The organism is Streptococcus sp. HMSC071H03, from assembly GCF_001813035.1.
Lineage (GTDB): Bacteria > Bacillota > Bacilli > Lactobacillales > Streptococcaceae > Streptococcus > Streptococcus anginosus.
The window spans coordinates 182,893-240,563 of record NZ_KV811162.1 but is presented as its reverse complement, the minus strand read 5'-3'; the positions used below and the strand labels follow the sequence as shown (position 1 = coordinate 240,563).

The window sequence follows — 57,671 nt, the reverse complement described above, 5'->3', positions numbered from 1 at the left end:
TGAAATTTTTCCGCATCCCTCAGTATTTCCAAATTCAGAAGTATTTCTTTTTGATGTCATGTACGACCAAATCTGGAAAATTCTTCAGGAATATCTAAATACAGGAGATGAGTTCATTTTAAACTTGTCCAGCGGAACGCCTCAGATGAAAGCTGCTTTGTTCATCCTAAATCGCCTTAATGACATCAATGTCAAGGCCGTTCAGGTGGTAAATCCTGTTAATGCGTCTAATGAAGGTCTCGGGCATGATAATGAGGAGGATATTGCTGAATTGATTGAGACCAACGAAGACAATAATCCTGACTTTGTGGATCGTACAGTCGAAGATCAATCGGAGAAGTTTAAACAATCTATCTTAAAGCGTACTGCTCGCACTCTGATTGAGAATCATGACTACAAGGCTGCTTTAGAAGTGATTCAGCAACTGGCTGCTACCACTCAGTTGAAAAGGGTCAGGGAAGAACTGAGCAATCTAGTAACCGCCCTTAATATTCAGGATATCCCAAAGCGACTGGCCAAAAGGAAACTGGGTGAAACAGAGAAGAAGGTTTTAAATGCTTACCTGACCATTGACCTGCAGGTCAAAAGAGGAAATGTGATGGAGTGCTTTATTCGTACCAAGTCCTTGGCTGAGTTTATGCTGGAGGATTACATCCAAAGACATTATCCTCAGGAACTACAGGATATTGAAGAGGATGAGCTTAAATATCTGTCTATCTGGGATTTCAGAAAAATTCTTAAAAAGAGACAGGAATGGCAGCTCTTAAAACAGATTAAACCTATTTTGGATCTGAATGAGTCCAGAAATGCAGTTGCACACAGTCTTAATCCCCTGAAAGAAGAAGATGTTAAACTTTTGGGGGCTGCCCAGAAATCTCTGAAAGACCTGATTCAGGACTGGTATTCTTTTGATAGGAAACTATTTGCCTTTTACGATGAAATGAACAAGAAATTATTAGAAGATTTAAGTTAGGACGATAAGATGAAAATTTTAATCTCTGCTGTCGGGACCACCGACCCTATTACAAAAAATCACGACGGAGCCCTCTTGCATTTGTGCCGTATTTACCGACCGAACAAGGTAGTCTTGATTTACAGTGAGGAAATGCTGGTAAAAAAAGACCGGATTCAAGCAGCTTTGCAGTCTATTGACGGCTACAATCCGGAAATTATGATTGACCCAACAATCCTTAAAAATGATGAAGTCTATGTTTTTGACAAAATGTACGCAGAAATCACTCAGATTATTGAGCGTTATCTGAGCGATGAGGATGAACTGATTTTGAACCTTTCGTCTGCTACACCGCAGATTATTTCCGCCATGTTTGCGGTCAATCGCATCAATAATTACAACATTCGGGCGGTGCAGGTGGCTACTCCTGAAAAATCAGCCAACAGACCTTTTAATCCAGCCACAGAACTACCGATTGAGGAATTGATTGATAGCAATAAAGACAATCAGGAAGATTTTGAAAATCGCAGTTTAGAAGACCAGTCTGAAAAGTTCAATCAGTCTCTAGTCAAACGCTATCTGTGTCAGTTAATTAAGCGTTATGATTATGCGGCTGCCTTGGCTATCTTGCAGGAAAAAAATAATAAGATCCTTTCTAAATCGCAAAGAGCCAAGGCATGCAATATTTTAAATAATTTTACCGATGTTTTTGAAAAGCAGGCCATTTTGCAGGATTTGGCTCGGGAAGGGGATAGCCAAGAGGCTGTTAAAGCTCTCAACTATTACCTGATGATTGATATTTTAAATCGCCGGGGTCAAATCGCTGATGTGCTCATCAAGGCGAAGTCTTTGGCAGAGTATATCTTGGAAGAAAAAATCCAATCCGAACATCCGGGCTTAATCGTCAGAAAGGAAAATCTTCCCAAGCTAAACCTGTCGCACCCAGATGCCGATGCTATCATTGACTATCTGGAGCATGAGATGAAGAAGGAGCGTGGGAGTGAAAGCAAGGAAAGAGTCTATAACAAGACTTCTACTTTGAACCTTTTGTCTTTTAGCAATATTTTGGAATTTTATCAGGCGGAAGAGTCTTTACTGGAAAGTATCAAATTAGTGAAGAGTTTCAACGGGGAAAGAAATCGTCTAGCGCATGGTCTCGCTGAAATCGATAAAAAGGCAATTAGCTCAAAAAGATTGCGCGCCTTGTTGGGAACATTAAAGGATATCCTCCAGTCCAACTATGATATTAGAGAAGAACGATTCTCCTATTACGATGTTAAGAATGAGGAGTTACTTAAACTGCTCAAGTAGCTCTCAGTTCTTCCTTTTTGGTTCAAAATATGTTATAATCAAAGAAGTTTCCACTTTTGGGCTGTTAAAACAAGATATGGTGGTTTTCTGGTATTTATGTACAAAATATAGGGTTAGTAACCCATATTACCTCGAGAGGGGACGGAAACACAATTAGTAGAACATCTTGTAAACTGTTTTCGTTAGTAACCCATATTACCTCGAGAGGGGACGGAAACTGTCTGTCCTACCAGTCAATGAAAGCCCTACTTTGTTAGTAACCCATATTACCTCGAGAGGGGACGGAAACAAGAAATTCTAATACGGTAACAGTGGTAACGCCAGGTTAGTAACCCATATTACCTCGAGAGGGGACGGAAACCAGGTTTTCATACCCTCAACAATGGCAGGTAATGCGTTAGTAACCCATATTACCTCGAGAGGGGACGGAAACAATATAATGAATCAATTTTCCCGTATTCTTATCTTGTTAGTAACCCATATTACCTCGAGAGGGGACGGAAACTTTGATTGTCGTTTGGAACTAATCGTTCTAAGTTTTTGTTAGTAACCCATATTACCTCGAGAGGGGACGGAAACTGTCTGTCCTACCAGTCAATGAAAGCCCTACTTTGTTAGTAACCCATATTACCTCGAGAGGGGACGGAAACAATATAATGAATCAATTTTCCCGTATTCTTATCTTGTTAGTAACCCATATTACCTCGAGAGGGGACGGAAACCTATAAGGTCTAATACAGTCATAAGATGTTTTAAAATGTTAGTAACCCATATTACCTCGAGAGGGGACGGAAACACAATTAGTAGAACATCTTGTAAACTGTTTTCGTTAGTAACCCATATTACCTCGAGAGGGGACGGAAACAATATAATGAATCAATTTTCCCGTATTCTTATCTTGTTAGTAACCCATATTACCTCGAGAGGGGACGGAAACTAAGGACACGTGGTTCAATAAATGATAGCATATTGTTAGTAACCCATATTACCTCGAGAGGGGACGGAAACTCTCTTTACCTTGCAACTTACGGACTTTAATATCCGGTTAGTAACCCATATTACCTCGAGAGGGGACAAAATAGATAAAAATCGCTCTAGTGGGCGCTTTTTGTTATTTTGAAGTTCAAAAGTTCTTGAGGCAAAATGTCTCTTAGAAGTTTGAATTGCAAAAGAAAACAAAGGCTGTCTATTTTTTGTAAAAAACCCGAAATTTTAGTATAATGAAAAGACTAGAAGTATGAGGTAATGCCTATGGAAATGAAGCAAATTAGTGATACAACGATTAAAATCACAATAAAATTAGAGGATTTAGAGGAACGTGGGATGGAAATGGCAGATTTTCTAGTCCCACAAGAAAAAACAGAAGAGTTTTTCTATGCGATTTTAGATGAGTTGGAAATGCCAGAGAGCTTTTTAGATAGCGGCATGCTCAGTTTTCGTGTGACACCAAAGCCCGACCGATTGGATGTCTTTGTCACCAAGTCTAAGATTGATAAGAATCTGAACTTCGATGATTTGGCAGATTTGCCAGATGTAGAAGAGCTGTCTCAAATGTCTCCTGATGAATTTTTAAAGACATTAGAAAAAAATATTTTTGAGAAAAGTAAAGACGATATGGAGGCTGTTCGTTCTTTGGAAACGGCGGAAGCAGACGATAACACAAGCACTTCTGATATGGAGTCAGAGGAAAATAGTGACGAACTAACGCAGAAATATATTTATTACATTTTGAAATTTTCTAGCCTGAAAGAAGCAATTGTTTTTTCTAAGACAGTAGATTATGCTGTCAATACTTCGGAGTTGTACAAAATGGACGACCACTATTATTTGACAATCTTGGTTGATATTGAAGGGCGTCCAAAGCGTTATCCAGCTTGGCTCCTGGCTTTGATGCGTGAGCATGCAGAGGATACGGATGTGACAAGAGCTGTTTTGCAAGAACACGGTTACTTATTGCTTGTCAACGAGGCGGTTGCCAGTCTTCAAAAGGTTAAATGCTTATGATTCCCTTCCCTTTAAAATTCATTTTGGTGTTGCTTGGAACCTTTTTCATCGGTGTGATTCTCACGCCTTTGGTGCGTCTATTGGCATTTAAAATAGGTGCGGTTGATTATCCAAATGCTCGGAGAATCAACAAAAAGCCGATGCCAAGCAGCGGCGGTTTAGCTATTGTCATTGCTTTTTCGGTTGCTACGCTTGTTTTTATGCCGATGATTGTGCAGGCAACCTTTCATGGAAAAAGTTATTTTGATTATATTTGGCCTGTTGTCTTAGGAGGCGGCATCATTGCCTTAACAGGCCTTATTGATGATGTGAAAGAGTTGAAGCCTTTAGCAAAGATGTCAGGAATTGTGTTGGCTGCCAGTTTGATTTGGTTATTGACGGATTTTCGTTTGAATCATTTTAAAATCCCTTTTGGTGGGTCGCTGCTGCACTTTGCTCCTTGGTTGTCTTTCATTTTAACCGTTATCTGGATTATTTCGATTACCAATGCCGTTAATTTGATTGACGGGTTGGACGGATTAGTGAGTGGTGTATCCATTATTTCGCTGGTGACAATGGGGATTGTTTCCTACTTTTTCTTGCCAGATCACAATGTTTTTCTAACCTTAACTATTTTTGTCTTGGTCATGTCTATCGCAGGATTTTTCCCTTACAATTACCACCCCGCTATTATTTATCTGGGAGATACAGGAGCGCTGTTTATCGGTTTTATGATTGCGGTTTTGTCATTGCAAGGCTTGAAAAATGCGACAGCTGTCGCTGTGATTACTCCGATGATTATTCTGGGAGTGCCGATTACAGATACATTTTTAGCGATTGTGCGTAGAACTTTATCTGGACAAAAATTTTATACCCCCGATAAACGTCATCTTCATCACCGCCTGCTCTCTTTAGGCTTGACCCACCGTGGGACAGTTTTGGTTATTTATGGCATTTCTATGATTTTTGCCATGATTTCTCTTTTGCTAAATGTTTCGAGCCGTATCGGTGGGACGCTGTTAATTATTGGACTACTTTTTGGAGTGGAACTTTTGGTAGAACTAATTGGTGTTCTGGGTCCAAATCGAACACCGCTACTCAATATCCTTCGTTTTATCGGAAATTCTGCTTATCGAGAAGAAATTCGTACAAAATTCAGAAATAGAAGAAAGAAATAGAATCTTAAATTAAAACAAAATAAAAGCCTTTTTGGCTTTTTTTTGCTATACTTATAAGGTATATTATGGTTACAAAGAAAGGAAAATTTACCATGTCTGTCTTAGAAATCAAGGATCTCCACGTAGAAATCGAAGGAAAGGAAATTTTAAAAGGAGTTAATCTGACTCTTAAAACAGGAGAAGTAGCCGCCATTATGGGGCCAAACGGTACGGGAAAATCCACCTTATCAGCAGCGATTATGGGAAATCCAAATTACAAGGTAACCGAAGGGGAAGTTCTCTTTGACGGTGTCAATATTTTAGAATTGGATGTGGACGAACGAGCTCGCATGGGGCTTTTTCTTGCTATGCAGTATCCAAGTGAAATTCCAGGCATTACCAATGCAGAATTTTTGCGTGCAGCTATGAATGCAAGTAAAGAAGACGACGAAAAAATTTCTGTTCGTGATTTCATCATGAAATTGGACGAAAAAATGGAATTGCTGAATATGAAAGAGGAAATGGCCGAGCGTTATCTGAATGAAGGCTTTTCTGGCGGTGAAAAGAAACGCAATGAAATCTTGCAATTGTTGATGCTAGAGCCAACTTTTGCGCTACTGGATGAAATTGACTCTGGACTAGATATTGATGCACTGAAAGTGGTGTCTAAGGGCGTCAATGCTATGCGTGGTGAACATTTTGGTGCTATGATTATTACGCACTATCAACGTCTGTTGAATTATATTACGCCTGATGTGGTCCATATCATGATGGATGGGCGTGTAGTTGCTTCTGGTGGTCCGGAATTAGCTGTTCGTTTGGAGCAGGAAGGTTATGCCAAATTGGCTGAAGAACTTGGTTTTGATTACCAAGAAGAAGTCTAGTCAACCTTTCTTTTTACTTAGAAAAGATAGGAGAATGAAATGACAAAAGAAACCATTAAACATTTTTCACAAATGCATGCGGAGCCTGAGTGGTTGGCAAATCTCCGTCAAGCTGCCTTTGATAAAATAGATAAGTTGGAACTGCCTGTTATTGAGCGGGTGAAATTTCACCGCTGGAATTTGGGAGACGGCACGCTGTCAGAAAGTGAGGTTCTTGCAAATGTGCCTGATTTTACAGCACTGAATGACCATTTGACATTGGTTCAGGTTGGGACGCAGACTGCTTTAGAGCAATTGCCGGCTGACTTGGCGGAGCAGGGTGTCATCTTCACAGACTTTTATTCTGCTCTTGAGGAAATTCCAGAAATCATTGAGAAACATTTTATGTCTGCTGTTAAATATGACGAAGATAAGCTAGCAGCTTACCATACAGCTTATTTCAATAGTGGAGCGGTGCTCTATATTCCAGATAATGTTGAAATCAATCAGCCCATTGAAGGCATTTTTTACCAAGATAGTGAAAGTGATGTGCCATTTAACAAGCATATCCTGATTATCGCAGGGAAGCATTCCAAGTTTACCTATTTGGAGCGTCTGGAGACCTATGGCTCTGGGACTGTTCCCGTGACTGCTAATATCACGGTGGAAGTGATTGCACAGGCTGGTGCTCAGATTAAGTTTTCAGCTATTGACCGTCTGGGGGGAAATGTGACCGCCTATATCAGTCGTCGGGGTAAGTTAGACGATGATTCAATGATTGACTGGGCAATCGGGGTCATGAATGAAGGCGATGTGATTGCTGATTTTGACAGTGATTTGTTTGGTCGTGGCAGTCATGCGGATATGAAAGTGGTGGCTCTCTCTCGTGGTAGACAGATACAAGGGATTGACAGTCGTGTCACCAACTACGGTTGCAATTCGATTGGTAATATCCTCCAACATGGAGTGATTTTGGAAAAGGGAACGTTGACTTTTAACGGAATCGGTCACATTATCAAGGGAGCCAAGGGAGCAGATGCTCAACAGGAAAGTCGAGTGCTCATGTTGTCTGATAAAGCACGTTCAGATGCTAATCCTATTCTTTTGATTGATGAAAATGATGTGACAGCAGGGCATGCGGCGTCTATCGGTCAGGTGGATCCAGAAGATATGTACTATCTCATGAGTCGGGGACTGGATAAGGCGACTGCGGAACGTTTAGTTGTGCGTGGCTTCTTAGGCTCTGTTATCGTTGAAATTCCAGTCAAAGAAGTGCGTGCTGAGATGATTGAAAATATTGATGAAATTTTGGCTAAGAAGTAAGAGATAGGAAAAGAAATGTCTAAACTTGATGTAGAAGCTGTTCGGAAGGACTTTCCAATTTTGAATCAAATTGTCAATGATGAGCCACTAGTCTATTTGGACAATGCAGCAACGACCCAAAAGCCAAGGCAGGTTTTAAGAGCGATTACGGATTATTACGAAAATGATAATGCCAATGTTCATCGTGGTGTTCATACACTAGCAGAACGGGCAACGGCAGCTTATGAAGCTGCGCGGGAACGAGCGCGCTCCTTTATCCATGCCGCTTCAACGAAAGAAGTTCTCTTTACGAGAGGAACGACAACGGGACTCAATTGGGTAGCGCGTTATGCCGAAAGTGTCTTGCAGCCAGGCGACGAAGTGCTGATTTCCGTTATGGAGCACCATTCCAATATCATTCCTTGGCAGGAAGCCTGTAAGGAAACAGGTGCTAGATTGATTTATGCTTATCTGAAAGACGGTATGTTAGACCTCGCTGACTTTCAGTCGAAATTGACTGAAAAGACGCGATTTGTTGCTTTGGCGCATGTTTCTAATGTACTAGGTGTGGTGAATCCCATAAAAGAAATAGCAGAGTTAGTGCACCAGACAAATGCTCTTTTAGTGGTGGACGGAGCTCAATCAGTTCCTCACATGAAGATTGATGTACAAGACTTGGACGTTGATTTCTTTGCATTTTCGGGTCACAAGATGCTAGGTCCGACTGGTATCGGTGTTCTCTATGGCAAAGAAGAGCTACTTGAGCAAATGTCGCCTGTCGAATTTGGTGGGGAAATGATTGATTTTGTCTATGAACAAGAAGCGACATGGAAAGAGTTGCCTTGGAAGTTTGAAGCAGGCACACCCAATATAGCTGGTGCTATAGGTCTAGCTGCCGCCATTGACTATCTGGACAAGATTGGAATGGAAACAGTTCATCAGTATGAGCAGGAATTGATAGCTTATGTATTTCCAAAATTACAAGCTGTTGAGGGGCTTACCATTTATGGTTCGGAGGACTTGACTCAGCGGTCAGGTGTTATTTCCTTTAATCTAGCTGGGCTTCACCCTCATGATGTAGCAACAGCTCTGGACTATGAAGGCGTGGCTGTACGGGCTGGACATCACTGTGCTCAACCTTTGTTGAGTTACCTAGGAGTGTCAGCGACTGTTCGAGCTAGTTTTTATCTATATAATACCAAAGCAGATTGCGACAAGCTTGTTGAAGCTTTGCAGAAAACAAAGGAGTTTTTCGATGGCACTTTCTAAACTAAATAGCCTTTATAAAGCAGTTGTGACGGACCATTCAGCTCACCCTCATCATCAAGGTCGATTGGAGGGTGTAGAACAAGTTAGTCTCAACAATCCTACGTGCGGTGATGTCATCAGCCTGTCGGTTCAATTTGATGAGCAGGGCATGATTGAAGATATTGCCTTTGTGAATTCTGGCTGCAGTATTTCTACAGCTTCAGCCAGTATGATGACGGATGTAGTCCTAGGGAAGACGAAGGATGAAGCGCTAGCTTTGGCAGAAATTTTTTCTCAAATGGTGCAAGGTAAGGACGATGAGCAGCAAAAGGAACTAGGAGACGCAGCTTTTTTAGCTGGTGTTGCTAAGTTCCCTCAACGCATCAAATGCTCAACCTTAGGTTGGAACGCTCTTAAAAAGGCGATTGAGGAAGCTGGAAATTCTGAAAAGTTGAGTAAATGAAGCTAAAATAAATAAGCTGAGACAAAAGTGCTCAGCTTTCTTTGTTTATATCGTTAGCATTACAGACGCAGTAGCTAATTACTCAAAGCACTGCGTTGAGGTTACGGATAGAGCTTGAAAAGCAAGTCTCAAGGCGATTCGCTTTTCAAGCTTGGAAGAGTACTTTTGACGAAAACTTTGTTTTCTTTATCTGCCACCTCGACAGTCTCTCAGGCTGTTGAGCAGCCTTGTGGGAATGAGATTACAAACTAAAAATTTTTGATTTTGAGTTTTGTCACATTCCCAATTACTATTGAATGAGCTATAATATGTTCTATATCAACTTTTACAGCCCATTTGTCATTAAGTTACATTTGCTTATTTCCAACCTCAAAAGGTTTTTCAAGTCTTTCGAACTATGCGGAGATGAACGATGAAATCAAGCTTCTACGAAATACTGATTTCTATTTCGCTCGTTTATAATTTTTCATTGACATATTGTACGAATTCATTCCACCATGATTTGAGGAAGAAAGGACGACCAATTTTCTCCGCTGAAAGCATGGAAATAGTTGGTGGCTTCTTGTCAAGATAGCCTTTTCCAATCAAATCATTATCAGTATAGGTCAATTTCCCAACAATGACACCCTTTTTTAAAGGAGTGGGATAACCGTTTTATCAGTTGTAAAATGAACAGTCGGTTTTTTATGATTGTATCTCCGCACAATGGTGAGTTTTTCACTAGCAACAGCAGTGACTTCATCTTTTTGCCCATTAATGATGCGAGCAGAGCTTTTATTGTAGGCTTCACCTTTTTTCACAAGAGTTTGGACTGTGAATTGCTGATAAATATAGGTCATAAATCTAGAGGTAGCTGTAAAGCGGGCATTCTCATCCTCATCTGCATGATCAACATTGAGGAGAACCGTAATCAAACGCATCCCTCTTTGCTGGATTGTTCCGACAAAGGAAGAGCCTCCTTTATCAGAAGTTCCAGTCTTGAGGCCATCTACTCCAGCTCGAAAGGCGGGCATATTTTTGAGCATGTGGTTGGACGATGTAAGCGTCATGCCTGCAAAGTTAGACGTAGCTTTTTGGGTGATTTCTAGAACTTCTGGGTAATCAAGGATTAAACGCCGAGCAATAATGGCAACATCGTGGGCGCTCATTTTATTTTCGTCTTCTTTTCCTGAACTAGGATAAATATGTTCCTCTCCTAAAACAGAATTATTCAGCCCAGAAGCATTGATGATAGTAGTACCTTTGATTCCCCATTGTTGCAATTTAGCTTTCATCAAATCCACAAATTTTTTCTCACTACCGGCAACTTTTTCAGCCAAGGCAATCGCTGGACTATTAGCACTTGCTATTAAAGAAGTTTCTAACAGTTCTTCGACAGTATATTTTCTAGCTTCCAAAGGAACGTTACTGGCGTCCGAATTAACGGTTAGTTGATAAGGGTAGTCAGAAATATCTACGGAAGTTTGTAAAGTGAATTTTCCTTGATGAATCGCTTCATAGACTAAATAGGCTGTTAGTAGTTTAGTAATAGAAGCAATTTCAACTGGCTGATTAGCATCTTTTTCATACAAAATTTTTCCGGTTGCAACGTCAACTGCGATAGCATGCTTAGCACCTACTTCAAAGTTGTCCGCTAAAACTGTAGGAGCTAGGAAGATCAAGAGAGTCGTTACAAGAGTAATAATAAATTTTTTCATGGTCATCCCTTTTTTGTAAACTTATTATTATTGTATCATAAAATAAGGAGAGCTTCATAGAAAAGGGAGGAAATAAGAAGAGAAAAACATGATTCATTTTTATTTTTAAAGCAAGTTCTGGTATAATAGATAGGATAAGAGACGAATAGAGGAAAACATGAAATTTACAGAATTTAAGTTTAAAGATTACATTCAAGAGGCACTTAAAGATTTGAACTTTGTTGAGGCGACAGAAGTCCAGGAAAAACTCATTCCGGTTGTGCTTGCTGGTCGTGACTTGGTGGGAGAGTCCAAAACAGGTTCAGGGAAAACACACACTTTCTTGCTGCCGATTTTTCAAAAGCTGAATGAAGATGCAGATAGTGTTCAGGTCGTTATTACCGCTCCTAGTCGTGAGTTGGCTAGGCAGATTTATCAGGCTGCACGCCAAATTGCTGCTTTTTCTGATAAGGAAATTCGAGTTGCTAACTATGTCGGTGGGACGGATAAAAATCGTCAGATTGGGAAATTGAGTTCCAGTCAACCACATATTGTCATTGGCACACCAGGACGCATTTATGATTTGGTCGAATCAGGTGACTTAGCCATTCATAAGGCGAATACCTTTGTCGTTGATGAAGCAGATATGACCTTGGATATGGGCTTTTTAGAAACAGTGGATAAGATTGCGTCCAGTTTGCCGAAGGATTTGCAATTTCTAGTCTTTTCTGCGACCATTCCGCAAAAATTGCAGCCATTTTTAAAAAAATATCTATCCAACCCAGTCATTGAGCAAATCAAAACCAAAACGGTTATTTCAGATACTATTGAAAATTGGCTGATTTCAACAAAAGGACGTGATAAGAATGCGCAGATTTATGAAATCACACAGCTCCTACAGCCTTATCTAGCTATGATTTTTGTCAATACTAAGACACGAGCGGATGAATTGCATAGCTATTTGACAGCGCAAGGTCTCAAGGTGGCAAAGATTCATGGGGATATTGCACCGCGGGAGCGAAAACGGATTATGAATCAGGTGAAGAACCTAGATTTTGAATACATTGTTGCGACAGATTTAGCTGCGCGGGGAATTGATATTGAAGGCGTTAGTCATGTCATCAATGATGCGATTCCGCAAGATTTGTCCTTCTTCGTTCACCGAGTGGGACGAACTGGCAGAAATGGACTGCCAGGTACGGCTATTACACTTTATCAACCGAGCGATGATTCAGATATTCGTGAGCTGGAGAAAATGGGTATCCACTTCATTCCCAAGATGATTAAAAACGGAGAATTTCAAGATACCTATGACCGCGATCGCCGTGCCAATCGTGAAAAAACACAGGAAAAATTGGACACGGAAATGATTGGTCTGGTTAAAAAGAAAAAGAAGAAAATCAAACCGGGCTATAAGAAAAAAATCCAGTGGGCTGTCAATGAAAAACGCCGTAAGACAAAAAGAGCTGAAAATCGCGCACGCGGTCGTGCAGAAAGAAAAGCGAAACGTCAAAGTTTTTAGTCTTAAAATTTCTTTATCACTCTCATAAATAAAAACAATTATTCTTTAGAGAACGAATGTGATAGACTAGTCTTGCTAGTCTATTTTTATCGTAGTAAATAATTGGTGAAATAAAAAAATTGTGATAGAATTAGATATTATCGAGAAAGGGAAGTTGCTATGATTGTTACAACAGCGGTTTTAACCTCTAATTGGTATCAAGAATTGGTTCAAAAGATTCCAGACGGACAGCTTTTTAGCTGGCGCTCTGTGTTTGACGGACTACCAAGAATTATCGAAAAATTACCAACAACACTACTACTGACCTTAGGAGGAGCTTTTTTTGGCTTGATTTTGGCTCTCATTTTTGCTATTGTCAAAATCAACCGTGTGAAAATTTTATATCCTCTGCAGGCTTTTTTCGTTAGTTTTTTGCGAGGGACACCAGTGCTTGTTCAGCTCATGCTGACTTATTATGGGATTCCTTTGCTTCTGAAGGCCATCAACTTGCGATTCGGTACGGGTCTGAATATCAATGCTATTCCAGCCTATCTATTTGCCATTGTAGCTTTTGCTTTTAATGAAGCGGCTTACGCTAGTGAAACCATTCGAGCGGCGATTTTGTCTGTTGATGCTGGAGAAATTGAAGCGGCTCGTAGTTTGGGAATGACAAACAGACAGGTTTACCGCCGTGTTATTATTCCCAATGCCGCAGTGGTTGCCACACCGACCTTGATTAACTCTTTGATTGGCTTGACCAAAGGAACTTCCTTGGCTTTCAGTGCAGGAGTTGTTGAGATTTTTGCTCAAGCGCAGATTTTGGGTGGTGCAGATTATCGCTACTTCGAGCGCTTTATCTCGGTTGCTCTTGTCTATTGGGGCGTGAATATTGTGATTGAAGCATTTGGGCGGTTTATCGAAAAGAAAATGGCGATTGAAGCGCCTGATAATCTCAATCCACAAATACAGGCGAAAGGAGATGTTCGATAATGATTCGTATTTCAAATTTCAGCAAATCCTTTTCTGGACAAATGGTTTTAAACAATCTTAGTTTAGAGATTCAAAAAGGAGAAGTGGTTGCTTTAATTGGTTCATCTGGTGCGGGGAAATCCACTTTCTTACGCAGTTTGAATTATCTGGAACAGCCAGACAGCGGCACGATTGCCATTGATGATTTTACTGTTGATTTTTCTACGATTAGCAAGGAAGAAATCCTAACCTTGCGACGAAAGTTAGCTATGGTGTTTCAGCAGTTTAATCTCTTTGAGCGTCGGACGGCTTTGGACAATGTCAAAGAAGGTTTATTGGTTGTAAAAAAATTATCAGACCAAGAAGCGACGAATCTTGCCAAAGAAGAACTGGCAAAAGTTGGTCTGTCAGACCGTGAAAATCACTATCCACGTCATCTGTCAGGTGGACAAAAACAACGTGTCGCTTTGGCGCGTGCGCTTGCGATGAAGCCAGATGTTTTGCTTTTAGACGAGCCAACATCAGCGCTTGATCCTGAACTAGTAGGGGAAGTTGAAAAATCCATTGCAGATGCAGCCAAGGCTGGTCAGACCATGATTTTAGTCAGCCATGACATGTCTTTTGTGTCTCAAGTGGCAGATAAAGTGCTGTTTTTGGATAAGGGGCACATTATTGAAATGGGAACTCCAGATGAAATAATGAACCACCCTAAAGAAGAACGCACAAAAGAATTTTTTGCCAGTTACAAACGGACATATATTTGATATAATAGAAAAAGAAGCCCAGTTGGCCTTGCTAGCTGGGTTTATTTTCAAGTTTGCGGCATTTGTTTTGAATGCCTTTAACAAAAATTAGGGAATAGAGGAGTGACTATGCTGTCTCAAGTTTTTTTACTCTATCTAGAGAGTTTACTGATTACGGCGCTATTGGTAGGGAGTTTTCTCGGATTATGGATTGGGCTGCGTGCTGTTCGCCGTGTTGATAAAACAATCAAAGATCGACAAGCTCATCTGTATGATATGCTATTGATTGCAGTGATGACGATTCCGATTTTATCCTTTGCAATGATGGGGATTCTGCTTATCTTCAGAGCATAATGTTTGAAAAAAGAGCTTAATAACGTTAGAATAACAGTGATTACAATAAAGGAAGTAAATTTATGTACGACACAATTATTATTGGAGCTGGACCAGCAGGCATGACAGCTGCGCTTTATGCTGCTAGAAGTAATCTTAAAGTGGCTCTTTTGGAACGTGGCATTCCAGGCGGACAAATGAACAATACCTCAGATATTGAAAATTATCCTGGATATGCTAATATCAGTGGTCCAGAACTAGCCGAAAAAATGTTTGAACCGCTCGAAAATTTGGGAGTGGAGCATTTGTTTGGCTCTGTTGAAAAAATCGAACACCAAGGAGCAATAAAAAAAGTCTTTACAGAAGATGAGATTTTTGAAACCAAGACGCTTATTATTGCGACTGGAGCTGTTCATCGTCATCTAGGAGTTCCGGGTGAAGAAGAATTAAACAGCCGCGGGGTGTCTTACTGTGCAGTCTGTGACGGAGCCTTTTTCCGAGATGAAGATTTGCTTGTGGTCGGTGGAGGCGACTCTGCGGTGGAAGAGGCTGTATTTTTGACTCGTTTTGCAAAAACGGTGACGATTATTCATCGGCGCGATGAATTGCGAGCCCAAAAGTTACTGCAAGAACGTGCATTTGCCAATGAAAAAATTCATTTTATCTGGGATTCAGTTGTGAAGGAAATCAAAGGTGACAAGCGCGTTAGCAGCGTTATGGTAGAGAATGTCAAAACGGGTGAAATATCTGAACATGAATTTGGCGGTGTCTTTATCTATGTTGGTTTAGATCCAGTTAGTGAGTTTGCCAAAGATTTGGGCATTACCAATGAAGCAGGCTGGATTGTAACCGATAATCATATGAAAACGGCTATTTCTGGCATCTATGCTATTGGAGATGTTCGCGAAAAAGATCTTCGCCAAGTAACGACAGCTGTCGGTGACGGAGCGGTTGCAGGGCAAGAAGTCTACAAGTATATCACAGAGAATTTTTAGAGCGAAAGACCAAAATCATCTTGAAAATTTTTGTTTCGTAGTCTCAGCCACGCAAGGCTTCTCAGCAGTTTAGGTGGTGGATAAAAAACGAAGTGTTTGACAAAGGTATTCTTTCGAACTTGTAAAGCGAATGTCTTTAGACTTTTGTTCCAGCATTAAGTGTACTCTAAACGCACGATATAAACAAAGGAAGCTGAGCACTTATTCCAGCTTCTTTTTGCTTAATGAAAAACAAGTAATGCATTGGAGGATTGGAAATGAAAGGGTTTCTTTTGATTTGTTCAATTCTCGTGCTCTCATAAATGACTAGTGAAATTGTCAGAATTGTGGTACAATGGAAAAGTTCATGTGAAAAGGAGGCTTCGTATGAGTGAAAAGAATTCTGAAAATAATAAGAATAAAATGGAACGTGGCTTAAAAAATCGTCATGTCCAAATCATTGCTATTGCTGGGACAATTGGAACGGGTCTCTTTTTAGGAGCAGGACGTTCGATTAGTCTGACAGGGCCGTCAATTATTCTCATTTACATGTTGACCGGCGTCTTTATGTATTTGATGATGCGGGCGATTGGAGAGATGTTGTATTATGATCCAGACCAGCACACATTTATCAACTTCATTACCAAGTATCTTGGGAATGGCTGGGGTTATTTTTCTGGTTGGTCCTATTGGATTTCCCTCATTTTTATCGGTATGGCAGAAATCACGGCAGTTGCACAGTACGTCCAATTTTGGTTTCCGACTTGGCCAGCATGGCTGATTCAAATCGTCTTCCTTGCCGTTTTGAGCATGGTCAATCTGATTGCAGTCCGAGTTTTTGGTGAAGTTGAATTTTGGTTTGCCATGGTTAAGATTGTAGCGATTATTGCTTTGATTGTGACAGCGATTTTTATGGTGTTGACAGGCTTTAAAACGCCCAATGGTGTAGCCAGCATCAGCAATATCAGTCAAAATTTCCAATTATTTCCTAATGGTTTTATGAGTTTTGTCATGGGCTTTCAAATGGTCTTCTTTGCTTATCAAGCTATTGAATTTATTGGAATCACAACGTCTGAAACGGCAAATCCTCGGCAGGTATTGCCAAAGGCTATTAAAGAAATCCCCTTGCGGATCGTTCTTTTCTACGGTGGCTCTTTGCTTGCAATTATGGCGATTATCCCTTGGCGGGATTTAGCAACCACAGATTCTCCCTTTGTGATTGTTTTCAAGTTGGCAGGCCTTAAATGGGCTGCAGCTTTGATTAACTTTGTCGTATTGACTTCAGCTGCTTCAGCTTTGAACTCTACCTTGTATTCGACTGGGCGTCATTTGTATCAAATTGCACATGATTCACCTAATCGCTTTTTGAATGGAATCGGTGCTGGGAAATTATCCAGACAAAATGTTCCGCAAAACGCTATTTTGACCTCAGCGGTAGTGATTGCATTAGCTGCTTTTATTCAGGTATTACCAGGAGTATCAGACTCCTTTGCTTTGATTACTGCTTCTTCATCAGGAGTTTATATTGCTATCTATGCACTCACTATGATTGCTCACTTGAAATACAGAAAATCAAAAGAATTTATGGCAGATGGCTATCTAATGCCAGCCTATAAGTTTCTCAATCCTCTTACTTTGCTCTTCTTTGCCTTTGTATTTATAACCCTCTTTTTACAAAAATCAACCGTTGTAGGAGCAATCGGTTCAGCTATTTGGATACTTGTATTTGGTATTTATAGCCAATTGAAATTTAAAGATAAATAATAATATAATAAAACCAAGGATAAATTTGCGACTTTTTTAAAGTTGTTCCAAATGCACCTTGGTTTTTAAGATGTTTTAAAACTGAAAATTTAAACAGCGCAATACAACAGAAAACTTGAGAATAGTTATTTAAACACCTAAAGTTGAACAAGATTTCCTCTTGCTCTTTTGATTTGTGGTATAATAAGTAAAAATACATCTTACAAGGAGTCGTTATGTATCCAGATGATAGTTTAACCTTGCATACGGATTTGTATCAAATCAACATGATGCAAGTTTATTTTAGAAGAAATATTCATAATAAACGAGCTGTTTTTGAAGTTTATTTTCGGAAAGAGCCCTTTCATAGTGGCTATGCGGTTTTTGCTGGCTTGGAGCGGATGGTTCATTATTTAAATCATTTGACATTTTCAGATAGTGATATTGCCTATCTTCGTTCTCTTGACTATGATGAAGAATTTTTAGACTATTTAGCAAATTTGAAATTGGAATTAACAGTGCGTTCTGCACAAGAGGGAGACTTGGTCTTTGCCAATGAACCCATTGTTCAAGTAGAAGGTCCTCTTGCTCAATGTCAATTAGTGGAAACTGCCTTATTAAACATTGTCAACTATCAAACCTTGGTAGCGACAAAAGCAGCTCGGATTCGCTCAGTCATCGAAAATGAGCCTTTAATGGAATTTGGTACACGCCGAGCACAGGAAATGGATGCGGCTATCTGGGGAACTCGTGCGGCAGTGATTGGTGGAGCAAATGGAACCAGTAATGTTCGTGCTGGAAAGCTCTTTGATATTCCAGTCCTAGGAACGCATGCTCATGCTCTCGTCCAAGTCTATGGAAATGACTATGAAGCTTTTAAGGCGTATGCTGAAACGCACCATGACTGTGTTTTCTTGGTGGATACCTATGATACATTCCGCCTCGGTGTTCCTGCAGCGATTCAAGTAGCGCGTGAAATGGGGGATAAAATCAATTTCCTTGGAGTGCGAATTGATTCAGGGGATTTGGCTTATATTTCTAAAAAGTTCGCCAGCAACTGGATGAAGCTGGTTTTCCAAATGCTAAAATCTACGCTTCTAACGACTTGGATGAAAATACAATCCTCAACTTAAAAATGCAAAAGGCCAAGATTGATGTGTGGGGTGTTGGAACTAAGCTCATCACGGCTTATGACCAACCAGCACTGGGAGCCGTTTATAAGATTGTGGCTATTGAAGATGAACATGGCAATTTGCGTAATACGATTAAGCTCTCTAATAATGTGGAAAAGTATCAACGCCGGGTAAAAAACAAGTTTGGCGGATTACTAGCCGTGCAAAAGGCAAGTCAGAAGGAGACTATATTACTTATGATGGTGTAGATGTGAATGCTATCACCGAATTGGAAATGTTCCATCCGACCTACACTTACATTAATAAAACTGTGACAAATTTTGATGCAGTACCTCTTTTGGTTGATATCTTTAAACAAGGTCAACTTGTCTATGAATTGCCAACCTTAACAGAAATCCAACAATATGCTCGCAAGGAATTTGACAAGTTGTGGGACGAGTACAAACGGGTTCTCAATCCGCAAGATTATCCTGTGGATTTGGCGCGTGATGTATGGCAAGACAAGGTTGATTTGATTGATCAAATGCGCAAAAAAGCGAATCAAATGGGAGAAACAAAATGACCTTACAAGAAACGATTATCCAGCAGTTAGGCGTGAACCCTGTCATTGACCCAGAGGAAGAAATTCGTAAATCCATTGATTTTTTAAAGGATTATCTTAAAAAACATTCTTTTTTGAAAACCTATGTTTTAGGAATTTCGGGCGGACAAGATTCTACTTTAGCAGGACGTTTGGCGCAATTGGCAATAGAGGAAATGCGTGCGGAGACTGGCGATGCTAGCTATCAATTTATCGCAGTGCGTTTGCCATATGGGGTGCAGGCTGACGAAGACGATGCACAGCGAGCTCTTGCTTTTATCCAGCCGGATGTCAGTCTTGTTGTCAACATCAAAGAAAGTGCAGATGCTATGACAAAAGCGGTTAAGGCTACAGGAGCGACTGTCTCAGACTTCAATAAAGGCAACATCAAAGCTCGCAGCCGCATGATTGCGCAATACGCTTTAGCAGGCTCTTATAAAGGAGCAGTTGTCGGAACAGATCATGCAGCAGAAAATGTAACAGCTTTCTTTACGAAATTTGGTGATGGTGGTGCAGACATTCTGCCACTTTATCGTCTCAATAAACGGCAAGGGAAACAGCTGTTGGCTGCCTTGGGCGCTGATTCTGCCCTCTATGAAAAAGTACCAACAGCAGACCTGGAAGAAGAAAAGCCAGGCATTGCAGATGAAGTCGCTCTCGGTGTCACTTACAACGAAATTGATGACTATTTGGAAGGTAAAACCATTTCTGACCAAGCGAAAGCAAGGATTGAATCTTGGTGGCACAAAGGGGAGCACAAACGTCATTTGCCGATTACAATCTTCGATGATTTTTGGAAATAAGCAGGAGAATTGTTCTGACTTATGTTTTTTAAAATACGTCGGTTACTAAAATCAGCTGTATAACAAAAAGTTAGGTGCGCCTAACTTTTTGTTTGAAGATTTTTGGAAATAAGCTATAATAGTGTTTAGAATTAGAAGGAGGTATCTATGAATTCTATAGATCAACAATTTACAGATAAATTATATGCAAATTATGAAGCAACTGCTAAGTATGCTGCAATTGAAAATGCAGTTAGCCACAATGGTTTATTAACATCGCTTGAAAAACGCAGCAGTGCAATTGAAAACAATCCTGTGTTTTCTATTGACTTAACCAAAGATAAAGTCAGCAATCAAAAAGCGTCTGGACGTTGCTGGATGTTTGCAGCGCTCAATACATTCCGTCATAAAATGATTGCAGGCTTTCAATTGGAAGAATTTGAATTGTCTCAAGCGCACACATTCTTTTGGGATAAATATGAAAAATCCAACTGGTTTTTGGAGCAAGTCTTAGCAACAGCTGACCAAGACTTAACCAGTCGTAAAGTGAAATTCCTCTTAGATACGCCTCAACAAGACGGCGGACAATGGGATATGGTTGTGGCACTTTTTGAAAAATATGGGGTTGTTCCAAAATCAGTTTACCCAGAATCCATTTCATCTAGCAATAGCCGTGAGCTCAACCAATATCTCAATAAATTACTCCGTCAAGATGCACAAATCTTGCGTGATTTGGTTACTAGTGGAGCAGATGCGACAGCTATTCAAGCTAAAAAAGAAGAGCTCTTGCAAGAAATCTTTAATTTCTTAGCAATGTCACTTGGACTCCCACCTCGTACTTTTGATTTTGCTTATCGTGATAAAGATAACAATTTCCACAGTGAAACTGGACTGACACCACAAGCATTTTACAAAAAATACGTGGATCTTCAATTAGATGACTACGTTTCAATCATCAATGCTCCTACAGCTGACAAACCATACGGCAAATCTTATACAGTTGAGATGTTAGGAAATGTCGTAGGAGCACGTGATGTTCGTTATTTGAATGTTAATATGGAGCGTTTGAAAGAGCTGGCTATTGCTCAAATGCAGGCTGGAGAAACTGTTTGGTTTGGTTCTGATGTCGGTCAATCTAGCAACCGCAAAGCGGGCGTTATGGTTAATGACATGTACGATTTCACATCAAGCATGGATATTGAATTGACACAAGATAAGGCAGGACGTTTGGATTACAGCGAAAGTCTCATGACCCATGCTATGGTCTTGACAGGTGTTGATTTGGATGAAAATGGAAAATCAACAAAATGGAAAGTAGAAAATTCTTGGGGTGACAAAGTCGGAGACAAAGGTTATTTTGTTGCCAGCGACGACTGGATGGACGAGTACACTTATCAAATCGTTGTCCGTAAGGAATTCTTAACAGCAGAAGAACTAGCTGCTTATGAAGCAGAACCAAAAGTACTTGCCCCATGGGATCCAATGGGAGCTTTGGCTAGTAAATAATAAGAATTAAAAAGAAGCGGTATAAAAAATTTTGATACTTAATGAAAATCAAATTGCAAACTAAGAGATGAGTCCGTAAGCAGATTAAAAGAGGAGCTTTTGAGATCGCAGACGAAACTGACAAAGTTTGAAGAGATTTTCATAAGGTATAAGACTGCTTCATGGTGATTTCATCAGGAATTGAAATATTAAAAACACGAACAATCTTATAGCCAGTTATTTACTGATCTTGATTGTTCGTGTTTTTTAATTTTTACAAAACTCTGATTTGAAGGTGTTAACTTTTAAACGGCTTAGCTTTCAGGAACTTGTTCATTATCGATTTCGTGAAGGAGGAGTTTCTGAATTTCCACCGCTATTAGGAGAACTTGCAGACGTAGAAGCACTCGGTTCTGTACTTGATGAAGCAGAGCTGCTTGATGACTCTTGGGTAGAACTTTCTTGGCTGCTTGAAGAAGATGATGATTCTTCAAGGCTCGAACTGGAAGTAGAATTATAATAATTTCCTTGGTATCTATTAGTGGAATTGGCTAAAAAGACATAATTTCCGCTACGATAAAGGCCGCTAGGCATTTCCCAGTCTTCTGTCCCACTTTCAGACAAGTAAGACATCATGGCACGGTAAACATCTGTTGCAACTTTCACACCGTCATCCAGAACAGGAGTGAGACGATTGGTGTAACCTGTCCACACCGCCATTGAATATTTCTGTGTATAACCAACAAATAGTTCATCTGGAGTTACAACACTGGAGCCACCATAAGGCTTCGTTAGTTTCGCCAATTCATCATCGGAATAGTTGGAAGTCCCTGTTTTACCAGCTTGATAGACACCAGATATAGCTGCATTGGTCCCAGTACCAGATGTAAGAACTGTTTTCAGCATATTTGTCATCATGTAAGCTGTTGTTTCTTTCATTGCGGTTGTACCTTGATTAGAGAAATCTTTTGAGGTTCCATCGCTAAAGACAACACGGCTGACATATTGTGGTTTGTAATAAGTTCCACCATTTGCAAAAGCAGCATAGGCAGCAGCCATTTTTTCACTGCTGGCACCATATTTTCGATCGGATTTTGTCGTGTTACTTGAAATGGCATTTGCATATACCATATCTGGATAATTAATGCCCAGTCCGCTTAGGAATTTCTTAGACTTGCTGAGTCCGACGGCTTCTAACGTCTTGACAGCTGGAACGTTCCGAGACTCTTGAAGTGCATACTGAATGGTGATGTTTCCAAAATAGCGCATATCCCAGTTGTAGACTGGAGTAGTTGTTCCAGGATAATTATAAGGAGCATCACTAATGTAAGCAGCCGTAGAAGTGTAAATGCCATTTTCAATGGCTGGAGCGTAATCCGTGATCGGTTTCATGGTTGAGCCCCAGTCGCGATTGGTTTCAACCGCTTGGTTAGTACCAAAAGAAACATTTGAAGCTTGATTTCGGGCGCCTAGTTGAGCAATCACCTTACCAGTTGTAGCATCTATAATGGTAGAAGCTACTTGTAATTCATCATCTGGATAAGCAACATATTCATTGCTATTATAAATATTCCAAAGGCGCTCTTGAGCTGCTCTGTTTACGTTTGTATAGACTTCCATTCCTGTCGTCAGCAAGTTATAACCCGTTTCTTCTTGGACTTGCTCAATAACTTGCTTTAAGTAGTTATCCATGTAAGCAGGATAAGAAGCTGAATTTTTTAAGCTTTGCAGACCATCTGTGACGGGTGTATTGACTGCTTTTTCATATTGCTCAGCAGAGATGTATTTGAGTTTATACATTTCTGACAATACAAGATTGCGACGATTTTTAGCAGCTTCTGGTTTTGTATAAGGGTCGTATTGGTTTGGTGCCTGAGGCATCCCCGCCAATAAAGCAGTTTGAGCTAAGCTCAAATCTTTCAAATCTTTGCCGTAATAACTTTGAGCAGCTGTTTGCATACCGTAGTTACCATTTGACATATAGACCTTATTTACATAATATGTAATAATTTCTTGCTTAGTGGCTTTGCGCTCCAATTGAATAGCTAACCAGGCTTCTTGAATTTTCCGTGATAGTGTTTGGTCGGCACTTGAAGTGGAGAAGTAGGTCAGTTTAATCAACTGTTGCGTCAACGTTGACCCTCCTTGTCGATTTCCTTTGCGCAAGTTATTTAAAAAAGCGCCTAAAATACGAACAGAATCCACACCACGATGGTTGAAGAAACGGTGGTCTTCAATTGCAACGATAGCTCGTACTAAGTCAGTTGGAATATCACTTGTTGCCGCATTGACCCTTTTTTCAGAACCTAAGTCAGCAATAAGATTGTTTTCACTATCATAGATTTTACTGGAAGTTGTGGCGACTAGTTTCTTTTCTGACAAGGCAGGTGCCTTGTGAACTTGATAGAGAAAAATTCCTCCACCAGCTACAACTCCAAGCATAAATAATGTAATGAGACCGATAGCTACATATTTTGCAGCTGTCAGTAAAGATTGCTTATTCATTTATTTTACCACCTAGTAAATTTTGTTGAATGATTTCAAGATAGGGAATGCTAGGAAGACCATTCTGTGAGATAGAATATCCATGCTTTTGAATGTAGTCAAGTGGCATGGACTTTTTCCCCTTGTCAACCTTGAAGAAGTTAATTAAATAAGGAGCAGGAAGTAGATATGTCAATTTTAAGGCTGAAAAGTGCAATAAAACGAAACAAATTCCTCCTTGTTTGACGACTTGTTCCATGTGCTTGATTTGATGAGCATGAAAATTTTTCATCGGCATGGAAGCCTTTTGATGTGTTTCTTTTGCTTCAAAATCTATATAATGTCCTTGATAGACACCAGAATAGTCTGTTGTAGAGGCTTGTCGAAAGTAGGCTTCAACAATTTTTGCCCGACTACGTCTGGGATAATCCACTTTTACAATCTGAATAGGGGTCGGCTTCTTGTGAATGACCGCTAAATCGTGACTAAGATAATAATCATTCGTTTCATTGATCATTTTTTCAAACGACATTCCCCGATTCGCAAAGTCAACAGACTTCTTTTTGGGAAGTCTTAATGAATTTCGAGAGGGAACTTTATGTGGATAGTTGACCATATATCTCCTTATTGGTACAATAACATCACTCTATTATAACATAAAAAAGGAAATAAAGGGATAATTTAAGTGGTTAGCGTACTAATAGTGGGTTATCGGAATTTTGATTTGGGAATTTTTAATGACAAAGACCCTCGAATCAAGATTATTAAAAAAGCCATTCAGCGAGATTTAACGCGTTTATTGGAAGAAGGTGCGGAGTGGCTGATTTTCACTGGGAATTTAGGTTTTGAAGTTTGGACACTAGAGGTTGCAAAAGAATTGCAGCAAGATTACGATTTTCAAATTGCGACGATTTTTACTTTTGAGAATCAAGGTGAAAGCTGGAATGAAGCCAATCAAGAAAAATTAAGTCGTTTTAAACAGGTGGATTTTGTTAAATACGCCTATCCTCATTATGAAAATCCCAGCCAATTTCGTGATTACAATCACTTTCTACTCAGTAATACAGACGGGGCTTATATTTTTTACGATGAAGAAAATGAAACAAATTTAAAACATCTTTACCAAATGATGAAGAAACAAGAACAATATTTTATCAAACAATTAACATTTGATGACTTGAATGAGGTCGCAGAAAATTTTTCCGAAAATTAGATGTTTAACCTTGATTTTTGCGGTTCATTTTTTATATAATTAAAGTAATGAACGAGAATGGAGAGAGAAATGGCTAGTATTATTTACACACCGAAAGATATTTTTGATCAAGATTTTAAAGTTGGCGTCCGTGGATATAGCAAGGTTGAAGTGGACGAATTTTTAGATGATGTCATTAAAGATTACGAAACGTATGCTGCTTTGGTAAAGGAACTGCGTGAAGAAAATGCTCGTTTGAAAGCAGGACTCGCTAAAAAGTCAAATGAGGCAGCAACTTCACCTTTGACGCAATCTATCATGGAAACCCCTCAAGTGGCATCTGCTACGCTGACAAATTTTGATATTTTAAAACGCTTAAATCGTTTGGAAAAAGAAGTATTCGGCAAGCAAATCTTAAATAACGAAATTTAATAAGTAATGTGCAATTTTTGGATAATCGCGTGAAGAGTCGTCTTTTCATGAGGAAAGTCCATGCTAGCACGGGCTGTGATGCCCGTAGTGTTTGTGCTAGGTGAAACAATAAGCCTAGGGACGAGAAATCGTTACGGCGGACGAAACAGCTACGTCTCTGGATATGCTGGAATAGTCCTGAAAGTGCCACAGTGACGTAGTTTTTGTGGAAACACAAGAAGTGGAACGCGGTAAACCCCTCAAGCTAGCAACCCAAACTTTGGTCGGGGCACGGAATGCGTGGAAACGAACGCAGCATTCTGACTGGAAACAGTAGACAGATGATTATCGAAGGAAATGATACCTAGTTATTTCTGGAACAAAACATGGCTTATAGAAAGTTGCATATAGGTTTAGCTAGCGTATTATGCTAGCTTTTATTTTGAGAGGACGAATGAAAACAAAATTTAAGTTGATTGCGACTGCTGCGGCTGGTTTAGAGGCTGTGGTTGGTCGTGAAATCAGAAATCTTGGCTTAGAATGTCAAGTGGAAAATGGGCGCGTGCGTTTTGACGGAACTGTTGAAACCATTATTGAAACTAATCTCTGGTTGCGTGCAGCAGACCGCATTAAGATTGTTGTTGGCAGTTTTCGGGCTAAGACCTTTGAGGAATTATTCCAGAGTGTTTTTGCTTTGGATTGGGAAAACTATTTACCGCTTGGAGCAAAATTTCCAATTGCCAAGGCAAAATGTGTCAAATCAAAACTTCACAATGAACCAAGTGTGCAAGCTATTTCTAAAAAAGCAGTAGTCAAAAAGTTGCAAAAGCACTATGCTCGACCAGAGGGTGTTCCCCTAATGGAAAATGGAGCTGAGTTCAAGATTGAAGTTTCTATTTTGAAAGACGTGGCAACTGTTTTAATCGATACGACAGGCTCTAGTCTCTTTAAACGTGGCTATCGGGCTGAAAAAGGTGGCGCACCGATTAAAGAAAATATGGCGGCTGCGATTCTGCTCTTATCCAATTGGTATCCAGATAAGCCCTTGGTTGATCCGACCTGTGGTTCAGGAACTTTCTGTATTGAAGCAGCTATGATTGGCATGAATATGGCGCCGGGGCTTCATCGCCATTTTGCGTTTGAAGAATGGAGTTGGGTTGACTCAGACTTGGTTGGGCGTGTTCGTGCTAGAGCTTTAGGACAGATTAAGCAAGACATTCAGCTTGATATTTTAGGAACTGATATTGATGCACGTATGGTGGAGATTGCCAAACGAAATGCCGAAGAAGCAGGTGTTTCTGAGCAGATTGTTTTTAAGCAAATGCGTTTGCAAGATTTGCACACCAACAAGATAAATGGTGTCATTATTTCCAATCCACCCTATGGAGAGCGATTGTCGAATGATGATGCTGTAACCAAGCTTTATCAAGAAATGGGGCAGACTTTTGCACCACTAAAAACGTGGAGCAAGTTTATCTTGACGAGTGATGAAGCGTTTGAAGCAAAATTTGGCAGTCAAGCCGATAAAAAACGAAAACTCTATAACGGGACTTTAAAAGTTGATTTGTACCAATATTTTGGTCAGAGAGTCAAACGCCAAATAGATTAGAAAGGATTTGCCGTGAGTAAAGACGAAAAACATTTGCCAGAACAAGAAGAAAAAGAATCAATTCTTGATTTTGAAACAGCTAAAGAAATGACAATTGGTCAGGCTGCTCGAAAAAGCGAAGAACTTGAAGCAGGAGTGACGGAAGAGGATAATGTGTTGGATAAATACATTAAACAGCACCGTCAAGAAATTGAAGCTGGGAAATTTTCGGCTCAATCTGCAGAAGAAATGTCTGAAGCAGAAGATCAAGAACAACTGAGCCAGTTAGACTTGGCAGAATTTATCCAGGAGATGCACGATGAGGTTCAAGAGGAAGCCCCCCTAGAACCTGCAGAGGTGGCGTCTGAGGAGTCTGCCTTTGATGAAACAGTAGCTGCACTTGCAGCCAGCGAAGCAGAACCGCAAGAAACTTCGGAAGAAAACAGTACACAAACTCCAGAGGAGTTAGAGGCTGAGACAAAAATAATGGAACCAATTCAGCCTGAAATGGATGATATTCCTGTGAGTTCAACTGAGTCAACGGAAAGCTATCCGACTTTTACAGCGTTGGATGAAGAAATGGAAACGGAGAAAGTTCCATTTTATAAAAATAAGAAAGTCCTCTATTCTGCAGCGAGTGTTGCTTTACTGGCTCTAATCGGTGGGACTGTTTATCTGTCGTTGAATAGAAAGCAAGCAAAACCAGCTACAAATTCAACGAGCCAAACCAGTAAATCTTCTACTACTTCTAGCTCTGAAAATAAGAATTTGAAAGCTTTCAACAGCCTTTATGATTCATTCTTTACAGATGCCAATAAATTGGCTTTGAAAAACAGCAGTTTCGGAAACTTAAACAAACTAAAAGCAGCACTAGAAAAATTAAAAAACACCAACGAGTACAATGTTGCCAAAGCAAAATACGATAGCTTGGTCAAACAAGTTGAGGCTGTTCAAAATGTGAATGCACAGTTCACCTCAGCAGCTATTACAGACGGTGTTTTAGATACAAAGGCGAAGATTAAAAGTGATGCCAAATTTACAGATGTCACAACTGGAAATACGGACTTGGATAAGGTGTTGAAATCTGCGATTAGCTTAGGAAAGAGTCAACAAACCTCTGCTCCTCAATCTGAGGCTGCCGCTGCACCGTCACAAAGCTCCGCTCAAGCACCTGTAGCAGAACAACCAGCTTCTGTACCAGCGCAAACAACTGCTCCAGTAGCACCAGCGTCAGGCGCGAATTTACAGCGTCATTTAAGTCGAGTACCATACGACCAAACTAAAATTAACGACAGTAATAATCCAGCTTGGAATTTCAATCCTGGTGTGTTAGAAAAAATCTTAGCAACCTCACGGGAACGTGGCTATTTCACAGGAGATAATTATATTCTTGAACGTGTGAATATTATCAACGGAAATGGTTATTACAATTTATTTAGAACAGACGGAACCTACCTCTTTAGTATTAACTGTAAAACGGGTTATTTTGTAGGAAATGGCGCGGGTTACGCAGATGCTTTGGATTATTAGGAAACGTTTTCAAGCAAGATATTAGACACTAAAAATCTTATAGGCTATAATGAGCTTATAAGATTTTTATTTTATTATAAAACTAATTTTGGAGGTAATCTTATGTCACTTATTGGTAAGGAAATTGTCGAGTTTACAGCAGATGCTTATCACGCTGGAAACGGGAAATTTATCACAGTTTCTAGTGAAGATTTAAAAGGTCATTGGAGCGTTGTCTGCTTCTATCCTGCTGATTTTTCATTTGTTTGTCCGACTGAGTTGGAGGACTTGCAAGAGCAGTATGCAGCTCTTAAAGAACTAGGTGTGGAAGTTTATTCTGTTTCAACAGATACGCATTTTACACATAAAGCTTGGCATGATCATTCAGATGCCATTGGAAAACTTGAGTACATTATGATTGGCGATCCATCTCACACTATTTCACTTGGTTTTGATGTGTTAGACGAAAGTGGACTATCTCAACGTGGTACCTTTATCATCGATCCAGATGGTGTTGTTCAAGCGCTTGAAATCAATGCAGATGGTGTTGGGCGCGATGCATCTGTCTTGATTGACAAAATCCATGCTGCACAATATGTACGTAGCCATCCAGGTGAAGTGTGTCCAGCCAAGTGGAAAGAAGGAATTGAAACGCTGACCCCAAGTCTTGATTTAGTTGGTAAAATTTAAGGAGGCTTATATGGCTTTAGATGAAACAATTAAAGCGCAACTGAAGCAATATTTGGAGCTTTTAGAATCTGATGTTGTATTTCAAGCTTCTTTAGGTCAAGATGAGCATTCTGAGCAGGTGCGGGCTTTTCTAGAGGAAATTGTAGCAATGTCTCCACGTTTATCATTGGAAAATGCAGAAACTAACCGCAAGCCAAGTTTTACTGTTACACAAATTGGTCAAGCAGGGCGTGTGCAGTTTGCAGGGCTTCCCTTGGGACATGAATTTACATCTTTTGTGCTGGCTTTGCTGCAAGTCTCTGGTCGCGCACCCAAAGTAGAAGATGCTGTTATAAACCGAATTCAGGCTATCCAATCTCCGCTTCATTTTGAAACTTATGTCAGCTTAACCTGTCATAATTGTCCAGACGTTGTGCAAGCTCTCAATGTGCTGGCTATTTTGAATCCTAATATCAGCCATACAATGGTTGAAGGAGGCATGTTTAGACAAGAAGTTGAAGATAAAAAGATCATGGCTGTTCCAACGGTTTTCCTAAATGGTGCAGAATTTGCGAATGGTCGTATGACAGTTGAGCAACTGCTTGATAAGATTTCTGGACCTGCTTCAAGTGAGGAATTTGACAATAAAGAACCATTTGATGTGTTGGTTGTTGGAGGCGGACCTGCAGGGAGCAGTGCAGCGATTTATGCCGCTCGTAAAGGCATTCGTACTGGTATGGTCGTTGAAACTTTTGGTGGACAGGTGATGGAGACCGTTGGTATTGAAAATATGATTGGTACTCCTTATACAGAAGGACCTAAGCTGATGGCGCAGGTAGAAGAACATGCCAAGAAATATCCAATTGATATCATGAAGAATCAACGTGTGAAAAACATCGAGAAAAAGGATTTGATTGAAGTGGAGCTTGAAAATGGCGCAGTTCTGAAAGCAAAAACGGCCGTTCTTTCTGTTGGTGCTCGCTGGCGAAATGTCAACGTCCCTGGTGAAGAAGAATTCCGGACGAAAGGTGTAACCAATTGTCCACATTGCGATGGTCCTATTTTTACAGGTAAAAAAGTGGCTGTTATCGGTGGAGGCAATTCTGGAATTGAAGCAGCAATTGACTTAGCTGGTCTGGCAGAGCATGTTTATGTACTAGAATTTCTACCAACTTTGAAAGCTGATCAAGTGTTGCAAGACAGGGTACAGCAACTTAAAAACGTGACGGTTCTAACCAATGTAGCTACAAAAGAAATTCATGGTTCCGATCAAGTTGAAGCCATTACTTATCTCGATCGTGCGAATAATGAAGAACATAAAATTGAACTCAGCGGTGTCTTTGTTCAAATTGGTCTTTTGCCAAATACAGATTGGCTTAAGAATAGTTCAGTTGCTTTAAATGAGCGTGGTGAAATCATTGTTGACAAACATGGTGCAACAAATGTGCCAGGAATTTTTGCAGCAGGTGATTGTACAGATAGCGCTTATAAACAAATCATTATTTCAATGGGGTCAGGAGCAACAGCAGCTTTGGGGGCATTTGATTATTTGATTCGTCAATAAAAAGAAAATGTGTAGGAAATCTGAGATTTCCTACACATTTTTAAGTTTATACAAGATGACGCTCGAAGGCATTATCAGAAATGCCTTTCTCTAAGATCAGTTTGCACCATTCTTTAGCGGAAAAAAGGCTGTGATCTTTGTAATTGCCACAAGATTCGATAGTCGTACCAGGGACATCATCCCAAGTGGTTATTTCAGCAATTTCCTCTAAAGATGCCTTGATGATTTTGGCAATTTCAGTTGAGCTATGCTGACCCCACATAATCATGTGGAATCCTGTCCGACAGCCAAAAGGTGAGCAATCAATCATGCCGTCAATGCGAGTACGAATGAGCTTAGCTAGCAGATGTTCAATCGTATGAAGTCCAGCGGTCGGAATGGCATCTTCATTAGGCTGTACTAGACGAACATCAAAGTTGGAAATGATGTCCCCTTTAGGTCCCACCTCTTCGCCAATCAAGCGTACGTAGGGGGCTTTGACAATCGTGTGATCTAACTCAAAACTTTCAACAATGACTTCTTTGACCATAAATAGAACTCCTTTTGCTTTTAATAAATTATACCATATTTTGCTCTAGCAAAGAAAAAAATTTCTACTTAACAAAGCCTGTCAGGAAAAAGGATTTGCAAAAAAGAATGTGAAAACAGTCACGTATTTATAAGAATTTAGTTTGTGAAAAATCGATTTTTATGATAAAATAATTAAGAATTTTACAATTCAATATCAATAATTTGAGGTAAAAACATGGAAATGATTTTTGCAGGTGTTTTTGCCGTCATCATTGGTTTAGTCATTGGATATGTAAGTATCACAGTTCGCATGAAATCTGCGAAAGAAGCTGCGGAACTTACTCTTTTAAATGCTGAACAAGAAGCAACTAATTTACGTGGACAAGCTGAGCGCGAAGCGGATTTGTTATTAAAAGAAGTGAAGCGCGAAAGTAAATCCCTTAAAAAAGAAGCACTGTTAGAGGCAAAAGAAGAAGCCAGAAAATATCGAGAAGAAGTTGAGGCAGAATTTAAATCTGATCGTCAAGAATTGAAGCAATTGGAAAGTCGTTTGACAGAACGTGCGACAAGTCTTGATCGTAAAGATGACAATTTGACCAACAAAGAAAAAACACTCGAGCAGAAAGAACAAAGTATTTCTGATAGAAACAAAAACCTTGAGGCGCGTGAAAACAAACTGACAGAGTTGGAGCAGCACAAAGAAGCAGAATTAGAGCGTGTTGCTTCACTTTCACAAACTGAAGCCAGAGATATCATTCTCACTCAGACTGAGGATAAGTTATCAAAGGAAATTGCGACGCGTATTCGTGAAGCAGAGCAAGAAGTCAAAGAACGTTCTGATAAAATGGCAAAGGATATTTTAGTCCAAGCCATGCAACGGATTGCAGGTGACTATGTTGCGGAGCAAACCAATTCAACAGTTCATCTGCCGGATGATACGATGAAGGGTCGCATTATTGGACGTGAAGGTCGGAATATTCGAACCTTTGAAAGTTTAACGGGTATTGATGTCATTATTGATGACACACCAGAAGTGGTGACTTTATCTGGTTTTGATCCTATTCGACGTGAAATTGCACGCATGACAATGGAAGCCTTGTTGAAAGACGGTCGTATCCACCCAGCTCGCATTGAAGAATTAGTAGAGAAAAATCGTCTGGAAATTGATCATAAGATTCGTGAATATGGTGAAGCAGCAGCTTATGAAATCGGTGCACCAAACTTACATCCGGATTTGATGAAGATTATGGGACGCTTGCAATTCCGTACGTCATATGGGCAAAATGTATTGCGTCATTCTGTTGAAGTTGCTAAGTTGTCTGGTGTTATTGCGAGTGAACTCGGTGAAAATGCTAACTTAGCTCGCCGTGCAGGCTTCCTTCACGATATTGGAAAGGCTATTGACCGTGAAGTGGAAGGTAGCCACGTGGAGATTGGAACAGAATTGGCTCGTAAGTATAAGGAACATCCAATTGTGGTCAATACAATTGCCAGTCATCATGGTGATGTAGAACCTGAAAGTGTGATTGCAGTTATTGTTGCAGCAGCTGATGCGCTTAGTGCGGCTCGTCCAGGTGCTCGCAGTGAATCCCTTGAAAGCTATATCAAGCGCCTGCAAGATTTGGAAGAAATTGCCAATAGTTTTGAAGGTGTGAAAAATAGTTTTGCCTTACAAGCGGGGCGTGAGATTCGGATTATGGTCAACCCTGGTCAGATTAAAGATGATAAGATTACTATTTTGGCTCATGATGTGCGTGAAAAGATTGAGAACAACCTCGAATATCCAGGAAATATCAAAGTAACGGTTATTCGGGAAATGCGTGCTGTGGATTATGCGAAATAGATATTACTAAGAATGAATGTTTATCTAGCTAATGTATAATTTTAGGCAGGTAAGAATGACTTGCATTGTTTTCTCAGAAAACAAGCATCTACCTATGCTAAAAAGCAGTTGAAAAAATACTGCTTTTTTGTTACACTAGATAGAAAGACAATGAAGGAGATATGATGGCGGATCGTGGCTTGTTAATCGTTTTTTCTGGTCCCTCAGGTGTGGGGAAGGGAACGGTTCGACGTGAGATTTTTGAAAGCTCGGATAATCAGTTTCAATACTCTGTGTCCATGACAACTCGTGCTCAACGTCCTGGTGAAGTGGACGGGGTGGATTATTTTTTCCGTACGAGAGAAGAGTTTGAGGAGTTGATTCGGCAAGGTCAGATGTTAGAGTATGCAGAGTATGTTGGCAACTACTATGGAACTCCTTTGACCTATGTGAATGAAACTTTGGATAAAGGGATTGATGTTTTCCTTGAGATTGAAGTTCAAGGGGCGCTTCAGGTGAAGAAAAAAGTGCCGGATGCCGTCTTTATCTTTTTAACGCCACCTGATTTGGTAGAATTACAAGATCGCTTAGTGGGACGTGGAACAGATAGTGCCGAAGTAATCGCCAAACGCATTGCCAAAGCAAGAGAAGAAATTGCTCTCATGCGCGAATATGATTATGCCATTGTCAATGATGAAGTTCCGTTAGCAGCGGAACGCGTCAAGCGCGTTATTGAAGCAGAGCATTTTCGAGTGGAACGTGTCATCGGTCACTATCAAGATATGCTGTCAGAACAACTTTCAGTAAGATAAGAATTTAGAAATTAGGTAAAGAATTATGATGTTAAAACCTTCAATTGACACCTTGCTTGATAAGGTGCCTTCAAAATACTCCTTGGTGATTCTTGAAGCAAAACGTGCTCATGAATTGGAAGAAGGAGCAGCTCCGACCCAAGAATTTAAGTCTGTCAAATCAACACTTCGTGCTTTGGAAGAAATTGAATCTGGCAATGTTGGGATTCACCCAGATCCTGAAGGCAAGCGAGAAGCAGTTCGTCGGCGTGCTGAGGAAGAACGCTTGCGCAGAGAAGAAGAAGAGCGTAAAATCAAAGAACAAATTGCGAAGGAAAAAGAAGAGGGTGAAAAAATTTAAGGTTGGGTCAGCTCAATCTTATTTTTTCTTTTACTGAGAAATGAGAGGTGGTGAGAAAGTGCAGATTGCAAAAGTCATTGTGGATGTCCCTTTAATGCAGACAGATAAACCTTATAATTATGCGGTGCCGAAAGAATTTTCGACTATGTTAGAAATTGGCATGCGTGTGCATGTGCCTTTTGGGAAAGCCAATCGCTTGATTCAAGGGATTGTCGTAGAGCTAGCAGAAGAAACGACAACAGAATTGAAGGAAATCGTGGAAGTGTTAGACTTTACACCAGTTTTAAATAAGGAGCAGCTGTGGCTGGCAGAAGAATTGAGAAAATTTGTCTTTTCTTACAAAATTTCAATTTTAAAAGCTATGTTGCCGGGGTTTCTGAACTCCAGCTATGATAAAATTCTTCATGCTCAACCCTCTTTGAATGAAGAAGATCGACTGCTCATTTTTGGCAATGCAGATCGGCAGCATTTCTCATCGCTTGATAAAGAGCTGCAAGCTAAGGTAATGCGTTTGGCACGGCAAGGAGCGATTCAGGTAGAATACCAAGCGATAGATCAAAAACATGTCAAAACAGAAAAATGGTATCAGGTTAATCACGAGATTTTAGGTCAATTGGTCATTCCTAATCGGGCAAAAAAAAAGCAAGCCTTGCGAGACATTTTGCAAGTTCAGACTGGAATGCACCGTTTAGCAGATTTGAAAGAAACATTTTCACGGGAAATTATTCACTATTTTATAGAGCAAGCAGCTTTGCAAATCGTTGAAAAAGAGGTGAGTCGTTCTGAGGCTTATTTTGAAAATATTTCAGCGAATTCTGCCTTGGTGCTAAATGAAGAGCAGGAAGCTGCGGTTCAAGCTATCACGCAGCAGATCGGGCATGACGGCAAGCCATTTCTGCTAGAAGGAGTGACAGGTAGCGGTAAGACGGAGGTTTATTTGCAGGTCATTCAAGAGGCGCTCAGCCGTGGCAAGACAGCCATTATGTTAGTGCCTGAAATTTCCTTGACACCACAAGTTACAAACCGCTTCATTTCGCGTTTTGGAAAGAAAGTAGCCATTCTTCACTCAGGTCTTTCAAATGGGGAAAGGTATGATGAATGGCGCAAAGTTGAGCGAGGAGCAGCACAAGTGGTTGTTGGTGCTCGTTCTGCTATTTTTGCTCCTTTAAAAAATATTGGAGTGATTATCATTGATGAGGAACATGAAGCGAGTTACAAGCAAGACTCCAATCCACGCTATCATGCACGAGATGTCGCTTTACTACGTGCAAAGTACAATCAAGCCATTCTGGTGTTGGGGTCGGCGACGCCGAGTTTAGAAAGCAGAGCGCGGGCTGGCAAAGGTGTGTATCACTTTTTGCAACTGACCAAGCGAGCAAATCCGCAAGCTCAGATTCCTGAAGTGGAAATTGTGGATTTTCGTGATTATATTGGGCAAAATGAAGCTAGTAATTTCACGCCTGTTTTGTTAGAAGCCATTCAAGATAAGCTAGATAGAAAAGAGCAGGTTGTCCTAATGTTGAATCGACGGGGCTATTCTAGTTTTGTCATGTGTCGTGAATGCGGGACAGTTGATACCTGTCCAAATTGTGATATTTCCTTGACTTTGCACATGGATACCAAAAGCATGAATTGTCACTATTGTGGTTTCTCAAAAGGGATTCCTCATAGTTGCCCGAATTGCTCCAGCAGGAGCATTCGTTACTATGGGACTGGGACGCAAAAAGCCTATGATGAATTAGCAGAAGCCTTTCCGCAGGCTCGTATTTTGAGAATGGATATTGATACTACTCGGAAAAAGGGCAGTCATGAACAAATTCTCAAAGAGTTTGGAGACGGACAGGCAGATATTTTGCTGGGAACCCAGATGATTGCAAAGGGTCTGGATTTTCCAAATGTTACTCTCGTGGGAGTGCTCAATGCGGATACGGCTTTGAATTTGCCAGATTTTCGTTCATCTGAGCGCACCTTTCAACTCTTAACTCAGGTTGCTGGGCGTGCAGGACGAGCTGAAAAGGAAGGTCATGTGATTATTCAAAGTTACAATCCGAACCATTATGCGATTACTTTTGCGAAAAATCAGGATTATGAGGGCTTTTATGCTTATGAAATGAGTATTAGAAAGCAGTTGGCCTATCCACCTTATTATTTTACGGTGGGGCTTACCTTGTCTCATAAAATAGAAGCAGAGGTTGTTAAAAAGTCATATACAGTGCTGAATATGATACGTTCTGCTCTGTCAGAGAAGGCTCAGATATTAGGACCAACTCCTAAGCCGATTGCCCGCACTCACAACCTCTATCACTATCAATTGATTATTAAATACCGTTTTGAGGAGCATTTGCAAGATGTGTTGAATCAGATTTTGGATTGGACACAAGAAAAGGACAATAAGGACTTACGTTTAAGCATAGACCATGAACCACAAAGTTTTATGTAGCCTTATTTTAGCCTTTTTTAAAGAAATACACGACTTCTTCTGATATAATAGTAAAAAAGAATATGAGGAAACCATGACAAACATTATTTTTATGGGAACGCCGGATTTTTCTGCAACGGTACTCAAAGGATTGCTGGAAAGCAAACAGTACGAGATTTTGGCAGTAGTTACACAGCCAGATCGCGCAGTAGGACGTAAAAAAGAAATCCGCATGACGCCTGTTAAAGAACTGGCTTTAGACTATGGCTTACCAATCTATCAGCCAGAGAAATTGTCTAAAAGTGCTGAATTAGATAGTTTGATGAATTTAAACGCTGATGGTATCGTCACAGCAGCTTTCGGTCAATTTTTACCAAGCAAATTGCTAGATTCGGTCAATTTTGCCGTCAATGTGCATGCTTCGTTGTTACCAAAATATCGCGGAGGAGCTCCCATTCACTACGCCATTATCAATGGTGACAAAGAAGCCGGTGTGACTATTATGGAAATGGTCAAAGAGATGGATGCGGGTGATATGATTGCGCGTCGAGCGATTCCTATTGAGGAAACAGACAATGTTGGGACGATGTTTGAAAAGTTAGCGTTGGTCGGACGCGATTTGCTACTTGAGAGCTTGCCTAGTTATCTAGCTGGAGATTTAAAATCAGTTCCGCAAGACAAAAATCAAGTTACCTTTTCACCAAATATTTCACCAGAAGAGGAGAGAATTGATTGGACCAAGACCAATCGACAACTTTTTAATCAGATTCGAGGCATGTATCCGTGGCCTGTAGCGCATACGCTTTTAAATGGAGAACGTTTTAAAATTTACGAAGCTACTCCAGTAGAAGGAGCTGGTCAACCGGGAGAAATTCTTGCTATCGGGAAAAAGGAATTGATTGTAGCAGCTGGTGAGAGCGCACTTTCTCTGAAAACAGTACAGCCAGCTGGAAAGTCCAAAATGACTATCGTTGATTTTCTGAATGGTCTGGGACGGCAATTATCAGTAGGTGATTTCTTTGGTCAATAAAATAAAAACAGCGCGGCAAACGGCTCTTGCAGTTTTAGAAGCAGTTTTTTCAGAAGGAGCTTATTCCAATATTGCTCTCAACCAGACTTTGCTAGAAGTGCCTTTAAGTTCTGCAGACAAAGGACTTGTAACAGAAATTGTATATGGTACCGTTGCACGTAAAATCACTTTAGAATGGTATTTGTCTCATGTTATTGAAAATCGAGATAAGTTGGATTCCTGGCTTTATATTCTTTTGTTGATGAGTTTGTATCAAATACAGTATCTTGATAAAATTCCAGCGCATGCGGTCGTCAATGAAGCGGTAGAGCTGGCAAAGGCACGAAAAAAGGGAAGCGAAAAGTTCGTCAATGCAGTGCTGCGAAGACTATTGCGGGACGGTGTGGCAGATATAGGCAGTATTAAACGTAAAAACAAACGCTATTCTATTCAGTATTCTCTGCCAGTTTGGCTGGTTAAAGTGCTGATTGAAGAGTACGGTGAAAAACGAGCTCTAGCCATTTTTGAGAGTTTATTTCTTCGAAATAAAGCCAGCGTTCGAGTAGTGGACCTAAGCCGTAAAGAAGAATTAAAACAACTGTTGCAGGCAGAAGATTCGCTATTAGCTCCGAGTGCGTTGGTGAAAAGCCACGGTCATTTTGCAGGGCATGCCTTGTTTGAAGAAGGTGCTATTACTATTCAAGACGAGTCTAGCCAATTGGTCGCGCCAACTCTTGAATTGCGCGGCGATGAAAAAGTGTTAGACGCATGCAGTGCACCCGGTGGTAAAACCATGCACATTGCTTCTTACTTAACGACAGGACAGGTCACGGCATTAGATCTCTATGAGCATAAGTTGGCTCTGATAAAAGAAAATGCACAGCGCTTAGGTGTGGCAGATAAAGTGATTACGAAAAAGCTAGATGCGAGAAAGGTTTTTGAAACTTTTGGGGCAGACGCCTTTGATAAAATTTTAGTAGATGCGCCGTGTTCAGGAATTGGTCTAATCCGACGGAAACCAGATATTAAATACAATAAAGAAAATGCAGATTTTGCCTCGTTGCAAAAAATTCAGCTTGAGATACTGGATAGTGTTTGTCAAAGCTTGCGAAAAGGTGGTATAATAACTTACAGTACCTGTACGATTGTTTCGCAAGAAAATTTTCAAGTTGTTGAGCAGTTTTTGGCAGCTCATCCAAATTTTAAACAGGTAAAACTAGAACATAATAGACAGGATATTCTAAAAGATGGCTGTATTTTAATTACGCCAGAATTGTATGGAAGTGACGGATTTTTCATCAGTCAATTCAAACGAATATCCTAACAGGAGGAAACTGACAGTATGGAAATTTCATTATTAACAGATGTTGGTCAGAAGCGTACAAATAATCAAGATTATGCCAATCAATTTGTTAATCGTGCCGGTATGACAATGGTTCTTTTAGCAGATGGTATGGGAGGTCACCGTGCCGGTAATATTGCTAGTGAAATGGCAGTAACAGACCTCGGTGCCGCTTGGGTGGATACTCAAATTGATTCTATTAATGGTGTCCGTGAGTGGTTCGCAGAACATCTCGAAACAGAAAATCAAAAAGTTCATCAATTTGGTCAAGATGAAGAATATAAAGGCATGGGAACGACGCTTGAAGCCTTAGCAATTATTGGCAATCAAGCAATTTATGCCCATGTAGGGGATTCTCGTATTGGTTTGGTGCGTGGGGACAGTTACAAGCAATTGACAAGCGACCATTCTTTGGTGAATGAATTGCTCAAAGCAGGACAAATTACACCTGAGGAAGCAGAACGTCACCCACAACGCAACATCATCACGCAATCAATCGGTCAAAGAGGCGAAGTGCAGCCTGATGTTGGCATGATTAGCTTAGAAGATGATGATTACATTATTTTGAATAGCGATGGTTTGTCCAATATGATTTCAGAAAGTGAAATTTATGATATTATGACAAGCGATATTGCTCTTTCAGAAAAAGCGGAAACCTTGATTCGCTTTGCAAATAATGCAGGCGGTCTGGACAATATTACAGTTGCCCTGGTTCATTATCATAAGGAGGACGCAGAATGATTCAAGTCGGCAAGATATTTGCCGGACGATATAAAATCATCAAACAAATTGGTCGAGGTGGCATGGCAGATGTCTACTTGGCGAAAGACTTGATTTTAGACGGGGAAGAAGTCGCAGTTAAGGTTCTAAGAACCAATTACCAGACGGATCCAATTGCTGTAGCACGTTTTCAAAGAGAAGCACGCGCCATGGCAGACTTGGATCATCCTCATATTGTCCGGATTACCGACATTGGAGAAGAAGAAGGTCAGCAGTATCTAGCAATGGAATATGTGGCTGGACTCGACTTAAAGCGCTATATCAAAGAGCATGCTCCTTTGTCCAATGAAGAAGCGGTTCGAATCATGGGACAAATCCTTTTGGCGATGCGTTTGGCACACACGCACGGGATTGTTCACCGTGATTTGAAACCTCAAAATGTCCTTTTAACTCCAGATGGCGATGCAAAAGTCACTGACTTTGGAATTGCGGTAGCTTTTGCAGAAACGAGCTTAACGCAAACCAACTCTATGCTGGGATCTGTGCATTATCTATCACCAGAACAGGCACGTGGTTCAAAAGCGACCGTTCAGAGCGATATTTATGCCATGGGGATTATTTTCTATGAAATGCTGACAGGACATATCCCTTATGACGGAGATAGTGCTGTTACAATTGCTTTACAGCATTTCCAAAAGCCTCTTCCTTCTGTGATTGCTGAAAATCCAAATGTTCCACAAGCATTAGAAAATGTAGTCATCAAGGCAACGGCTAAAAAATTGACAGATCGTTATCAATCTGTTGCAGAAATGTATGTGGATTTATCAAGCTGTTTATCTGCTGACCGTCGAAATGAGAAAAAACTAGTTTTTGATGACACTGCTAAAGCAGACACAAAGACACTGCCGAAAGTATCACAAAATACCTTGACTTCTGCGACGAAGTCAACACCTACTCCTACAAAAGAAGCAGTCAGTAGTAAGCCTACGCCTAAGCCAAAAGCAAAAAAGAAGCGCCGTTTAAGAACGCGCTATAAAGTTTTGTTATCAGCGGTGGTTTTAGTCATCGTAGCTCTGGTGGCTTTAGTCTATTTGAGTCCGTCAAATGTAAAAATTCCAGATGTTACTGGAAAAACTATTGCCCAAGCTCGTTCTGCAATTGAAACTGCAGGTTTGAAAGTTGGCAAGGAAAAAGACGAATACAGTGATTCTGTTAAAAAAGACTCAGTCATTCGCACCAATCCAGAAGCGGGAACGCAACGTCGTGAGGGCAGTACGGTGGATCTGATTGTCTCAAAAGGGACTAAAACTTTTATTATGGAAGATTATAAAAGTCAGAAAAGAGCAGATGCCATCAACAATCTGGTACAAAAATACAAGGTTTCAAAAGGCTTAATTAAAACAGAAGAAGTTGAAAGTAGTGAGTATGCGGCAGGAACAGTTGTTGATCAAACACCAGCAGCAGGCAGCACTTATGATTTGACTTCAAAGACACGTATCACGTTAAAAGTAGCGAAGTCCGTTTCAAGTGTCACGATGCCAAGCTATATCGGTTCAACCTATGAATTTGCTTATAATAATTTGACGGAAGTGATTGGTATTCAAGGTGCGAATATTGAAAAACGTACGGTTACAACAGCTCCAGCGGGTACACAGGCAAATACGATTATCAGACAAGCCCCAGAAGCTGGTCAGTCTTTGAATTTGAAGAGTGATCGCATTATCTTATATGTATATGAGCCAAAAACCGAAGATTCTTCAACATCTGAAAGTAGTTCACAATCTGATAGCAGCTCAGATAAAACTAGCCCATCCTCTAGCAGTTCGTCAACTAGTGGTAATGATGGAAGCAGCTCAAAAACACCAGACACAAGTGCTAGTGCAAGTAATTAAAAAAGAGAGAGGATAAAATCGTAGTTTTGTTAAACCGATTTTCCCTCACTCTTTTTTTGCACTCGTTTTACATCATTGATAAGCATTGTTTTTGCTCAATCAAGTTTATCCAGTATATTGTAAATAAAAATGTTAGCTTCTAGGACTACAAACTAGAACTTGAAAATATTTTCTTCCAGTTCACTCCCTTCTTTTCATACCTTAGCCGGAGGAATTTTTGTAAGTTTTTGATACAATAGAGTAAGAAAGGTATCGAGGCTATGAGAAAGATCCAATTTTTTATCTTTGTTGAATCTATTCTATTAACATTTGCATTAGTGACCATTTTGTCTGGTCATTTTTCACGTGTTATTCTTTTTTGGTGCTCTTCTTGTTATTGCTCTATTATTATTTTGGAAAACAAAGAGGAAATTTTCTGCTAGTAACCTCTACCATACTGCTCTTTTTCATTATTATGCTCAATCCTTATGTTATTGCTGCCTTGCTCTTTGCGGTCATTTATGGCATGATTGTGGCTTATCCTTACATTTATAAGGAAAATGGAGTGACGAATCTCATCTTTGATGATGCAGTAGAACAAAAACGTGAAAAAAATCAATGGTTGGGAAATCTTCATCATTTTGGCTCATCAGATACCTGTCGATTTGATGACATCAATCTTTTCCGTCTTATGGGTAAAGATACGATTCATTTGGAACAAGTCATTATCACAAACCATGACAATGTGATTATTTTGCGAAAATTTTTCGGAAATACAAAAATCATCGTGCCAGTTGATGTGGCAGTCAGCCTGAAAGTGAATAATTTATATGGTGAATTGCAGTTTTTAGATCAACCTGTTTATGAATTGCGAAATGAAAGTATCAGCCTAACGACACCAGACTTCAAGCGAGCACATAAAAGCGTCAAAATTGTCCTGTCAACGTTTTTAGGAAATGTTGAGGTGGTTCGCAAATGAAAAAAGTCTACTATCTCTTGATTAGCTTTTATTCCCTACTCATTTTAGGAATCATTATTCATTATATTTTTAGCCTATTTAATTTTGATTGGCAACTGATTTTTAGTAATGTAGAGCGGTTGGAAAAGTTCAGTTTCTTTGTGATTGTACTGACTTTATCTCTGACGATGCTGATGATTTTAGGTGTTAAAGTGATTCAAATGGTCACTTTATCTGCCATTCAGACAAACCTAAAAAATGTTTTAGAAGGTCGAGAATTGCAAGAAATTCATCATCCTGAAATTGATATCTCTTTTCGGCTGGTTTCAGAGAAATTAACTCATTTGACAGAAAATCTGCAAAAGTCAGAGAACCGCGCCCTGCAAAATGAGGAGACGATTATTGAGAAAGAACGCAAGAGAATTGCGCGTGACTTACATGATACGGTCAGTCAAGAACTTTTTGCTGCCAATATGATTTTATCAGGTGTGACAGGGCAAGTGGAGAACTTAGATACGGACACCTTATCGAAACAATTGACGGGCGTATCAGGAATTTTAAATACTGCTCAGAGGGATTTGCGTATCTTGCTTTTACATTTGAGGCCGACAGAGTTGGAAGGGAAAAGCTTGGTTGAAGGGCTGAACCTCATTTTGAAAGAGCTATCAGATAAAAGCGATATTGAGGTAAGTTTTCACCATGATGTGCAAAAATTACCGAAACAGATTGAGGAGCATATTTTTAGAATTGCTCAGGAAATTATCAGTAACACGCTTCGCCATGCCAATGCAAATCATTTAGATGTTTATCTATACCAAACACCGTACGAATTGCAGTTAAAGATGACAGATGATGGAATTGGCTTTGAGCACACTTCGTCTGATGAATTGAGTTATGGTTTGAAAAATATAGAAGAAAGAGTAAACGATATGGCAGGAACGATTCAGATTTTAACGGCTCCTAAACAAGGAGTAGCGATTGACATTCGTGTACCTTTATTGAAAGGAGTTTAGGATGCATATTTTATTAGTAGATGACCATGAAATGGTACGACTTGGCTTGAAAGGTTATTTGGATTTACAAGACGATGTGGATGTAGTGGCAGAAGCTTCAAATGGTCGCGAAGGAGTTGAAAAAGCTTTGGAGTTGCGCCCAGATGTGATTATGATGGACATTGTTATGCCTGAAATGAGTGGGATTGAAGCGACACTTACTATTTTGAAAGAATGGCCTGAAGCTAAAATTCTCATTTTGACTTCTTATTTGGATAATGAAAAAATTTATCCGGTTTTAGACGCAGGTGCTAAAGGATATATGCTGAAAACATCTAGTGCTGATGATATTTTACGAGCTGTCCGAAAAGTAGCTAAGGGTGAACTTGCCATTGAAACAGAGGTCAGCCAAAAAGTGGAATATCATCGAAATCATATTGAATTGCACGAAGATTTGACTGCGCGTGAGCGAGATATTTTAGGACTACTGGCAAAAGGTTATGAAAATCAACGCATAGCAGATGAATTATTTATTTCTTTAAAGACAGTGAAAACACATGTGTCCAATATCTTATCAAAGCTAGAAGTGAGCGATCGTACACAAGCTGTTGTTTATGCTTTCCAACATCACCTTGTCCCACAAGATGACATTTAGTGGTATAATAGAAAGCAGAATAATTCCTAGAGGGAGATTATGGACGCAAAATTAAAATATAAATCCAAGAAAATCAAAATCGTCTTTTTCGATATTGATGATACGTTGCGAGTGAAAGATACTGGCTATATTCCGGACTCTATCAAAACGGTGTTTAAACAGCTAAAAGAAAAAGGAATTTTGACAGGAATTGCTTCAGGGAGAGGGATTTTTGGTGTAGTTCCAGAGCTGAAAGCATTGCAGCCGGATTTCTTTGTCACTTTAAATGGTTCCTATGTAGAGGATAAAAAAGGAAATGTAGTTGTCCAGCATGTCATTCCCAAGGAAATGGTGGAGGCATACATTGCGTGGACGAAGGAAGTTGGGATTGACTTTGGCCTCGTTGGTAGTCATGAGGCAGCGCTTTCGACGCGAACACCGCTTATTGATGAAGCCATTGATATTGTTTATCCTAATTTACCTATTCAGCCGGATTTTTATCAAGATCACAACGTTTATCAAATGTGGACATTTGAAGATATTGGAGATAGCTTGCAATTGCCTAAAGAGTTAGAAGAACATCTACGATTGGTTCGCTGGCATCCACATTCATCAGATGTAGTTCTAACAAATGGTTCAAAAGCATCTGGAGTTGCGACAGTTGTGGAGCATCTAGGGTTGAAGCCTGAGAATGTGATGGTTTTTGGAGATGAACTCAATGACTTAGAGTTGTTTGATTATGCAGGTATCAGCGTTGCTATGGGGATTTCCCATGAAAAGATCAAAGCAAAGGCTGACTTTGTGACAAAAACAGTAGAAGAAGACGGCATTTTTTATGCCTTAGAGGAGTTAGGAATGGTAGAAAAAGAATTGCATTTTCCGCAAGTGACGATTGAAAAAACAGAAGGTCCGAAAGCGACTATTAAAACCAACCACGGAGATTTGAAAATTCAACTATTTCCAGAGCAAGCGCCGAAGACAGTAGCGAATTTTATCGCTTTGTCAAAGGATGGCTACTATGATGGCGTGATTTTCCACCGCATTATCAAGGATTTCATGATTCAAGGTGGTGACCCAACTGGTACGGGCATGGGTGGCGAATCCATTTATGGTGAAAAGTTTGAGGATGAATTTTCACCAGAATTGTACAATATCCGTGGAGCACTTTCAATGGCTAATGCTGGTCCAAATACAAATGGCAGTCAATTTTTCATCGTGCAAAATAGCAAGATCCCTTATGCACAAAAGGAATTGGAACGAGGTGGTTGGCCAGCACCGATTGCTGAAGTCTATGCAAGCAAAGGTGGAACGCCGCATTTGGATCGCAGGCATACTGTATTTGGGCAATTATTAGATGAAGCTTCTTATCAAGTGTTAGATAAGATTGCAGCAGTTGAAACTGGTGCAATGGATAAACCACTGGAAGATGTTGTGATTGAAACCATTAAAGTTGAGGATTAAAATGAAAATTGGTGAAAAACTAAAAGGCCGAATTACCGGTATTCAGCCTTATGGTGCTTTTGTGGAACTAGAAACGGGTGACATGGGATTGATTCATATCTCAGAAATTCGGACAGGCTATATCGAAAATATCCACGAAATTCTGCATGTTGACGATCAGGTCTTGGTGCAAGTGATGGACTATGATGAATTTTCGGGTAAGGCTAGTTTGTCAATGAGAACTCTGGAAGAAGAGAAGCATCATTTGCCTAAACGCCATCGCTTTTCAAATGACCGTTACAAGATTGGTTTTGCACCGCTCGCTAAAAATTTGCCGACTTGGACCAAGGAAGCAATGGATTTTCTGAATCAATCAAAAGAAGAAACTGATGAATAAGCATCAAAGCAGACTTTAAATACTCAATATAAAGCCCTCAATAGAATGGTTCTATGAGGGCTTTTATGTGTTTTCATACATTAAGGAGTGGTTGTATCATCACATATGCTCTACTTAATATACCATTACATCAAGGTATACTCATCTGGCAGCATAATAGTTTCTTTACCATTATTGTCAGTCACAAAGATTTCTCGTGGAAAAAATGGATCGAAAGCGTCATTAAAATCAAAAGTGACAACAGTCGCTAGGCTCTCTTGTGAAAATTGAAAAGTCGTTTTTCCTTTGTTGTTGATGAGTTCAAATCGAAGAAGTTCATCTAATTCAAACACACCTTTTAGAAAATTGTCAATAATATACCAAAAGCTGTCAACGATATCATCTGGTAAACTGGTTACAACGCCAAAGCTGGCATAACGTCCACGTGTATTTGTAAAAGCCATCGTTTCTTCCTTTCTGTGCTCATTCATCAAAGGATTTTCTATATGATACATAAAATAAGCTTGAATTGCAAGAAATTGTTCTTTGAAAATCAAAAAGGACCAGAGGTCCCTTGGCAACTTTAGCGATTCTTTAGCTCTACATAACGTTTGTACCAAATATTGACATAGGCTTGTGAAAAAGGTCCACGCTCATTATTAATCCAGTCTACTAAGATTTTCACATTCTCCTTGAGAATGTAATCTAAATCATTGGAATAGTTCATTTGCCGCTTGTGGCGCTCGTATTCATCTACATCCAGCAATCGCTTTTCACCATTGGTGAAGACTTTGACATCTAAATCATAATCTATGTATTTTAATGCTTCTGCATCAAGATAATAGGGGCTGGCTAGATTGCAATAGTAGGAAACCCCATTTTCGCGGATCATAGCGATAATGTTAAACCAATATTTTTTATGAAAATAGACAATAGCTGGCTCGCGTGTCACCCAACGCCGCCCGTCACTTTCTGTGACCAAGGTATGGTCGTTGACACCAATAATGGCGTTTTCTGTTGTTTTTAGTACCATGGTGTCGCGCCAAGTGCGGTGCAGACTTCCATTATGCTTATAACTTTGAATTGTAATAAAGTCGCCTTCTTTTGGAAGCTTCATCTTCTACCAACTTTCTACAATTAATCAGGTTATCGCTCTTATTGTAACATATTTTCATGAAAAAACATAAATAAACCTTACATTTTTTATAGATATTCTCTGAGAGCGCTAGCAATATCAGAAAAATCGTAGCCTTTGCGTGCGAGTGCTTGGGTGAGCCGTTGTTTTAAATCATAGCCATCGTATTTTTTAGAATACTTGCGGTATTGTTTGTCTAATTCTTTGTAAAGCAATTCTTGCTGGTTTCCATCATCATCTTCTATCGTGAGGTTTTGGTATGCCACTTTTGCTTCTTCATAGGAAAAACCTTTATTGATGAGCTGTTGTAAGATTTTATCGTGAAGTGCTTTTGTCGGGAGCTTCCCTTGATATTTTTTGAGTAATTTCTGAGCAACTTTTTGACTTACTTCTGTAAAATCAAATTTGCATAATTCTTCATCAATAATAGGAGCTGTGATACCTTTTTGAGCTAATTTTTGCTTGAGGACAAAAGCACCTTTATCACCAGATAGAAGATTGGAATGAATAAAGGAATAAGCATATTGTCTGTCATCTATCCAGTTATCTTTTATGAGAATCGTTAGCACTTTCTCGATGGTATCTAAGGAAATCCCGTGTTTTGTCAAATAATCCCGCACTTCTTTGACAGTTCTTTGCTTGAAAGAAAGATAATATAGAGCTAGATTTTTTCCGTAAGAAAACTGTGCGTAGTCCTGAATTTCTTTTAATTCTTGCTCACTGATGTTCATGCCTTTTGATAACATAAAGTGAACGATGGTATCTTCAGTGATGTAAAGTTTGTCAGTTTCGTCCAATTCTAAAAGATAGAGACGCTTTTTCTTTTCAATTTTAGTGATTTTCATAATCATTCTTTCGATAACTTGTGTGAAATTTGGAGCTAATGATGGGATAGTGAGTGTGACTATTAGCCAAATGCTTCAAAAGCTGCGATAAGTCGTAATTTCTCGGAGTTGATATTTTCTCGACCATAGTAGTCCAAAAATAGGTCGCCATATTTTGGATTGCCTAGATTATAAGTCAGTGACCAGATAGCCCAATAAAGGTCAATGTGGCGATCACTAAATCCAGATAGCCCAACATCAATGAAGCAGGAAAAATGACTGGCATCAGTGAAGATAAAATTTGGAAGACAGGCATCTCCATGGATAAAGACTTCTTCAGTCAGCAAGTGCCCTAGCTTTTGAATGAGGTGATAAGCCTCTTCTCGACTGCGAATCTGAAATTGTGGCAGGAGAGCTTTTTCATAGAAAAGCCCTTTTTGATAGTTCTCTTCCGCTAGCTGAATATAGTTCTTTAGAAGTGAGTTTGTGGGAAAGTGGACTGGTTGGAGGTTATGGAGCTGTCTTAGCGCTGTTGCCATGGTTTGGCAGAGGACTTCTGGTTGGTCTAGCACTTCCAATCCTGATATGCCGGAGGCTTCTTTAGTGAGCAAGTAGTCCTTGTCTTGGCTGATGTATGTCAGGACAGGAACACCGAGCCCTTGTTTGTCAAACCATTTAGCACATTGTGCCTCTCGTGCTAGCTTTCCTTTTTGGTCTATTTTAAGATAGTAGCCTGTGTCTAGATAAAGCACGGTTGCGCCTGAGTGGGAAGAACTGTCATACAAAGTGGCTTTCTCTGTATATATTCGTAATTCTTCTGGGAATTGAGAAATTGTGAGAGTTACTTTTTCTTTTTTCATACTGATTATTGTACCATATTCTCAACATTATCGTGTTGGCATGGTATAATAGGCTTATGAATCTGAAAGTAAAACAAAAAATCCCCTTGAAAATCAAAAAAATGGGAATCAACGGGGAAGGGATTGGATTTTATAAAAAGACATTGGTCTTTGTACCAGGTGCTTTAAAAGGTGAGGATATTTTTTGTCAAATCACGACGGTTAAGCGTAATTTTGTCGAAGCAAAACTGTTGACGATTAACAAACGCTCTAAGTATCGAGTAGAGCCTCCTTGTGAGATTTATGAAAAATGCGGGGGCTGCCAGATTATGCACTTGCATTATGACAAACAGTTAGAATTTAAGACAGATCTGCTGCGTCAGGCTTTGAAAAAATTTGCACCAGCTGGTTATGAAAACTACGAGATTCGTCCAACGATTGGAATGCAAGAACCACTTTACTATCGGGCTAAGCTTCAATTTCAGACACGGAAATTAGGAGATGAAGTCAAAGCAGGGCTTTATGCGCAGAATTCTCATTATCTGATTTCTTTGAAAAATTGTCTGGTTCAAGATAAAGTAACGCAGAAAATCATCAATAAAGTGGCTCTCCTTTTGGGAAAGTACAATCTTCCTATCTATGATGAGCGCAGGAGAGCCGGCGTTCGGACAGTCATGATTCGCAGGGCTCGGAAAACGGGACAGGTGCAGATGATTTTTGTTACGGGAAAGAAGTTGGACTTCTCTCCAGTCATTCGAGATTTAACAGCAGAATTTCCAGAATTAGAAACAGTGGCGGTCAATTACCATACGACAAAATCAAGTGAAATTTATGGAGATAAGACGGAAATTATCTGGGGAAAAGAGACAATTCAAGAAGGTGTTTTGGATTACGAGTTTTCCTTATCGCCTCGGGCTTTTTACCAGCTCAATCCAGAGCAAACAGAGGTGCTTTACAGTGAAGCACTTAAGGCCTTGGATGTCAATTCGGAAGATCATTTGATTGATGCATACTGTGGCGTGGGAACGATTGGCTTTGCTTTTGCTAAAAAAGTGAAGTCTCTTCGTGGCATGGATATTATACCAGAAGCTATTGAGGATGCTAAGCGAAATGCCAAGAAAATGGGATTTGACAATGCTCATTATGAAGCTGGGACTGCTGAAAGCATTATTCCTCGTTGGTATAAGGAAGGCTATCGGGCAGATGCTTTGATTGTGGATCCGCCACGGACTGGCTTAGATGATAAGCTGCTTGAAACGATTGTTCGTTATGCACCAAAGAAAATGGTTTATGTCTCTTGTAATGTCTCTAGTCTAGCCAGAGATTTGGTGCAATTAAGCAAGATCTATGATGTCCATTATATCCAATCGGTGGATATGTTTCCGCACACAGCTAGGACCGAGGCTGTAGTGAAGTTGATAAGGAAAGAGGCTTAGAATGGATATTTGGGAAAAAATGTATGAAGAAGCTAAGTAGCTCTATAATCCGCATGAGGTATCACCCTTTGTGTACGCTAATCATGTTGTAGCAGCTATTGAAGCAGAGGATGGAAAGATTTATACCGGCTTTTTCTTTGCTCCAACAGCTTGAGGGCTGTTGGAGGTTGCAGATAAAATCAACGAAGTTGCTATCAATAAATGTGGTGTTTTTCATCTCTGCGCTGAAAGGGCAGCAGCTTTTAATATGTATCAGTATTCTGGACAGACAAAAATGAAACGAGTATTGGCTTTTCGTGATAAACCGCCTTATGGCGGATGTTCTGGTATGCCTTGTGGGGCGTGTAGAGAATTTCTAATGGAGTTGAATCCTGAAAATCGTCATCTGGAGTTTATGTTGGATTTTGAAAAACGCGAAACGATTACTTTGGGAGAACTCATGCCTTACTGGTGGGGACAAGAACGTACTGAAAATGACGGGAAATGATATGAAACACTTTTACTGTATGTTAGAATAATATACGAGGCACTTTCTAACAACGAAAGTTCAAAGAATCAGGATGTAAAAATTGCAAAGAAGGTATCCTGTAGCAATGCTATTGATATTTTATAGCATTTGGTAAATGGGATAGAATGACTTGTTCATGAGTGAGCCTAGTTTAAGGCAGATGACAAATAGGCGACAGAAGTTGAGCAGTAAAATGAAACACAAATATTTTCAACTACTTCAGCAATAGAAAAACTTGTAGAGATCATTTTCTACAAGTTTTTTCGATTTTACAAGGAAATCTCTGTGTTTTCCAATGCTTTTTGTGCATCTGAGACGATTGTTTCAATGATTTCTTTGCATGGTCGGATTTCTTTTATCATACCAGCAATTTGACCGCACATCATGGAGCCGTTTTTTGTGTCTCCGTCATATACAGCTTTTGAGAGAGCTCCAATAGTAATCTCTTCCAGTTCCTCACGGCTGGTACCTTTATTTTCAAGTTCTATATAATGGTCTGTCATTTCGTTTCGGATACAACGAACGGGGGCACCCGCCCTCCTGCCTGTGACAGCTGTATCTGTATCATTTGCCTTGAGAACTGCTTCTTTATAACTTTCAGCGATTGGGCATTCTTCTGATGCGAGAAATACCGTACCGAGTTGAACTCCTTGTGCGCCTAAAACGAAAGCAGCAGCAAGCCCGCGACCGTCTGCAATACCTCCTGCACCAATCACGGGAATATCAACTGCATCAGTAATTTGTGGCAGCAAAGCCATGGTATTGGTGCTACCGATATGACCACCCGATTCAGATCCTTCAGCGATAACAGCGTCAACACCTAATTCTTGCATTTTTTTAGCATGTTTCACGCTGGCAATGACCGGAATAACCTTGATACCTGCTTCTTTGAGAGCAGGCAGAATAAATTTAGGGGTGCCAGCACCAGTTGTCACAATAGGAACTTTTTCTTCGATGATAACATTCACAAGCTCTTCGACATTTTTCAGCATCAGCATCACATTAACAGCGAATGGTTTGTCTGTGAGTTTACGCAATTCACGAATTTCTTCGCGCAATTGGTCGCCAGTCATACTACCTGAAGCAATAATCCCCAAGCCACCCGCTTCTGAAACAGCAGCAGCCAACCGATAGTGAGAAATTTGCGCCATAGCACCTTGAAAAATTGGATATTTGATGTTTAATAAAGTTGTAATAGACATACTATCTCCTTCATCCTGTTTTTGAAATTATTATATCACGATTATAAAAACGTTTTCAAATCCGTGATTTAATAAATTTTCTTTTGTTTGTGAAATATTTTGCTTTAAAAAGAGGGGCTATCAATTATTTTATTTGTGAAAAATACAAAATCATTTTATTATAACAATTACTTATACTATATTAAAAATAGTTATAGATGATGATTGATTCCAAAAAATGGAATGAGGCAAAGATAAGGAATGTGTTGATTTTGCTTAGAAAGCAACCGCTTTTTGTGTTATAATAATAGAAAAATGTTCATGAGGTGAAGTATGGACAACATCATTGATGTATCAATTCCTGTGGCAGAAGTAGTTGACAAGCACCCAGAAGTGTTAGAAATTTTGGTGGAACTGGGTTTTAAACCGCTTGCCAATCCAATCATGCGCAATACGGTTGGTCGCAAGGTGTCGTTAAAGCAAGGTTCTAAGTTAGAGGGAACCCCTATGGATAAAATTGTCATGACATTAGAAGCAAATGGCTATGAAGTGGTGGGGCTAGACTAATGGCAGATGAACGAATTGAGATTTTGAAATCCATTTTGCTGGATTTGCACCATGGTGCAACAGCAGAAGAGGTTCAAGAGCAGTTTAACAAGCATTTTACAGGTGTTTCGGCTATTGAGATCAGTCTTATGGAGCACGAACTGATGAACTCGGATACGGGTGTAACCTTTGAGGATGTTATGTCGCTTTGCAATGTTCATGCGAATCTTTTTAAGGGAGCAGTGAAAAATGTAGAAGTGGCTGACACAGATCATCCAGGACATCCAGTTCAAATTTTTAAGCAGGAAAATCTGGCTCTGAGAGCGGCTCTGTTGCGGATCCGGCGCCTCCTTGATACCTATGCTCAAACAGATGATGCAGAAATGAAGACAGAGTTGGAAAAGGGGTTGATGCGCCAGCTGGGCTTGGTCGGTCAATTTGACATTCATTATCAGCGCAAGGAAGAGCTGATGTTTCCGATTATGGAGAAATACGGTCATGACTCACCACCCAAGGTTATGTGGGGTGTGGACGACCAGATTCGAGAGCTTTTTCAGGAAGCAAAGACTGCTGCTGAAGATTTGTCTAACCTAGGTATCGAGCAAGTTCGAGCAACATTTGAAAATTTTGCAGCTGAGTTTGAAGCGATGATTTTCAAGGAAGAGTCCATCTTGCTTATGATTTTGCTGGAATCTTTCACACAGGACGATTGGTTGAAAATTGCAGAAGAAAGTGGTGCCTACGGTTATGCGATTATCAAGCCGACTGAGAAATGGGTACCAGATCGTCAATCATTCACGGAGGCAGAAAAAGAGACTGCTGAGAAGACTGGAAGCGAAGCGGCAGCCCGTGACGAGTTTGTGTCAGACGGTACTATTCAGCAAGTCATTGAGACGCCTGATGGGCAGGTCATTATTTCCTTTAAACCAAAAAAGAAAAAGGCAGAAAACAATTTTGATCGGCAGAACCAACAGCCGTTTGGACATGGCTATTTATCAGTGGAAGAGGCTAATTTGATTCTCAATCATCTGCCAATGGAGATTACCTTTGTTAATAAGGAGGATATTTTCCAGTACTACAATGACAGTGTGCCAGCTGATGAGATGATTTTCAAACGGACGCCGGGTCAAGTGGGGCGCAATGTCGAGCTGTGCCACCCGCCTAAGTTTTTGGAGAAAGTTCGCTTTATTTTTAAGGAATTGCGTGAAGGCAAGCGAGACAAGTTTGTTATGTGGTTCAAGTCTGAGTCGCGGGATAAATTTGTTCATGTGACGTATGCGGCAGTGAGAGATGAAGCAGGAGAATTTCAAGGTGTGCTGGAATATGTCCAAGATATTCAGCCTTTCCGTGATATTGAAGAAGATTTCTACCGAGGAGTAGATTAGAAGGAATATGATGACGTACGAACAGGAATTTTTAAAGGATTTTGAAGCTTGGGTCAAAACTCAGGTGGCAATCAACGAAATGGCTCTTCAAGAGAGTCAAAAAGTCTATGAAGAAGACCAAGATGAACGCGCTAAAGAAGCCGCGATTCGTTATGAGAGTCGTCTGGATGCTTATCAGTTTTTATTGGGGAAATTTGCCAACTATCAAGAGGGCAAGGGATTTCATGACCTACCAGACGGACTTTTTGGGCAGAGAAATTATTGATTTTCTCTAGAAAACATGTTAAACTAAATGCATTAGAGGTGTTTTGAATCCCATTTGTCACAGAAAGCGGCACTGCTGAGAAATCCGCACAAATGTCAAAACTGGTTGCTAAGGCTAAAAATGAAATAATGGTGTCTTTTTGTTTACTTTTAGGACTAAGCAGCGAGTTGCGGGCTGTACTGGCGTACATCTAAGCGAGCTAACAACGTAATAAAAGATGAACAAGAAGACCAGAGTTGCGGGCGTCTGCCCGAAATTGGGTGGTACCGCGGATAAAAACATTCGTCCCTGTCATGTATGGCAGGGACGAATTTTTATAAGCGGAACGGGGAGAGGAATTATGATAAATATTTTAGGTCAAATTGAAGACAATAAACTTCCTGATATTGAAACAGAGCGGCTGTATTTGCGCCAACGTCTAGTCTCAGATGCTAAAGAGATTTTTGCTTATGCGAGTTTGCCAGAGGTGACTTGGCCAGCTGGTTTTCCACCTGCAGAAAGCGTGGAAGAAGAGGAAAATTATCTCGAAAACATTATGCCAAAGCGCTGGATTGATCAAAAAATACCGTCTGGTTATGGTATCTGCTTGAAAGGAACAGATGAAGTCATTGGCTCGATTGATTTTAATCATCGCCATGCTGATGATGTTCTTGAAATGGGCTATTTGCTTCACCCAGATTATTGGGGGCAAGGGATTGTGACAGAAGCTGCGCGTGCGCTGTTGGAAGTTGGCTTCACCCTACTCAATCTCTGCAAAATCGAAATTGAATGTTATGGATACAACAAAGCAAGCCAGCGTATTGCTGAAAAACTTGGCTTCACCCTCGAATCTCGCATTCGTGACCGCAAAGACGCACAAGGCAAACGCTGTGATTTATTGCGTTATGGATTGCTGAAAAGTGAGTGGGAGGGGAGATGATTATAGAAAATTCTATTTTAACAGAAGAACAAATAAAAGGAATCGATGAAAAATATTCTCATTTGAAAGATACTGATGTTATTGAAAGTCTGGGATGCTATGAAATGGATTCTGAACAAAATAATTTGGTTATTACTGAATTTCCAATTAATAAGGAAGATTTAATAGAAATTTCTAATCAAATTTCCAACATTCAACAGGAATTTGAAAGACTTAAAGTAATGTATAAAATGTTTATTTCGGACGTTTTTGATTTTTTGAAGTTGAATTCTGAGTTAGAGAAGAAAAATAAGGGGACTAATGAGCTTGATGTAAATCGTTTCATGATGCACTTACTTTCTAGTGGAAAATTATTTGTTGATTTTGCTGAAAATCAGATAAAAACAAAACATAGGCAAAAATTTAAAAAATTTCATAAACTTACTAGTCAACAATATGACAATAGTTTTGCTTATCGATTTTGCTATAATCTTAGAAATTTTTCACAACATGTTGGAATTCCAATCTCTGCACTTCATAAGAAACAAGATTACGTCGATGACGAAAAGGCAATTATTAGTCTTTGGATTGAAAAAGACTATTTATTAAATTCTAGTTTCAATTGGAAAAAATTGCGCAATGAAATAGAGGCAAGAAATGATATTGATGCAGTTGAGTTGGTTAAATCTTATATGGAAGCAATTACGATTTTATATGGTGAATATAATAAATTTCTTTTGAATATACACCATTGTAATTTAATAAATTTAAAACTTTCACTTGAAAATTTTGGATTAGTACATAAAAAATACTGTATAGTTGAAAGAACAAAATACAATTTAAAGTACAATCCAGCTAATATCACAACAAGACCTTTACTGGGATTAGCAGATATTGATGCAATTTATGTGCATCTTAGTGAAATTGGAATTGTAAAACTAGTTAATAAAGAATAATATAAATTTAGGAGACACATTATGTCAAAAGAACTTTCACCAAAATATAACCCAGCTGAGGTTGAGGCTGGGCGTTATCAAAAATGGTTAGATGAGGATGTTTTCAAGCCGTCTGGAGATAAGAAGGCTAAGCCTTACTCTATCGTGATTCCACCACCAAATGTAACTGGTAAACTTCACCTTGGTCACGCTTGGGATACGACTTTGCAAGATATTATCATCCGTCAAAAACGTATGCAGGGCTTCGATACCCTTTGGATTCCTGGTATGGACCACGCTGGTATCGCTACACAAGCTAAAGTTGAGGCACGCCTTGCTGAAGATGGTATCTCACGTTACGACCTTGGTCGTGAAAAATTTCTTGATAAAGTCTGGGAATGGAAAGATGAATACGCATCAACAATCAAACAACAATGGGGTAAAATGGGTATCTCTGTTGACTACTCACGTGAACGTTTCACCCTTGATGAAGGTTTGTCAAAAGCGGTTCGTAAAGTTTTCGTAGAACTTTACAAAAAAGGTTGGATTTATCGTGGTGAATTTATCATTAACTGGGATCCAAAAGCTCGTACAGCCCTTTCTGATATTGAAGTTATCCACAAAGATGTCGAAGGTGCTTTCTACCACATGAACTATATGTTGGAAGATGGTTCACGTAGCCTTGAAGTTGCCACAACTCGTCCTGAAACAATGTTCGGTGACGTTGCCGTTGCGGTTAACCCAAATGATGACCGTTACAAAGATTTGATTGGTCAAAATGTCATCCTTCCAATCGTTAACAAAGCTATTCCAATCGTTGGTGATAAACACGCTGACCCAGAATTTGGTACTGGTGTGGTTAAAATCACTCCAGCACACGACCCTAATGACTTCTTAGTTGGTCAGCGTCATAACTTGCCACAAATCAACGTCATGAATGATGACGGTACAATGAACGAACTTGCTGGTGAATTTGCTGGTATGGACCGCTTTGAAGCTCGCAAAGCTGTTGTTAAAAAATTGGAAGAAATCGGTGCGCTTGTTGAAATCGAAAAAATGGTTCACAGCGTTGGTCACTCAGAACGTACAGGGGTTATGGTTGAACCACGTCTATCAACTCAATGGTTTGTTAAAATGGATCAATTAGCTAAAATGCTATTGCCAACCAAGACACAGACGACAAAGTGGACTTTTATCCACCGCGTTTCAATGATACTTTCCTTCAATGGATGGAAAATGTTCATGACTGGGTTATTTCTCGTCAGCTCTGGTGGGGGCATCAAATCCCAGCATGGTACAATGTTGAAGGTGACATGTACGTTGGTGAAGAAGCTCCAGAAGGTGACGGATGGACTCAAGATGAAGATGTGCTTGACACTTGGTTCAGTTCAGCCCTATGGCCATTCTCCACAATGGGTTGGCCGGATGTGGAGTCTGCAGACTTCAAGCGCTATTATCCAACATCAACCTTGGTGACTGGCTATGATATTATCCCGTTCTGGGTATCTCGGATGATTTTCCAAGGTTTGGAATTTACTGGCAAGTCGCCATTCAAAAATGCCCTCATCCATGGTCTCATCCGTGATGAACAAGGCCGCAAGATGTCCAAATCCCTAGGCAACGGGATTGACCCAATGGATGTTATCGAAAAATATGGTGCTGACGCGCTTCGTTGGTTCTTATCAAACGGTTCTGCACCAGGTCAAGACGTGCGTTTTTCTTACGAAAAAATGGATGCCGCTTGGAACTTCATTAACAAAATCTGGAACATTTCTCGTTATATTTTGATGAACAATGAAGAGTTGACACTTGACCAAGCGAGTGAAAATGTTGCAAAAGTTGTGGCTGGTACAGCCGGG

General features: G+C 40.0%; 48 protein-coding genes, 1 other RNA gene, 5 pseudogenes and 1 CRISPR repeat array (1 of these 55 running past the window's edge). Of the genes and pseudogenes, 45 read left to right on the top strand and 9 right to left on the bottom strand.

The window, feature by feature from the left end:
- The 8 genes from csm6 (HMPREF2887_RS06270) to sufU form a co-directional block, all read left to right on the top strand.
- Positions 1-973, top strand: the 3' portion of a protein-coding gene (csm6, locus tag HMPREF2887_RS06270) for a type III-A CRISPR-associated CARF protein Csm6 (RefSeq protein ID WP_084740930.1). It extends 185 nt beyond the left edge of the window; the window shows 973 of its 1,158 coding nt (coding positions 186-1,158); its start codon lies beyond the left edge, outside the window; its stop codon occupies positions 971-973.
- A 9-nt stretch (positions 974-982) separates the two neighbouring features.
- Positions 983-2,263: a type III-A CRISPR-associated CARF protein Csm6 gene (csm6, locus tag HMPREF2887_RS06265; RefSeq protein ID WP_084740928.1), complete on the top strand. Its 1,281-nt coding sequence runs from the start codon at positions 983-985 to the stop codon at positions 2,261-2,263.
- Positions 2,264-2,375: 112 nt separating this feature from the next.
- Positions 2,376-3,344: direct repeats of the CRISPR family, unit length 37 nt; unit sequence GTTAGTAACCCATATTACCTCGAGAGGGGACGGAAAC.
- A 170-nt stretch (positions 3,345-3,514) separates the two neighbouring features.
- The gene (gene mecA / locus HMPREF2887_RS06260; RefSeq protein WP_021001304.1) at positions 3,515-4,267 is read left to right on the top strand and encodes an adaptor protein MecA; all 753 of its coding nucleotides are present in this window, start codon (positions 3,515-3,517) and stop codon (positions 4,265-4,267) included.
- Positions 4,258-5,424 carry a glycosyltransferase family 4 protein gene (locus tag HMPREF2887_RS06255; protein ID WP_041783991.1) on the top strand — a complete coding sequence of 389 codons (1,167 nt, stop codon included), beginning with the start codon at positions 4,258-4,260 and terminating at the stop codon, positions 5,422-5,424. Before mecA ends, HMPREF2887_RS06255 begins: the two co-directional genes overlap by 10 nt.
- Before the next feature lie 92 nt (positions 5,425-5,516).
- Positions 5,517-6,287 carry a Fe-S cluster assembly ATPase SufC gene (gene sufC, locus HMPREF2887_RS06250; RefSeq protein WP_041783992.1) on the top strand — a complete coding sequence of 257 codons (771 nt, stop codon included), beginning with the start codon at positions 5,517-5,519 and terminating at the stop codon, positions 6,285-6,287.
- Positions 6,288-6,326: 39 nt separating this feature from the next.
- On the top strand, positions 6,327-7,589 hold the full coding sequence (sufD, locus tag HMPREF2887_RS06245) for a Fe-S cluster assembly protein SufD (protein WP_021001307.1): 1,263 nt from the start codon (positions 6,327-6,329) through the stop codon (positions 7,587-7,589).
- 15 nt (positions 7,590-7,604) lie between these two features.
- Positions 7,605-8,837, top strand: coding sequence for a cysteine desulfurase (locus HMPREF2887_RS06240; RefSeq protein WP_021001308.1), 1,233 nt, complete (start codon positions 7,605-7,607; stop codon positions 8,835-8,837).
- The gene (sufU, locus tag HMPREF2887_RS06235) at positions 8,824-9,279 is read left to right on the top strand and encodes a Fe-S cluster assembly sulfur transfer protein SufU (RefSeq protein WP_003025879.1); all 456 of its coding nucleotides are present in this window, start codon (positions 8,824-8,826) and stop codon (positions 9,277-9,279) included. Before HMPREF2887_RS06240 ends, sufU begins: the two co-directional genes overlap by 14 nt.
- Before the next feature lie 456 nt (positions 9,280-9,735).
- Here sufU and pbp3 read toward each other — a convergent pair.
- Positions 9,736-10,976: pseudogene (gene pbp3 / locus HMPREF2887_RS06225) on the bottom strand (D-alanyl-D-alanine carboxypeptidase PBP3).
- Positions 10,977-11,133: 157 nt separating this feature from the next.
- Between pbp3 and HMPREF2887_RS06220 the strand changes: the two are divergent.
- The 9 genes and pseudogenes from HMPREF2887_RS06220 (at position 11,134) to pepC (ending at position 21,219) form a co-directional block, all read left to right on the top strand.
- A complete protein-coding gene (locus HMPREF2887_RS06220) occupies positions 11,134-12,477 on the top strand; it encodes a DEAD/DEAH box helicase (protein ID WP_021001310.1) in 1,344 nt (447 codons plus the stop codon).
- Positions 12,478-12,636: 159 nt separating this feature from the next.
- Positions 12,637-13,446 (top strand): amino acid ABC transporter permease, encoded by an 810-nt coding sequence (locus tag HMPREF2887_RS06215; protein ID WP_021001311.1) that lies wholly within the window; start codon positions 12,637-12,639, stop codon positions 13,444-13,446.
- Positions 13,446-14,189: an amino acid ABC transporter ATP-binding protein gene (locus tag HMPREF2887_RS06210; protein ID WP_003025869.1), complete on the top strand. Its 744-nt coding sequence runs from the start codon at positions 13,446-13,448 to the stop codon at positions 14,187-14,189. Before HMPREF2887_RS06215 ends, HMPREF2887_RS06210 begins: the two co-directional genes overlap by 1 nt.
- Before the next feature lie 108 nt (positions 14,190-14,297).
- Entirely contained in the window at positions 14,298-14,522 is a 225-nt protein-coding gene (locus HMPREF2887_RS06205) for a DUF4059 family protein (protein WP_003025868.1), read from the top strand.
- 62 nt (positions 14,523-14,584) lie between these two features.
- Positions 14,585-15,496: a thioredoxin-disulfide reductase gene (trxB, locus tag HMPREF2887_RS06200; RefSeq protein WP_003025866.1), complete on the top strand. Its 912-nt coding sequence runs from the start codon at positions 14,585-14,587 to the stop codon at positions 15,494-15,496.
- Between the two features lie 366 nt (positions 15,497-15,862).
- Positions 15,863-17,239: an amino acid permease gene (locus HMPREF2887_RS06195; RefSeq protein WP_021001312.1), complete on the top strand. Its 1,377-nt coding sequence runs from the start codon at positions 15,863-15,865 to the stop codon at positions 17,237-17,239.
- Positions 17,240-17,454: 215 nt separating this feature from the next.
- A pseudogene (locus HMPREF2887_RS06190) lies at positions 17,455-18,913 on the top strand (nicotinate phosphoribosyltransferase).
- On the top strand, positions 18,910-19,734 hold the full coding sequence (gene nadE / locus HMPREF2887_RS06185) for an ammonia-dependent NAD(+) synthetase (protein WP_021001314.1): 825 nt from the start codon (positions 18,910-18,912) through the stop codon (positions 19,732-19,734). Before HMPREF2887_RS06190 ends, nadE begins: the two are co-directional and overlap by 4 nt.
- Before the next feature lie 147 nt (positions 19,735-19,881).
- Complete coding sequence (gene pepC / locus HMPREF2887_RS06180; protein WP_021001315.1) at positions 19,882-21,219, top strand: aminopeptidase C; 1,338 nt, start codon at positions 19,882-19,884, stop codon at positions 21,217-21,219.
- A 315-nt stretch (positions 21,220-21,534) separates the two neighbouring features.
- Here pepC and pbp1a read toward each other — a convergent pair whose 3' ends face one another.
- Both pbp1a and recU read right to left on the bottom strand, forming a co-directional pair.
- Positions 21,535-23,703, bottom strand: a complete 2,169-nt coding sequence (gene pbp1a / locus HMPREF2887_RS06175; protein WP_021001316.1) for a penicillin-binding protein PBP1A — start codon at positions 23,701-23,703, stop codon at positions 21,535-21,537.
- Positions 23,696-24,298 carry a Holliday junction resolvase RecU gene (gene recU, locus HMPREF2887_RS06170; protein WP_003025849.1) on the bottom strand — a complete coding sequence of 201 codons (603 nt, stop codon included), beginning with the start codon at positions 24,296-24,298 and terminating at the stop codon, positions 23,696-23,698. Before recU ends, pbp1a begins: the two co-directional genes overlap by 8 nt.
- A 69-nt stretch (positions 24,299-24,367) precedes the next feature.
- Between recU and HMPREF2887_RS06165 the strand changes: the two genes are divergently transcribed.
- The 7 genes from HMPREF2887_RS06165 (at position 24,368) to ahpF (ending at position 30,615) form a co-directional block, all read left to right on the top strand.
- On the top strand, positions 24,368-24,895 hold the full coding sequence (locus HMPREF2887_RS06165) for an SLOG family protein (RefSeq protein WP_003025846.1): 528 nt from the start codon (positions 24,368-24,370) through the stop codon (positions 24,893-24,895).
- Positions 24,896-24,964: 69 nt separating this feature from the next.
- A complete protein-coding gene (gene gpsB, locus HMPREF2887_RS06160) occupies positions 24,965-25,306 on the top strand; it encodes a cell division regulator GpsB (protein ID WP_041784001.1) in 342 nt (113 codons plus the stop codon).
- Positions 25,307-25,319: 13 nt separating this feature from the next.
- An RNA gene (gene rnpB, locus HMPREF2887_RS06155) (RNase P RNA component class B) lies at positions 25,320-25,684 on the top strand.
- 55 nt (positions 25,685-25,739) lie between these two features.
- Positions 25,740-26,894 (top strand): THUMP domain-containing class I SAM-dependent RNA methyltransferase, encoded by a 1,155-nt coding sequence (locus HMPREF2887_RS06150; protein ID WP_021001352.1) that lies wholly within the window; start codon positions 25,740-25,742, stop codon positions 26,892-26,894.
- Between the two features lie 12 nt (positions 26,895-26,906).
- The gene (locus HMPREF2887_RS06145; protein ID WP_021001353.1) at positions 26,907-28,403 is read left to right on the top strand and encodes a cell division site-positioning protein MapZ family protein; all 1,497 of its coding nucleotides are present in this window, start codon (positions 26,907-26,909) and stop codon (positions 28,401-28,403) included.
- A gap of 102 nt (positions 28,404-28,505) precedes the next feature.
- The gene (gene ahpC / locus HMPREF2887_RS06140) at positions 28,506-29,072 is read left to right on the top strand and encodes an alkyl hydroperoxide reductase subunit C (protein ID WP_003028418.1); all 567 of its coding nucleotides are present in this window, start codon (positions 28,506-28,508) and stop codon (positions 29,070-29,072) included.
- A gap of 10 nt (positions 29,073-29,082) precedes the next feature.
- Positions 29,083-30,615, top strand: coding sequence for an alkyl hydroperoxide reductase subunit F (gene ahpF / locus HMPREF2887_RS06135; protein ID WP_021001354.1), 1,533 nt, complete (start codon positions 29,083-29,085; stop codon positions 30,613-30,615).
- 46 nt (positions 30,616-30,661) lie between these two features.
- Here ahpF and HMPREF2887_RS06130 read toward each other — a convergent pair whose 3' ends face one another.
- Complete coding sequence (locus HMPREF2887_RS06130; protein WP_003025827.1) at positions 30,662-31,144, bottom strand: S-ribosylhomocysteine lyase; 483 nt, start codon at positions 31,142-31,144, stop codon at positions 30,662-30,664.
- 216 nt (positions 31,145-31,360) lie between these two features.
- Between HMPREF2887_RS06130 and HMPREF2887_RS06125 the strand changes: the two genes are divergently transcribed.
- The 13 genes and pseudogenes from HMPREF2887_RS06125 to HMPREF2887_RS06065 all read left to right on the top strand — a co-directional run bounded on the left by HMPREF2887_RS06125 (position 31,361) and on the right by HMPREF2887_RS06065 (position 45,881).
- Positions 31,361-32,968 (top strand): ribonuclease Y, encoded by a 1,608-nt coding sequence (locus HMPREF2887_RS06125; protein ID WP_003025825.1) that lies wholly within the window; start codon positions 31,361-31,363, stop codon positions 32,966-32,968.
- 164 nt (positions 32,969-33,132) lie between these two features.
- Positions 33,133-33,759, top strand: a complete 627-nt coding sequence (gmk, locus tag HMPREF2887_RS06120; protein ID WP_021001355.1) for a guanylate kinase — start codon at positions 33,133-33,135, stop codon at positions 33,757-33,759.
- Between the two features lie 25 nt (positions 33,760-33,784).
- On the top strand, positions 33,785-34,099 hold the full coding sequence (gene rpoZ / locus HMPREF2887_RS06115; RefSeq protein WP_003031464.1) for a DNA-directed RNA polymerase subunit omega: 315 nt from the start codon (positions 33,785-33,787) through the stop codon (positions 34,097-34,099).
- Positions 34,100-34,157: 58 nt separating this feature from the next.
- On the top strand, positions 34,158-36,539 hold the full coding sequence (locus HMPREF2887_RS06110; protein ID WP_041784002.1) for a primosomal protein N': 2,382 nt from the start codon (positions 34,158-34,160) through the stop codon (positions 36,537-36,539).
- A gap of 73 nt (positions 36,540-36,612) precedes the next feature.
- On the top strand, positions 36,613-37,548 hold the full coding sequence (gene fmt, locus HMPREF2887_RS06105) for a methionyl-tRNA formyltransferase (protein ID WP_021001357.1): 936 nt from the start codon (positions 36,613-36,615) through the stop codon (positions 37,546-37,548).
- Entirely contained in the window at positions 37,538-38,851 is a 1,314-nt protein-coding gene (rsmB, locus tag HMPREF2887_RS06100; protein WP_021001358.1) for a 16S rRNA (cytosine(967)-C(5))-methyltransferase RsmB, read from the top strand. Before fmt ends, rsmB begins: the two co-directional genes overlap by 11 nt.
- Positions 38,852-38,869: 18 nt before the next feature.
- On the top strand, positions 38,870-39,610 hold the full coding sequence (locus HMPREF2887_RS06095) for a Stp1/IreP family PP2C-type Ser/Thr phosphatase (protein WP_003025814.1): 741 nt from the start codon (positions 38,870-38,872) through the stop codon (positions 39,608-39,610).
- Positions 39,607-41,481 carry a Stk1 family PASTA domain-containing Ser/Thr kinase gene (gene pknB / locus HMPREF2887_RS06090; protein ID WP_021001359.1) on the top strand — a complete coding sequence of 625 codons (1,875 nt, stop codon included), beginning with the start codon at positions 39,607-39,609 and terminating at the stop codon, positions 41,479-41,481. Before HMPREF2887_RS06095 ends, pknB begins: the two co-directional genes overlap by 4 nt.
- Positions 41,482-41,741: 260 nt before the next feature.
- A pseudogene (gene liaF, locus HMPREF2887_RS06085) lies at positions 41,742-42,439 on the top strand (cell wall-active antibiotics response protein LiaF).
- Positions 42,436-43,431 (top strand): envelope stress sensor histidine kinase LiaS, encoded by a 996-nt coding sequence (locus HMPREF2887_RS06080; RefSeq protein WP_084740927.1) that lies wholly within the window; start codon positions 42,436-42,438, stop codon positions 43,429-43,431. Before liaF ends, HMPREF2887_RS06080 begins: the two are co-directional and overlap by 4 nt.
- 1 nt (position 43,432) lies before the next feature.
- The gene (locus HMPREF2887_RS06075) at positions 43,433-44,065 is read left to right on the top strand and encodes a response regulator transcription factor (protein ID WP_003025807.1); all 633 of its coding nucleotides are present in this window, start codon (positions 43,433-43,435) and stop codon (positions 44,063-44,065) included.
- 39 nt (positions 44,066-44,104) lie between these two features.
- Entirely contained in the window at positions 44,105-45,505 is a 1,401-nt protein-coding gene (locus tag HMPREF2887_RS06070; RefSeq protein ID WP_084740924.1) for a bifunctional Cof-type HAD-IIB family hydrolase/peptidylprolyl isomerase, read from the top strand.
- 1 nt (position 45,506) lies between these two features.
- Entirely contained in the window at positions 45,507-45,881 is a 375-nt protein-coding gene (locus HMPREF2887_RS06065) for a S1 RNA-binding domain-containing protein (protein WP_021001363.1), read from the top strand.
- A 125-nt stretch (positions 45,882-46,006) separates the two neighbouring features.
- Here HMPREF2887_RS06065 and HMPREF2887_RS06060 read toward each other — a convergent pair whose 3' ends face one another.
- The 4 genes from HMPREF2887_RS06060 to HMPREF2887_RS06045 form a co-directional block, all read right to left on the bottom strand.
- Positions 46,007-46,324: a DUF960 domain-containing protein gene (locus HMPREF2887_RS06060; RefSeq protein WP_041784094.1), complete on the bottom strand. Its 318-nt coding sequence runs from the start codon at positions 46,322-46,324 to the stop codon at positions 46,007-46,009.
- Between the two features lie 119 nt (positions 46,325-46,443).
- A complete protein-coding gene (locus HMPREF2887_RS06055; RefSeq protein ID WP_003025799.1) occupies positions 46,444-46,977 on the bottom strand; it encodes a nucleoside tri-diphosphate phosphatase in 534 nt (177 codons plus the stop codon).
- 86 nt (positions 46,978-47,063) lie between these two features.
- Positions 47,064-47,840 carry a recombination regulator RecX gene (gene recX / locus HMPREF2887_RS06050; RefSeq protein WP_003025796.1) on the bottom strand — a complete coding sequence of 259 codons (777 nt, stop codon included), beginning with the start codon at positions 47,838-47,840 and terminating at the stop codon, positions 47,064-47,066.
- Positions 47,841-47,902: 62 nt separating this feature from the next.
- Entirely contained in the window at positions 47,903-48,679 is a 777-nt protein-coding gene (locus HMPREF2887_RS06045; protein ID WP_003025794.1) for an aminoglycoside 3'-phosphotransferase, read from the bottom strand.
- A 56-nt stretch (positions 48,680-48,735) separates the two neighbouring features.
- Between HMPREF2887_RS06045 and rlmD the strand changes: the two genes are divergently transcribed.
- The gene (gene rlmD / locus HMPREF2887_RS06040) at positions 48,736-50,094 is read left to right on the top strand and encodes a 23S rRNA (uracil(1939)-C(5))-methyltransferase RlmD (protein ID WP_084740921.1); all 1,359 of its coding nucleotides are present in this window, start codon (positions 48,736-48,738) and stop codon (positions 50,092-50,094) included.
- A 70-nt stretch (positions 50,095-50,164) separates the two neighbouring features.
- Positions 50,165-50,581 (top strand): annotated as a pseudogene (locus HMPREF2887_RS06030) (cytidine deaminase family protein).
- Between the two features lie 290 nt (positions 50,582-50,871).
- Here HMPREF2887_RS06030 and HMPREF2887_RS06025 read toward each other — a convergent pair.
- Positions 50,872-51,804, bottom strand: coding sequence for a nitronate monooxygenase (locus tag HMPREF2887_RS06025; RefSeq protein WP_057489580.1), 933 nt, complete (start codon positions 51,802-51,804; stop codon positions 50,872-50,874).
- Between the two features lie 312 nt (positions 51,805-52,116).
- On the opposite strand from HMPREF2887_RS06025, the gene HMPREF2887_RS06020 reads away from it, so the two are divergent.
- The 6 genes and pseudogenes from HMPREF2887_RS06020 to HMPREF2887_RS05995 form a co-directional block, all read left to right on the top strand.
- Entirely contained in the window at positions 52,117-52,350 is a 234-nt protein-coding gene (locus HMPREF2887_RS06020) for a DUF1858 domain-containing protein (RefSeq protein WP_003025778.1), read from the top strand.
- Positions 52,350-53,714 (top strand): DUF438 domain-containing protein, encoded by a 1,365-nt coding sequence (locus tag HMPREF2887_RS06015; RefSeq protein WP_084740917.1) that lies wholly within the window; start codon positions 52,350-52,352, stop codon positions 53,712-53,714. Before HMPREF2887_RS06020 ends, HMPREF2887_RS06015 begins: the two co-directional genes overlap by 1 nt.
- 10 nt (positions 53,715-53,724) lie before the next feature.
- Positions 53,725-53,979 (top strand): DUF1912 family protein, encoded by a 255-nt coding sequence (locus HMPREF2887_RS06010; RefSeq protein WP_003036340.1) that lies wholly within the window; start codon positions 53,725-53,727, stop codon positions 53,977-53,979.
- 340 nt (positions 53,980-54,319) lie between these two features.
- The gene (locus HMPREF2887_RS06005) at positions 54,320-54,898 is read left to right on the top strand and encodes a GNAT family N-acetyltransferase (protein WP_084740915.1); all 579 of its coding nucleotides are present in this window, start codon (positions 54,320-54,322) and stop codon (positions 54,896-54,898) included.
- Positions 54,895-55,833, top strand: a complete 939-nt coding sequence (locus HMPREF2887_RS06000) for a ribosome-binding factor A (protein WP_084740912.1) — start codon at positions 54,895-54,897, stop codon at positions 55,831-55,833. Before HMPREF2887_RS06005 ends, HMPREF2887_RS06000 begins: the two co-directional genes overlap by 4 nt.
- 21 nt (positions 55,834-55,854) lie before the next feature.
- Positions 55,855-57,671, top strand: a pseudogene (locus tag HMPREF2887_RS05995) (valine--tRNA ligase); the annotation flags it as partial.

Coding starts and splice junctions, on each gene's coding strand:
- csm6 (WP_084740928.1), top strand. CDS start 983: ATGAAAATTTTAATCTCTGCTGTCGGGACCACCGACCCTATTACAAAA.
- mecA (WP_021001304.1), top strand. CDS start 3,515: ATGGAAATGAAGCAAATTAGTGATACAACGATTAAAATCACAATAAAA.
- HMPREF2887_RS06255 (WP_041783991.1), top strand. CDS start 4,258: ATGCTTATGATTCCCTTCCCTTTAAAATTCATTTTGGTGTTGCTTGGA.
- sufC (WP_041783992.1), top strand. CDS start 5,517: ATGTCTGTCTTAGAAATCAAGGATCTCCACGTAGAAATCGAAGGAAAG.
- sufD (WP_021001307.1), top strand. CDS start 6,327: ATGACAAAAGAAACCATTAAACATTTTTCACAAATGCATGCGGAGCCT.
- HMPREF2887_RS06240 (WP_021001308.1), top strand. CDS start 7,605: ATGTCTAAACTTGATGTAGAAGCTGTTCGGAAGGACTTTCCAATTTTG.
- sufU (WP_003025879.1), top strand. CDS start 8,824: ATGGCACTTTCTAAACTAAATAGCCTTTATAAAGCAGTTGTGACGGAC.
- HMPREF2887_RS06220 (WP_021001310.1), top strand. CDS start 11,134: ATGAAATTTACAGAATTTAAGTTTAAAGATTACATTCAAGAGGCACTT.
- HMPREF2887_RS06215 (WP_021001311.1), top strand. CDS start 12,637: ATGATTGTTACAACAGCGGTTTTAACCTCTAATTGGTATCAAGAATTG.
- HMPREF2887_RS06210 (WP_003025869.1), top strand. CDS start 13,446: ATGATTCGTATTTCAAATTTCAGCAAATCCTTTTCTGGACAAATGGTT.
- HMPREF2887_RS06205 (WP_003025868.1), top strand. CDS start 14,298: ATGCTGTCTCAAGTTTTTTTACTCTATCTAGAGAGTTTACTGATTACG.
- trxB (WP_003025866.1), top strand. CDS start 14,585: ATGTACGACACAATTATTATTGGAGCTGGACCAGCAGGCATGACAGCT.
- HMPREF2887_RS06195 (WP_021001312.1), top strand. CDS start 15,863: ATGAGTGAAAAGAATTCTGAAAATAATAAGAATAAAATGGAACGTGGC.
- nadE (WP_021001314.1), top strand. CDS start 18,910: ATGACCTTACAAGAAACGATTATCCAGCAGTTAGGCGTGAACCCTGTC.
- pepC (WP_021001315.1), top strand. CDS start 19,882: ATGAATTCTATAGATCAACAATTTACAGATAAATTATATGCAAATTAT.
- pbp1a (WP_021001316.1), bottom strand. CDS start 23,703: ATGAATAAGCAATCTTTACTGACAGCTGCAAAATATGTAGCTATCGGT.
- recU (WP_003025849.1), bottom strand. CDS start 24,298: ATGGTCAACTATCCACATAAAGTTCCCTCTCGAAATTCATTAAGACTT.
- gpsB (WP_041784001.1), top strand. CDS start 24,965: ATGGCTAGTATTATTTACACACCGAAAGATATTTTTGATCAAGATTTT.
- HMPREF2887_RS06150 (WP_021001352.1), top strand. CDS start 25,740: ATGAAAACAAAATTTAAGTTGATTGCGACTGCTGCGGCTGGTTTAGAG.
- ahpC (WP_003028418.1), top strand. CDS start 28,506: ATGTCACTTATTGGTAAGGAAATTGTCGAGTTTACAGCAGATGCTTAT.
- ahpF (WP_021001354.1), top strand. CDS start 29,083: ATGGCTTTAGATGAAACAATTAAAGCGCAACTGAAGCAATATTTGGAG.
- HMPREF2887_RS06130 (WP_003025827.1), bottom strand. CDS start 31,144: ATGGTCAAAGAAGTCATTGTTGAAAGTTTTGAGTTAGATCACACGATT.
- HMPREF2887_RS06125 (WP_003025825.1), top strand. CDS start 31,361: ATGGAAATGATTTTTGCAGGTGTTTTTGCCGTCATCATTGGTTTAGTC.
- gmk (WP_021001355.1), top strand. CDS start 33,133: ATGGCGGATCGTGGCTTGTTAATCGTTTTTTCTGGTCCCTCAGGTGTG.
- rpoZ (WP_003031464.1), top strand. CDS start 33,785: ATGATGTTAAAACCTTCAATTGACACCTTGCTTGATAAGGTGCCTTCA.
- fmt (WP_021001357.1), top strand. CDS start 36,613: ATGACAAACATTATTTTTATGGGAACGCCGGATTTTTCTGCAACGGTA.
- HMPREF2887_RS06095 (WP_003025814.1), top strand. CDS start 38,870: ATGGAAATTTCATTATTAACAGATGTTGGTCAGAAGCGTACAAATAAT.
- pknB (WP_021001359.1), top strand. CDS start 39,607: ATGATTCAAGTCGGCAAGATATTTGCCGGACGATATAAAATCATCAAA.
- HMPREF2887_RS06080 (WP_084740927.1), top strand. CDS start 42,436: ATGAAAAAAGTCTACTATCTCTTGATTAGCTTTTATTCCCTACTCATT.
- HMPREF2887_RS06075 (WP_003025807.1), top strand. CDS start 43,433: ATGCATATTTTATTAGTAGATGACCATGAAATGGTACGACTTGGCTTG.
- HMPREF2887_RS06070 (WP_084740924.1), top strand. CDS start 44,105: ATGGACGCAAAATTAAAATATAAATCCAAGAAAATCAAAATCGTCTTT.
- HMPREF2887_RS06065 (WP_021001363.1), top strand. CDS start 45,507: ATGAAAATTGGTGAAAAACTAAAAGGCCGAATTACCGGTATTCAGCCT.
- HMPREF2887_RS06060 (WP_041784094.1), bottom strand. CDS start 46,324: ATGGCTTTTACAAATACACGTGGACGTTATGCCAGCTTTGGCGTTGTA.
- HMPREF2887_RS06055 (WP_003025799.1), bottom strand. CDS start 46,977: ATGAAGCTTCCAAAAGAAGGCGACTTTATTACAATTCAAAGTTATAAG.
- recX (WP_003025796.1), bottom strand. CDS start 47,840: ATGAAAATCACTAAAATTGAAAAGAAAAAGCGTCTCTATCTTTTAGAA.
- HMPREF2887_RS06045 (WP_003025794.1), bottom strand. CDS start 48,679: ATGAAAAAAGAAAAAGTAACTCTCACAATTTCTCAATTCCCAGAAGAA.
- rlmD (WP_084740921.1), top strand. CDS start 48,736: ATGAATCTGAAAGTAAAACAAAAAATCCCCTTGAAAATCAAAAAAATG.
- HMPREF2887_RS06025 (WP_057489580.1), bottom strand. CDS start 51,804: ATGTCTATTACAACTTTATTAAACATCAAATATCCAATTTTTCAAGGT.
- HMPREF2887_RS06020 (WP_003025778.1), top strand. CDS start 52,117: ATGGACAACATCATTGATGTATCAATTCCTGTGGCAGAAGTAGTTGAC.
- HMPREF2887_RS06015 (WP_084740917.1), top strand. CDS start 52,350: ATGGCAGATGAACGAATTGAGATTTTGAAATCCATTTTGCTGGATTTG.
- HMPREF2887_RS06010 (WP_003036340.1), top strand. CDS start 53,725: ATGACGTACGAACAGGAATTTTTAAAGGATTTTGAAGCTTGGGTCAAA.
- HMPREF2887_RS06005 (WP_084740915.1), top strand. CDS start 54,320: ATGATAAATATTTTAGGTCAAATTGAAGACAATAAACTTCCTGATATT.
- HMPREF2887_RS06000 (WP_084740912.1), top strand. CDS start 54,895: ATGATTATAGAAAATTCTATTTTAACAGAAGAACAAATAAAAGGAATC.